49 protein-coding genes and 3 pseudogenes (2 of these 52 running past the window's edge) are annotated in these 57671 nt (G+C 60.3%); 30 read left to right on the top strand and 22 right to left on the bottom strand.

The annotated features are described in order from the left end of the window. Both C3F12_13735 and C3F12_13740 read left to right on the top strand, forming a co-directional pair. Positions 1-313: the 3' portion of a hypothetical protein gene (locus C3F12_13735; GenBank protein ID PWB42958.1), read on the top strand. It extends 188 nt beyond the left edge of the window; the window shows 313 of its 501 coding nt (coding positions 189-501); the start codon falls outside the window, past its left edge; the stop codon is at positions 311-313. A gap of 316 nt (positions 314-629) precedes the next feature. Next, on the top strand, positions 630-1952 hold the full coding sequence (locus C3F12_13740; GenBank protein PWB42959.1) for a glycolate oxidase: 1323 nt from the start codon (positions 630-632) through the stop codon (positions 1950-1952). Between the two features lie 424 nt (positions 1953-2376). Here C3F12_13740 and C3F12_13745 read toward each other — a convergent pair whose 3' ends face one another. The 16 genes from C3F12_13745 to C3F12_13820 form a co-directional block, all read right to left on the bottom strand. Continuing rightward, the gene (locus C3F12_13745; protein ID PWB42960.1) at positions 2377-3468 is read right to left on the bottom strand and encodes a hypothetical protein; all 1092 of its coding nucleotides are present in this window, start codon (positions 3466-3468) and stop codon (positions 2377-2379) included. A gap of 17 nt (positions 3469-3485) precedes the next feature. Next, positions 3486-3875: a DNA-binding response regulator gene (locus tag C3F12_13750; protein PWB42961.1), complete on the bottom strand. Its 390-nt coding sequence runs from the start codon at positions 3873-3875 to the stop codon at positions 3486-3488. 159 nt (positions 3876-4034) lie between these two features. Then, positions 4035-4667 (bottom strand): DNA-binding response regulator, encoded by a 633-nt coding sequence (locus C3F12_13755; GenBank protein PWB42962.1) that lies wholly within the window; start codon positions 4665-4667, stop codon positions 4035-4037. A 1-nt stretch (position 4668) separates the two neighbouring features. Next, positions 4669-6828 (bottom strand): hypothetical protein, encoded by a 2160-nt coding sequence (locus tag C3F12_13760; GenBank protein PWB42963.1) that lies wholly within the window; start codon positions 6826-6828, stop codon positions 4669-4671. Positions 6829-7080: 252 nt separating this feature from the next. Beyond that, positions 7081-7473 carry a two-component system response regulator gene (locus tag C3F12_13765; GenBank protein ID PWB42964.1) on the bottom strand — a complete coding sequence of 131 codons (393 nt, stop codon included), beginning with the start codon at positions 7471-7473 and terminating at the stop codon, positions 7081-7083. 178 nt (positions 7474-7651) lie between these two features. Further along, a complete protein-coding gene (locus C3F12_13770) occupies positions 7652-8278 on the bottom strand; it encodes a DNA-binding response regulator (GenBank protein PWB43038.1) in 627 nt (208 codons plus the stop codon). Between the two features lie 326 nt (positions 8279-8604). Next, entirely contained in the window at positions 8605-9426 is an 822-nt protein-coding gene (locus tag C3F12_13775) for a hypothetical protein (protein PWB42965.1), read from the bottom strand. 112 nt (positions 9427-9538) lie between these two features. Continuing rightward, positions 9539-9841, bottom strand: coding sequence for a hypothetical protein (locus C3F12_13780; GenBank protein ID PWB42966.1), 303 nt, complete (start codon positions 9839-9841; stop codon positions 9539-9541). Positions 9842-9912: 71 nt separating this feature from the next. Then, a complete protein-coding gene (locus C3F12_13785) occupies positions 9913-11331 on the bottom strand; it encodes a hypothetical protein (protein PWB42967.1) in 1419 nt (472 codons plus the stop codon). Between the two features lie 67 nt (positions 11332-11398). Then, the gene (locus C3F12_13790) at positions 11399-12439 is read right to left on the bottom strand and encodes a hypothetical protein (GenBank protein PWB42968.1); all 1041 of its coding nucleotides are present in this window, start codon (positions 12437-12439) and stop codon (positions 11399-11401) included. 397 nt (positions 12440-12836) lie between these two features. After that, positions 12837-13577 carry a DNA-binding response regulator gene (locus C3F12_13795; protein ID PWB42969.1) on the bottom strand — a complete coding sequence of 247 codons (741 nt, stop codon included), beginning with the start codon at positions 13575-13577 and terminating at the stop codon, positions 12837-12839. A 154-nt stretch (positions 13578-13731) separates the two neighbouring features. After that, on the bottom strand, positions 13732-14718 hold the full coding sequence (locus tag C3F12_13800; protein PWB42970.1) for a hypothetical protein: 987 nt from the start codon (positions 14716-14718) through the stop codon (positions 13732-13734). A gap of 320 nt (positions 14719-15038) precedes the next feature. Beyond that, a complete protein-coding gene (locus C3F12_13805; protein ID PWB42971.1) occupies positions 15039-15614 on the bottom strand; it encodes a transposase in 576 nt (191 codons plus the stop codon). A 205-nt stretch (positions 15615-15819) separates the two neighbouring features. Further along, positions 15820-17010 carry a formyl-CoA transferase gene (locus C3F12_13810; protein PWB42972.1) on the bottom strand — a complete coding sequence of 397 codons (1191 nt, stop codon included), beginning with the start codon at positions 17008-17010 and terminating at the stop codon, positions 15820-15822. Continuing rightward, entirely contained in the window at positions 17010-18209 is a 1200-nt protein-coding gene (locus C3F12_13815) for a butyryl-CoA dehydrogenase (protein PWB42973.1), read from the bottom strand. The genes C3F12_13810 and C3F12_13815 overlap by 1 nt, the downstream gene beginning before the upstream one ends. A gap of 141 nt (positions 18210-18350) precedes the next feature. Continuing rightward, entirely contained in the window at positions 18351-19667 is a 1317-nt protein-coding gene (locus C3F12_13820; GenBank protein PWB42974.1) for an ergothioneine biosynthesis protein EgtB, read from the bottom strand. Positions 19668-19858: 191 nt separating this feature from the next. On the opposite strand from C3F12_13820, the gene C3F12_13825 reads away from it, so the two are divergent. From C3F12_13825 to C3F12_13860, 8 genes are all read left to right on the top strand, one after another. Continuing rightward, positions 19859-20887 carry an adenosine deaminase gene (locus C3F12_13825; protein ID PWB42975.1) on the top strand — a complete coding sequence of 343 codons (1029 nt, stop codon included), beginning with the start codon at positions 19859-19861 and terminating at the stop codon, positions 20885-20887. Positions 20888-21149: 262 nt separating this feature from the next. Continuing rightward, positions 21150-21377 carry a prevent-host-death protein gene (locus C3F12_13830; protein ID PWB42976.1) on the top strand — a complete coding sequence of 76 codons (228 nt, stop codon included), beginning with the start codon at positions 21150-21152 and terminating at the stop codon, positions 21375-21377. Beyond that, positions 21355-21714, top strand: a complete 360-nt coding sequence (locus C3F12_13835; GenBank protein PWB42977.1) for a hypothetical protein — start codon at positions 21355-21357, stop codon at positions 21712-21714. The genes C3F12_13830 and C3F12_13835 overlap by 23 nt, the downstream gene beginning before the upstream one ends. 22 nt (positions 21715-21736) lie before the next feature. Further along, positions 21737-22045: an antibiotic biosynthesis monooxygenase gene (locus tag C3F12_13840; protein ID PWB42978.1), complete on the top strand. Its 309-nt coding sequence runs from the start codon at positions 21737-21739 to the stop codon at positions 22043-22045. Positions 22046-22065: 20 nt separating this feature from the next. After that, positions 22066-22953 (top strand): 3-deoxy-manno-octulosonate cytidylyltransferase, encoded by an 888-nt coding sequence (gene kdsB / locus C3F12_13845; GenBank protein ID PWB42979.1) that lies wholly within the window; start codon positions 22066-22068, stop codon positions 22951-22953. Between the two features lie 409 nt (positions 22954-23362). After that, on the top strand, positions 23363-25255 hold the full coding sequence (locus C3F12_13850; GenBank protein PWB42980.1) for a hypothetical protein: 1893 nt from the start codon (positions 23363-23365) through the stop codon (positions 25253-25255). 527 nt (positions 25256-25782) lie between these two features. Next, positions 25783-28011, top strand: coding sequence for a copper oxidase (locus C3F12_13855; GenBank protein PWB42981.1), 2229 nt, complete (start codon positions 25783-25785; stop codon positions 28009-28011). 183 nt (positions 28012-28194) lie between these two features. After that, positions 28195-28896 (top strand): hypothetical protein, encoded by a 702-nt coding sequence (locus C3F12_13860; GenBank protein ID PWB42982.1) that lies wholly within the window; start codon positions 28195-28197, stop codon positions 28894-28896. A gap of 100 nt (positions 28897-28996) precedes the next feature. Here C3F12_13860 and C3F12_13865 read toward each other — a convergent pair whose 3' ends face one another. After that, positions 28997-29236, bottom strand: coding sequence for a hypothetical protein (locus C3F12_13865; protein ID PWB42983.1), 240 nt, complete (start codon positions 29234-29236; stop codon positions 28997-28999). After that, the gene (locus C3F12_13870) at positions 29233-29472 is read right to left on the bottom strand and encodes a hypothetical protein (protein ID PWB42984.1); all 240 of its coding nucleotides are present in this window, start codon (positions 29470-29472) and stop codon (positions 29233-29235) included. Before C3F12_13870 ends, C3F12_13865 begins: the two co-directional genes overlap by 4 nt. Before the next feature lie 201 nt (positions 29473-29673). On the opposite strand from C3F12_13870, the gene C3F12_13875 reads away from it, so the two are divergent. Next, positions 29674-30411, top strand: a complete 738-nt coding sequence (locus C3F12_13875; GenBank protein ID PWB42985.1) for a hypothetical protein — start codon at positions 29674-29676, stop codon at positions 30409-30411. Positions 30412-30440: 29 nt separating this feature from the next. Here C3F12_13875 and C3F12_13880 read toward each other — a convergent pair. Continuing rightward, positions 30441-30512, bottom strand: a pseudogene (locus tag C3F12_13880) (secondary thiamine-phosphate synthase enzyme). Between the two features lie 250 nt (positions 30513-30762). Here C3F12_13880 and C3F12_13885 point away from each other — a divergent pair. From C3F12_13885 to C3F12_13895, 3 genes and pseudogenes are all read left to right on the top strand, one after another. Then, positions 30763-31788: a ChrB protein gene (locus tag C3F12_13885; protein PWB42986.1), complete on the top strand. Its 1026-nt coding sequence runs from the start codon at positions 30763-30765 to the stop codon at positions 31786-31788. Positions 31789-31800: 12 nt separating this feature from the next. Beyond that, positions 31801-31938, top strand: a pseudogene (locus C3F12_13890) (chromate transporter). A gap of 281 nt (positions 31939-32219) precedes the next feature. Then, on the top strand, positions 32220-33236 hold the full coding sequence (locus tag C3F12_13895) for a hypothetical protein (protein PWB42987.1): 1017 nt from the start codon (positions 32220-32222) through the stop codon (positions 33234-33236). Between the two features lie 740 nt (positions 33237-33976). On the opposite strand, the pseudogene C3F12_13900 reads toward C3F12_13895, so the two are convergent. Together C3F12_13900 and pgeF are read right to left on the bottom strand one after the other, a co-directional pair. Continuing rightward, a pseudogene (locus C3F12_13900) lies at positions 33977-34060 on the bottom strand (secondary thiamine-phosphate synthase enzyme). Further along, positions 34053-34820: a peptidoglycan editing factor PgeF gene (gene pgeF, locus C3F12_13905; GenBank protein ID PWB42988.1), complete on the bottom strand. Its 768-nt coding sequence runs from the start codon at positions 34818-34820 to the stop codon at positions 34053-34055. Before pgeF ends, C3F12_13900 begins: the two are co-directional and overlap by 8 nt. Before the next feature lie 443 nt (positions 34821-35263). Between pgeF and C3F12_13910 the strand changes: the two genes are divergently transcribed. The 4 genes from C3F12_13910 to C3F12_13925 all read left to right on the top strand — a co-directional run bounded on the left by C3F12_13910 (position 35264) and on the right by C3F12_13925 (position 41494). Next, positions 35264-36166, top strand: coding sequence for a hypothetical protein (locus C3F12_13910; GenBank protein ID PWB42989.1), 903 nt, complete (start codon positions 35264-35266; stop codon positions 36164-36166). A 32-nt stretch (positions 36167-36198) separates the two neighbouring features. Then, on the top strand, positions 36199-37044 hold the full coding sequence (locus tag C3F12_13915) for a hypothetical protein (protein PWB42990.1): 846 nt from the start codon (positions 36199-36201) through the stop codon (positions 37042-37044). A gap of 174 nt (positions 37045-37218) precedes the next feature. Next, the gene (locus C3F12_13920) at positions 37219-39282 is read left to right on the top strand and encodes a hypothetical protein (protein ID PWB42991.1); all 2064 of its coding nucleotides are present in this window, start codon (positions 37219-37221) and stop codon (positions 39280-39282) included. A 163-nt stretch (positions 39283-39445) separates the two neighbouring features. After that, positions 39446-41494, top strand: a complete 2049-nt coding sequence (locus C3F12_13925; GenBank protein PWB42992.1) for a hypothetical protein — start codon at positions 39446-39448, stop codon at positions 41492-41494. A 32-nt stretch (positions 41495-41526) separates the two neighbouring features. Here the strand turns inward: C3F12_13925 and C3F12_13930 are convergent, their stop codons facing one another. Further along, positions 41527-42480, bottom strand: a complete 954-nt coding sequence (locus tag C3F12_13930) for a hypothetical protein (GenBank protein ID PWB42993.1) — start codon at positions 42478-42480, stop codon at positions 41527-41529. A 105-nt stretch (positions 42481-42585) separates the two neighbouring features. Here C3F12_13930 and glnD point away from each other — a divergent pair, with 105 nt between their 5' ends. From glnD to C3F12_13990, 12 genes are all read left to right on the top strand, one after another. Beyond that, a complete protein-coding gene (gene glnD / locus C3F12_13935) occupies positions 42586-45384 on the top strand; it encodes a [protein-PII] uridylyltransferase (protein PWB42994.1) in 2799 nt (932 codons plus the stop codon). A gap of 128 nt (positions 45385-45512) precedes the next feature. Beyond that, entirely contained in the window at positions 45513-46370 is an 858-nt protein-coding gene (locus C3F12_13940; GenBank protein ID PWB42995.1) for a shikimate dehydrogenase, read from the top strand. A gap of 93 nt (positions 46371-46463) precedes the next feature. Beyond that, complete coding sequence (gene pilB / locus C3F12_13945; GenBank protein PWB42996.1) at positions 46464-48161, top strand: type IV-A pilus assembly ATPase PilB; 1698 nt, start codon at positions 46464-46466, stop codon at positions 48159-48161. A 255-nt stretch (positions 48162-48416) separates the two neighbouring features. After that, positions 48417-49499, top strand: coding sequence for a type IV pili twitching motility protein PilT (locus C3F12_13950; protein ID PWB42997.1), 1083 nt, complete (start codon positions 48417-48419; stop codon positions 49497-49499). A 72-nt stretch (positions 49500-49571) separates the two neighbouring features. After that, positions 49572-50783 carry a pilus assembly protein PilC gene (locus tag C3F12_13955; protein PWB42998.1) on the top strand — a complete coding sequence of 404 codons (1212 nt, stop codon included), beginning with the start codon at positions 49572-49574 and terminating at the stop codon, positions 50781-50783. Positions 50784-50923: 140 nt separating this feature from the next. After that, entirely contained in the window at positions 50924-52594 is a 1671-nt protein-coding gene (locus C3F12_13960) for a hypothetical protein (GenBank protein ID PWB42999.1), read from the top strand. A gap of 110 nt (positions 52595-52704) precedes the next feature. Next, positions 52705-54087, top strand: coding sequence for a Fis family transcriptional regulator (locus tag C3F12_13965; protein PWB43000.1), 1383 nt, complete (start codon positions 52705-52707; stop codon positions 54085-54087). 309 nt (positions 54088-54396) lie between these two features. After that, positions 54397-54885 carry a hypothetical protein gene (locus C3F12_13970; GenBank protein PWB43001.1) on the top strand — a complete coding sequence of 163 codons (489 nt, stop codon included), beginning with the start codon at positions 54397-54399 and terminating at the stop codon, positions 54883-54885. Between the two features lie 105 nt (positions 54886-54990). Beyond that, a complete protein-coding gene (locus C3F12_13975) occupies positions 54991-55470 on the top strand; it encodes a hypothetical protein (GenBank protein PWB43002.1) in 480 nt (159 codons plus the stop codon). A gap of 11 nt (positions 55471-55481) precedes the next feature. After that, positions 55482-55931 carry a hypothetical protein gene (locus C3F12_13980; GenBank protein PWB43003.1) on the top strand — a complete coding sequence of 150 codons (450 nt, stop codon included), beginning with the start codon at positions 55482-55484 and terminating at the stop codon, positions 55929-55931. 10 nt (positions 55932-55941) lie between these two features. Continuing rightward, positions 55942-56757, top strand: a complete 816-nt coding sequence (locus C3F12_13985; protein PWB43004.1) for a hypothetical protein — start codon at positions 55942-55944, stop codon at positions 56755-56757. Next, positions 56754-57671, top strand: partial view of a hypothetical protein gene (locus C3F12_13990; protein PWB43005.1) — the 5' portion only. The gene runs 507 nt beyond the window's last position; 918 of the gene's 1425 nt are visible here — the first part of the coding sequence; its start codon is at positions 56754-56756; its stop codon lies beyond the right edge, outside the window. Before C3F12_13985 ends, C3F12_13990 begins: the two co-directional genes overlap by 4 nt.

A 57671-nucleotide genomic window follows, 5' to 3' on the forward strand; every position in this document is an offset into this window, starting at 1 on the left:
CGCAATAAACTATACCTTGGTCTACTTCGATCTGCAGTCGCCTGCCACCGTCGCCCATATTCACCTGGGCGCGCCGGGTGTGACCGGAGGCGTGATAGCCCCTCTGTGCGGACAGGGTACGGCCCCGGCCTGTCCGGCGTCAGGGGCGTTCCTGAACGGAACGATCGTCGCGAGTGACGTCCTCGCCGTCCAGGGAATTGCAGCGGGGGACTTTGCCGCACTGGTACGGGCGATGCGCTCCGGCCTCACCTATGCCAATGTTCATAACGTCCTCTTCCCATCCGGAGAGATTCGCGGACAGATTCTTCAATAAGAGCAGGTCGTGAACTCAGCGAAGGCCGGGAGTGTTCCCGGCCTTCGCTATTCCTTGCGCCTGTTCTGTCTCAGCAATACCCCATGCGCCGGCTGCGCGCCCATGGGGCATGAACGTCAGAGGCCAGATCACCTCCGCTCCGTCGTCATTGCGAGCGACCAACGGGAGCGCGGCAATCTCACGGTCGTTGCCCCGAACGACTGTGAGATTGCTTCGGTCGCTACGCTCCCTCGCAATGACCCACACGGGGGACTTTCGAAGCCAAGACACAAAATGTGTCTTGGCCGGGAGACGTCAAAGCTGTAGTATTCCAGGGATGGTGAGCCAACCGACAGAGAAGATCGTCTTACGGGCCTTCGATCAGCTCGATCCGCCCGATCCCGAACTTGTTCTCGACTGCATCCATTGCGGATTCTGCCTGCCCACCTGCCCCACCTATCTGGTCCTCGGCAACGAGATGGACAGCCCGCGGGGGCGGCTGTACCTCATCCGGAGCGCTTCGGAAGGGAAGATCGACCTCTCCGACAGCTTCGCCAGGCACATGGATCTGTGTCTCCTCTGCCGGGCCTGCGAGACGGCCTGCCCCTCCGGCGTGCAGTTCGGCTTTTTGATGGAGGCGGCCAGGGGCCAGCTTAAGCGGCGTTATCAGTATCCCCCTGTCGAGCGGTGGTTTCGCGATCTGCTGTTGCACACCTTTACCGATCTCGGCCGCCTGCGGGCGCTGACCAGGCTCCTCTGTGTCTATCAGCGGTCCGGCCTGCAGCGGCTCATCCGGGGATGGGGGCTGTTGCGCCGCCTGGGTCGCCTGGGCCGGATGGAGGCGCTGCTCCCTGACCTCCACGATCCTCGCGTGAGCGAGCTACCGGAGATCACACCGGCGAAAGGCCAGAGGCGGGGACGGGTGGGGCTTCTGCTCGGCTGCGTTCAACAGTTCTTCTTCGCCCACGCGAATGCCGCCACAGCTCGGGTCTTAAGCGAGAACGGCTACGACGTCATCGCGCCGAGAGATCAAGGCTGCTGCGGCTCGCTCCTGATTCACGAAGGGGAGCGGGAGCGAGGGAAGGCGCTGGCGAGGCGGACCATCGACTGTTTCGAGCAGGCCAACGCGGATCATGTTGTAGTCAATGCGGCCGGGTGCGGCTCGGCCATGAAGGAATATTGGGAACTACTCCATACCGATCCAACCTACGCCGCGAGGGCCAAGGCCTTCAGCCAAAAAGTGCGGGATGTCTCTGAGTTTCTTGCAGAAGCCCCGCTACGTGGCGCCCTCCAGCGGCTGAGCCTCACCGTCACCTGTCACGATGCCTGCCACCTGGCGCACGGCCAGAGGGTTCGGGAGGCACCAAGGGCGATTCTGAAGGCGATCCCCGGCCTCCGGTTGGTCGAGCTGCAAGAGTCCGACTTCTGCTGCGGCAGTGCCGGGATTTACAATCTGCTCCACCCCGAGCCGGCGCAACAGTTGCTGGATCGCAAGCTCGAACGGATCAAAGCGACGGGGGCTGATCTGGTAGTCAGCGGCAACCCCGGTTGTACCCTCCAGATCCAAAAGGGCCTGAGAGAGCGAGGGCTCGCGATCCGGGTCATGCACCCCATCGAGCTGCTGGACGCCTCGTATCGGGGGGATAGCCGTAAGACGTGAAACGTGAGGCGTAAGGGGTGAAGGGATAGGCTTTCACGCGACGCGCCTCACACGCCTCACGCTTTCCGCCTCCCGCCTCGTTGTGTAGGCGATCCGCCGACATGGGACCTGACCATAGTCTGACGCAAAAATCAGACGTTCACCGATTTTTGTCTTTCAAATCGCGTTCTATTTTGTGAGTAAAGGCTGTGAGGGGATTATCGTTACACCACACGACGGCATACTTAGAATCGGAGGACCCGCCATGTTAGGGATCGGAAGAAGTTGGCCCATACCGTGGACCTTGGCTGCTCACGTCCTGCGCACCACCCGGTCAATCGACGAGGTGCGGGAGCAGCTTGAACAACTGGCCCAACAGCAAGAAGATCAAGCACAGACCGCGGAGATCGCCGGAGCGCAGTGGCAGGAGCCCGGCGCCATGCTATTACTTTGCTACTGCACTGTACCGGCAATTCCGAGTCCGGTACCGCCCGTTCACCCGTAATACGGCGAGCATCTCCCCGGCGATCCGCGCGAGGATCCCTTTGGGTTTCGAGGCCTCGGCGACGGGCCACAACTCTCGGGTGAGCGCCTCTGCGGTGATACGGACCGCCTCGTCGTAAATCTGCTGTTTTTTGTTCGCGTCGATATCGAATGCCAGCCAGTCCAACCCATCGGTGAGAAGATCGATCGTAAGGAACGCCGGAAGGGCGCCGTTCCCGTTCCGGGTACTCCCGTCTTTCGTGGTGTTCCAACACGTTTCCCAAAACGACGTGACGAAATCGACAAACGTCACCGGCTCCCGGGGTTGCGGAGTGGGCTCGTGCAACCGAAATCCCACGATAGGGGTGGACGGGGACGCGTGTCTCTCATGTTCAAACACCCATACCGGGAAATTGCTCAGCAAGCCGCCGTCCACAAACAGTCCCGTGCCGATCTTCAACGGCTTGAAGAAAAAAGGAATGCTGATTGAGGCCCGAACAGCCTCCCACAACGCGAGCCCCGGCGTGAGTTCCGAGCTGAAAACGGTCAGTGATCGCGTGGTCAGGTTGGTGGCGATGATCTTCAGGTTTTTGCCCGCGACATCTCTGAAGCGCAACTCCGCTTCGCCGCAACAGTCTTGCAGCGCTCGTTTGAACCATGCCACAAAAGGCGCGCCGGAATGGATCCCGTTGCCGGAAAATAGCCTGGTGATCAGCGCATCGTTGGAGAAGAGCGCCGACGTGATGGTCATCGCGCGACCCAGCAGGCTTTCATTGAGCAATTCCTCCACGAGCGCCCTCGCGTTCGCGATATTCACGTCGCGACATTCAGGATCCAGAAATTCTCGAAAGTCGGTTGAGAGCAGCAACCGCTTGACAAACTCCGGAGTCGCACCGGCCGCGATCAGGGCGGCCACAATCGAGCCGGCCGATGTTCCGGCAATCCCGGCGAATTCGAACCGGGCTGCTCGGGTCACGGCTTCATAAGCGCCGGCATGGGCGACCCCTCGAACGCCGCCGCCCTCCAAGATCCCGAATATCTTCTGTCGTCCCATAGTCCGGCTCCACAACACTACTGCTCGACGATGGCGGGCAGCAGCTTGGTGGCGAGGGTCTTCTTGATGAGAAAGTCATCCGCTCCGCTGCCCTTGGCAGCCCGACGGTACACACCTTCCTCATGAACCGTGAGGATAATGATCTTTGTCTGGGGCCGTTCCGCCTTGATGCGTCGCGTCGCCTCAAATCCATCGACACGAGGCATGGCGGCGTCCATCAGGACCACATCCGGCTGAAACTGCCGCGTCAACTCAACGGCCTCTTCGCCGTCGTCAGCTTCTCCCACGACACTGATATCGCCCGCTCGTTCCAGGAGTCGTCTCACGACCCTGCGAAACGCGCGATCATCGTCCACAATCAGGGCAGTCATTGGCATCATCCTTTGCGGCGGAACAGTGAAGCGCACGGCCCTTTCCAAGCAGTCTCCTTTCACAGTCAAGATAGTGCGTGGGGCGGGGCGGGGCTATCAGCGGAATTCCGGTAAGGCGATTGGAGTAAATGCGCAAAGAGGGTGAGGAAAAACCCTACAAGAGAGGGCGCGGCTCCGCTCACACGGTGGTCTGCTTTAAGGCTGGATCACGCCTTGGCGAATGGCGTAACGGACCAACCCGGCAGTATCGTGGATATGGAGCTTCTCCTTGATCCGGGTTCGATGGGACTCGACGGTCTTGACACTGATCCCGAGGAACTCGGCCATCTCCTTCGCCGTCTTCCCCTCGGCGACCAGTTGCAGGACCTGTCGTTCCCGGGGGGTCAGAGGATCGGGGGGTAGTTCGGTCTTCGCCAGATAGGCGTCGACGACCGCCCGGGAGATGGTGGGACTCAGATAGATCGCGCCCTTGGTCACCTCATGGATCGCCTGAACCAGATCCGTCGTCGCCTGGGTCTTGACGACATATCCCTGAATACCGGCCCGAAGGGCCTGGATGACGTAATGATCGTCCGTGTACATCGTGAGCAGGACACTCTTTGTCCTGGGAGAAACGTGTACTATCTCCTGAGAGGCTTCCAGGCCGTTCATAAGCGGCATCGCCAGGTCCAGCACCGCGACATCCGGCTGAAGCGTCCGGGAGAGCCGGACCGCCTCGTGGCCGTCCGAAGCCTCCCCGACAACCTCGAACCCTTCCCGCTCCAGGAGGGCCTTGCACCCTTGACGAACGATCAAATGGTCGTCGGCCAGCAACACCCGGATATCCATCTTATGCCTCCAGCGGGACGGTAATGGCCAGTTCCGTCCCCCGGCCAGGGGCCGAGGTGATCTGCAGCCTACCACCCAAGGCGTCAAGCCGCTCACGGATCCCGATTAATCCGAGACCCCGCTCGCCCTTTCGAGTCTGGACGGCAGACGCGTCAAAGCCGATCCCGTCGTCCCGGATGGTGCAACGAAGCCGCCGGTTTTCCCGCTTGACCTGAACCGATACGCTCTTGGCCTGGGCGTGTTTCGTCACGTTCGTGAGGGCCTCCTGAACGGTCCGATAGAGGGCTGTTTCGATGGCAAGCGGCAGGCGACCGGTGGTCGGTCCCTCCACGGTGATCGAAAGGCCCGTCCGCGCCGAGACCCCTTCGGCCAGGAATTCCAGGGCCGGTACCAATCCCAGGTCGTCCAGGACCGTGGGGCGAAGCTCGTGGGACACGTGCCGGAGTTGCGCCTCGATCTGGTCCAGAAGCGCCTTAACCTCCTGGAGGTGCGGCTGGGCCGGCGGCGGCAGTTCGTGAGCGAACTCGTCCAGCGCAATATCGACGGCAGCCAGGAGCTGCCCCGCTTCGTCATGGAGTGCGTGGGCGATCCGTCTCGACTCCTGCTCCAACGTCTCGTTCAAGTGGCGCAGAGCGGTCTCGACGCGCTGGCGTTCGGTGATATCGCGCCCCACCGACACGAAGTGGGTGATGTTCCTCTCATGATCCCTGAGCGGCGCGATGTTCTTGTCTTCGTAATAGATCGTCCCATCCTTTTTTCGGTTGATGAAGACGGCGCGAAATACCTCTCCGGCAAGAATCGCCTCCCACATCTGCGCATAGAACGGCTTGCCGTGCTGCCCCGACTTCAGGATCCCCGGCGTCCGGCCGATCACCTCGTCAAGCCTGTAACCGGTCTCCCGTTCGAAGGCGGGGTTGACATACTCGATGATGCCCTCTCGATTGGTGATGATCACACTGTCGGCGGTCTGCTCTACAGCACTCCACAGCTTCCTCATGACTTCAGCGGCCCGCTCCGCGTCGGTCTGCCGCTGCTGCAACGCCGCCGCCATCTCATCGAAGGCCTTCGCGAGATGACCCAACTCCCCCGGCCCGTATGACAGGCCGGTACGAGCGCTCAGGTCGCCCCCCCGCAGGCGATCCGTCGTCGCCATCAGGGCCTGGACGCGGCGCAGGAAAAAGACACCGGTGCCGACCCAGGCCGCCATGACGGTCAGGGCGGCCACCAGCAGGAGCCGCGCCAGGTCGTACGTCAGCATGCGGTTGGATTTGGCAAAGGCGACGGCCGTAGGGATCTCGACACCCACATAGACGTTTCCCGACTCTGAAGAGCTCAGCAACGGCTTGAATGCGAACAGGCTCTTGATACCGTCCAGCCCGCGCCCCTGAGCTGTCCCCTCCCGTGATTGCTTCAGCATAGCCTGATAGATCGGGACCGCGGCGACAGACTTTCCAACCCATGGCTTAGGGTCGTGGTCGCGGGCCAGGATGGTGCCGTTGTGATCAACCACCGTCACCACACTGTCCTCAGGCAGGCGGGCTTCAGCCACAACGTCACTAATCCAGGTCAGATCAAGATCGGCGAACACCAACGCCGCCAGCCGACCGGCGCCATCCAACACAGGGTACGCAAAGGTGAGAATCGTGCGACTGCCGGACGGGTCAATCCGGTAGTCGCCGACGGCAAAGTTGCGGCTTCGGACGGCGCGCTGGAAAAAGGGACGGTCTCCGACATTGATCGGACTACGAACCGGTATGGCGCTGCAAAAGACCTCGCCATTCGGCCCGGCCGCGCCCAGACCGGCATACTGAGGGTACTTTCTCCTAAGGGTGCGAAGGAGCGCATTACACGTCATCGTATCACCTTGGCGTACGGCAGAAGTTTGAGCCAGGCGAGCCAGCAGTTCCCGCGCCCCCTCAATCAATCGTTCTTGTCTGGTAGAGGCGAGTCGAACCAATGATAGGGCGTCGGCCTGGATCTGAGCGGTCTCATGGCTTCGTCGTTCCATGGCGATATACAGCAGCATCCCGAAGGCGGGGATGAGTGCCAGGAGAACGAGCAGCAGGATGCGAACCCGCAGACTCGCGAGACCGGCAGTAATGGTCTTGACTGTGCGCTCGATCTGTGTGGCCCATCGGGTCGGCAAGGCAACTGAACGCATCACACCACCTGATCTCCGCTCGTGGTAAGGGATAGCGCGTTGTCTACAACGGTTCCACTACTAATAAGATACTACGTACTTGACCCGCGGGAAAGGCAACTCACAGAATAGGGCGTGGGATACGTCATTGCGAGCGACCAACGGGAGCGCGGCAATCTCATCGTACTTGATACCGGAAAAACCGGTGAGATTGCTTCGGGCGCTACGCTCCCTCGCAATGACGCAGAAGGGCAGGAGATGTACCGACGAAAACTAGAAGCCGAAGATGGTGGGGAGGAGTTGGGATCCTACCGTCTTCTTGGTCAGAAACGCGTCGGCTCCGCATTCACGCGCCGTCGTGCGGTAAACTTCTTCCTGATGCACCGTCAGGACGATAATCTTCATCTCCGGCCGCTCGGCTTTGATCCGTCTGGTAGCCTCGAGTCCACCCAAACGTGGCATGGTGATGTCCATGAGCACCACATCAGGCCGAAGCTCCTGCGCCAGTCGGACGGCCTCTTCGCCGTCTGTGGCCTCCCCGACCACACTGACCTCCGATGCTTGCTCCAAGAGCTGCCTTACGGCCTGTCGAAACGGGCGATCATCATCGACAATCAGGGTTGCGATCGGCATTCGGTTGACTCGTGTCTGGATATCGGCGGCCACGGTGCCTCCTTTGGGATTACGTCCTCCCTGATGATGGATCTACGTCAGCTACAAACGCATTCTCCTCCCTGTCCATGAGACAGGTAATCAGGTAATACCCCGAAAGAGGAGGAGGAAATCCCTGAAAAGACACGTCGCGCAATGTCCAAGGCCGCAGAGCTGCCCGGCGGCAGGCCGGTCAGGGCTGAATCAAGCCTCGGCGGATCGCATAACGGACAAGGCCGGCCGTCTCATGGATATCCAGTTTCTCCATAATGTGGGTGCGATGGGATTCGGCGGTCTTGACGCTGATCCCTAAGAGTTGGGCGATCTCCTTCGTCGTCTTCCCTTCGGCCACGAGTTGGAGAACCTGCCGCTCCCGCGAGGACAGGGGATCAGGCGGCAGATCGGTTTTGTCCAGATAGGCTTGCACGACCGCTCGAGAGATGCTTGGGCTCAGGTAGATCGCGCCGCCCGCCACTTCTCGGATCGCCGCCACCAAGTCCTTCACTGCCTGTTGCTTCACGACGTAACCCCGGACGCCGACCCGCATGGCCTCAAGAACATAGCAATCCTCGGTGTACATGGTGACCAAGATCGTACGCGTCCCAGGCGAGGTCTGAAGGATCGCCTTGGCGGCCTCCAGGCCGTTCAATAACGGCATGGACAGGTCGAGCACTGCCACATCGGGACGAAGTGCCCGAGCCAGCCGTACCGCCTCGTGACCGTCTGAGGCTTCACCGACCACCCGGAACCCTTCTTGCGTCAGGAGGGCCCTGAACCCCTCGCGCACAATCGGGTGATCATCGGCAAGCAGCACCTGAATCGACATTTTTTTATTATTATGTACCCAGGGGAATGGTGATGTGCAGCGCAGTTCCACGGCCGGGTGTTGACGTGATCTGCACCTCCCTATCCGAACACTTCGCACAGTTTTGAAAGCTAACTCGACAATGATAAAGGACAGTGTCCTATGTTTGCAAGGAAAACAATGAGTTGGGGAAATAACCGTGCACGACCGGCTATGGATGAGGCGGGTCTAGGCGAGATACGTCATCGGTAAAAAGGGAAAGATACAGGAGCGCCTAAGGCAATAGACCTCGGCAATCCCCGTTGCCCGGCACGCGGAGAGGTGGCGAGGACCGCCACCGATCACTTGATGGCCAGCAGCTCCACCTCAAAGATGAGGGTCGCGTTTGGTCCGATATCGCGGCCCGCTCCCCGCTCTCCGTACGCAAGCTGAGGGGGAATGAAGATCTGCCACTTAGAGCCTACCGGCATCAGCTTCAGCGCTTCCCTCCAACCGGGGATGACCCCGGTGACCTTGAAGGTTGCAGGTTGTCCGCGGCGATAGGAGCTGTCGAACTCGGTCCCATTGATGAGCGTGCCCCGGTAGTTACACTCGACTGTATCGGCATCCGCCGGCGTTTTGCCGTCGCCCTTCTTGAGGATCTTGTATTGGAGCCCGCTCGGCAGAGTGACGACGCCCTCCTTCGCCTTGTTATCTGCCAGGAAGGCCTCTCCTGCCTTCTTGTTGTTCTCGGCCGCCAGCCGCGCCGCCTGCGCCTGCTTCTGCCGAGCCTCAGCCTGGTACGCGGTCATGGTGGCCCGGACCTCCTCATCGGTCATGAGCAACTTTTCGCCCGAAAGGGCGTCCCGCAAGCCCCTTACCAGGAGGTCCGTGTCGACCTCGACCCCCAGCCGCTTGAAGTTTCTGCCTGCCTCAGCTCCAATGCCGTAGCTCATTTTGTCCTTTTCGGTCTTGAGGACCGGCGCCTCCTCGGCGCTCGCCTGAGCAGCCAGCAGGCCAAGACCCATGACCACAATCCATATCCGTCTCATCGCGCTCTCCCCTTTGAATGAATGTCGGCACAGAGCGATTGTGGTACGCCGAGAAGCGATCATGCGCTGTAGGATACCACAAGCCGTCCCAATGTCGTTTATAGAAAATTCATACAAATTTCTGGACGTCATTCCGGCCAAGCCCGCACGGCGGGCGCGAGCCGGAATCCAGGGAATAGCGCGATTCTGGATTCCCGCTTAAGGACTGCGGGAATGACGGTACAGGTATTATTGCAATGAGGCCCTAGCGCCCTGCCCGGATGAACGCCTCGACGAGCCGACGAAGCGGCCTCGTCTCCGGCGTCTCTTCATCGACGAAGGTTACCGTATGCTGTCGCTCGCCTTCGGTAATGGTGATCTCGTATTGGAACAGATCGGCGCCGACAACGCCCCCGGAGACAAAGGCCGGCAGGTCGAAGAAACGAATATTGTTCACTAACTGCTCAACCTGTTGTGCCACCGCCGCGTCCAGCCGCGTGGTACTGAAGGCGGCAATCTCCTGGCTCAGGCCGGCGTACCCGCCGATGCGCTTCACGACAATCTCCACCGCCGTCCCTTTCAAAGAGGGGACGGCCCGGGGGGGAGGAGGTGTCCCCGGGCCGTCCAGCGGGAATCGTATCAGACTTTGGCTGTAGCACGGGCGCGCGCCGGGCTACCGGCGAGGGCGCGCTTCAGCTCTTCAACCTCCACCTGCAGCGCCTCCTCGCCTCCGCAAAATTCGGCGAGATTCATCGTGCCACAGCAGGTGCTCCGATTCTGCATCGCGCCCGGCGCATCCTGCATGGCGGGCTCCAACTCGCGCGTCGCGTCGTGGTCCGCCTGTAACGGTGTCGGCGAGACCACCACCTCCCGAACCGTAAAGCGGTTTCGGATGAAGTTACGATACTGCACCGGCTTGCCGTCTGCCAGGGCGATGCTGAGCATCTGGTTCGCGACATTCGCAAAGGTGGCGGCGGTGGCGGGCGCCGCAATGAGCGCGCGAAGCACCAGGCTGCAGACGTACTGGCCGACCTCGTACAGGACCGCGGCATCGTCCTTGACCGCGCTCTTTCGCTCGAAGGCGAAGATGTCGGCGAAAATGTCGTAGATGGCGCCGGTAAAGACCTGCGAGATCGCATGTACCTCGGTCCCCACCTGACTCAGCTTCAGGTCGTTGTCGGCGTTGCGCAGGCCGTTGGGTCGGCCCAGCGCCAAGCCGAACTGCTCCGCCAGATCGGCCAGGAAGGTCTTATCGTGCAGGTTGGCCTTGGTCTGGGCGATGATCGCCTCTACCTGATCGATCTGGGAGAGGGCGAGGAAGATAGCGGTCAGATCCCCGAACGACTCATGCAGACCTCCCGTCTGTGGGGGATTCCCAATCCCGAGCCACCCGGGCTTGAGTCCATCCAGAATGGCATGGCCGGTTTCGTGGGCCACAATGTCCAGCGAGCGGCAGGTAAAGACCCGTGATGGCGGAGGAGTACCGTTGGGGATGAAGTCGCCGAACTTGAGCGCCTTCGCATTTCGGCTGTAAAAGGCGTTCATGGTGTCAGGGAGACCATGCGGAAAGACGTTGAGCGGATCGGTATTGGTAGCGCTATTCCACTGCCACGGCAGTGGGGAAGGCGCCCCGCCGACAGCCCGGCACCGCTGGTACATGGTGAGCGTCTGACGGACGACGGCGAAAGTATGGACCGCATCGAAAGCGTCTGTGCCGGGCGTGTGGACGAAGTCCCCGAACGCGTTCGGCGTGACCGACGCAATGCCCGGGGTCCCATGGCTGATGCGGGCGTCTTTCGGCCCCGTGAGCACCTGCCCGGGGAGATAGGCCCTGCGGATGCCGATTTCGGCAACCGACGGATCCTGCTTCCACATCAGGACCCGCGAACCTATCACCACCGGGATCGGGATCGGGATCGGAGCCGGTTTCACCGGCATGCCGGGCTCCACGGTGACCTTCAGACTCTTCCGGTGGGTTCGATACTCGATGGTGGGGGTCGGCAGCGTGATGGGTACGGTAGGATATCCGTTTCCGGTCAGCTCTTTCTCCTTCATCATCGTCTCCCCTTTCAAGGCCTTCCGTTCAATTTCGCCGGAAGGCCCGGCTTGTACTTTTCACCGCCCTTTACCTTGCTCCAGCATGTGCGATCAACTCATCTTCTTTCTCCTCCTTCCCATCGGCCAGGCCGCGTGTCGCCTCAGTGTGTGTAACCGATATCTCTTCCGGGGCCAGTTCCCGCTCGGTGAGGCGCCAAGTCCCCCGCCGGGAACCAAACCGAGCGATGTCCTGCCGGACCTGCTCCGGGTTGCCCCAATCGTTCCAATAGATCCCCTTGACCGGCAAAACGCCAAGGCGCTGCGAGCAACGCGCCAAGATCGCTTGGGAGAAGTTGACGGAGGGTAGGGTGCTGTAGACCTCCTCCAGGACCTCGGCATGCCGGGATCGATCACAACTGGAACAGAGTCGATACAGAGCAACAAAGAGCCTGGGCGTTAGCGTGACAAAAAGCGACAGAAGGGCTCCCGCCTGGCCGACAAGGACCATCGTATTCCATAAGCACCCGTTCAGGTAGAGACTATTAGCCGTCTGGAGGTCCGGCTTCTCCCAGAACCGCTTGACCAGATGCAGTTCCCTTTCCCCGCGTTGCCCAATCACCTCACCGGCCTCGATCCAACCGTATTGAGTTTCAGACCGATCAGGCTCAACCCCAAGGAGGATGGGGCGGACCGGATATGCAGCCGCGAAGGAGGCGGCGGCCTCGACGGACGCCATGAAACGATCTTCCTCGGAGATGAAGTGATCGGAGGGCAAAAGGGCGACCACCGCCTCCGGGTCCCGCTGATAGATGTGGAGAAGCGGCAAAAGGATGCCGGGGCCGGTATCCCGGTTCATAGGCTGAACGATGACCGTTTCAGGGTGACGATCATGAAGCTCCTGTCGAGCATAGTCGAGGTGGTGGCGGGTGACCACGGTCAGAAGGCGGTCATGCGGGATGAGCCGTTCCGCTCGGGCGATCGTGTGCCGCAGCATGGAGCGCGTGCCGAGCAACGCACAGTACTGTTTCGGACGCTCAAGGCCCAGATGCGACCTGATGAACGGTCGAAGTCTTTGCCCGTCACCCCCGGCGAGAATGATGCCCCATAGACGATCTGTCGCTCCAGACATGGCCACTTCTCCTTTGGTTGGTAGACGCTACATTTTGTTTTAGCACCGAGGGTTGGAGATCGGCATGACCAAAAAAGGTGCTGCGTTTGGGGGTACGACGACATGTGGGAAGTGGGTCAACTACCCCCAAAGTAATTGCTCTTAATGTAGGCCACCGCGTCTCACGATAGCTATCGGGTAAATCCCTGAATGGCAGGCAGGAAATCCCTGATCTGTAGGGGCGCGATTCACCGCGCCCTGCTTCACCGCGTCACGTGCATGCGCATGGATGGTCACGATCACCGAATCAGTCAAAGCGAGTGTAGCGCGGACTGAAGGCTAACGCCTCATCAATCGACCCACGAGGGGTAGAAGGCGTGAAAAGGGGGTTGGCAGACCAGCGGAGCGGGCGATCCGGCTATTCCACAACCCGGTTGAGGACAAGTTGGAGCCGCCGGCTGATCTTCAACTTGTTAAAAATATTGCTCAGATGTGTCTTGACGGTCTTGTCGGCGATCCCAAGCTGAACGGCAATCTCTTTGTTCGTCATCCCCTGTAGGACCCACTGAACGACATCCCGCTCACGAGCCGTTAGGCTCTCTTGCGCCTCCTGAAGGGAGGCCCCCATCCCGTGCACTTTCAAGCGCAAGCTTTCCAGTACCTGCGTAAGAATTTTGCGCTCTGCCCAGATCTCCCCGTTACTATGGGTAGTCCGGATGGCCCTGACAAGATCCTGATGGACGAGGGTTTTCGACAAATATCCTTTGGCGCCCAGTTGCAGGGTTTGGATTATGGACTCATCGTCCGGCGAGTCGCAGAGGATCAACACGCGTGTCCGAGGAGCTCTCTTACGGATCAGTGAAAGTGCTTCGACGCCGCCAAGTCCCGGCATTCCGATGTCCAGCAACAGGATATTCGGCTGCAGGGTTTCCGCTATGCTGATGGTCTGGAAACCATCTGCCGCTTCCCCAACCACCTGGACGGCGTCGTCCTGAGCTAAGAGCATCGCAAGGCCTTGTCGAAAGAGCGCATGATCATCAGCAATCAGTACGGTGATTTGCGGTATCAACCCCGCCTGTCCGGGGCGCTTGAGGGTGGGGATCTGCTGGCTCAGCCCGGCGTACCCGCCGGTCCGCGTCGCGACAATCTCCATCGTCATTCCTTTCGAAGAGGCGACGGCCCCGGGGCGAGCGAGGAGGTCCCCCGGGCCGTCCGTTGGGTCCGTGCAGCGGACCCGACTTCGACTGTGATATGGATGCCCGTCTCGCCGGCCGGTGCCTGAAAATGCCACGACGGTATCCCCGGATCCTTTGCTAACAGGCCTGAGAGACCACCTGTGCCTGAGTGCCCTGCATGAGAGGCCAGCCGCAAGCCCCGCTGCGTGCAGGTACCATCCCGCTAAGGCGATCCAGGTCGGACTTGACCTGCCGAGGACTTCCCCAATCGCTCCAATAGATCCCTTTGGCCCGGATGACCCCAAGGCAGGAAGGGCTGCGGGCCAGTATCGTCCGCGAGAAATTCACCGAAGGGAGACCCGCGTAGAGTGCCTCCACGGCTCTTCCCTCTTGCGCTTGAGAGGATCCCAGCACCGGGCGGAGTCGCTCGAATGGGGTATACAGCTCCGGCGTGAGTTCCTTGAAAAGCTGCAACAGCATGGACGCCCTTCCCACCAAGACCAGGGTATTCCACAGGCAGCCATTCAGATAAAGGGATTGAGCGGTGGCGAGATCGGGCTTCTCCAAAAATCGCTTGACCACATACAGCGCATTCCCCCCGCGCTCCCCGATCACGTCACCGGCCTCGATCCAGCCGTATTGAGTTTCGGGCCGATCAGGCTCCACCCCAAGGAGGATGGGGCGGATCGGATACGCGGCTGCGAAGGAGGCGGCGGCCTCGACGGACGCCATGAAACGGTCTTCCTCAGAGATGAAGTGGTCGGAAGGCAAAAGGGCGACCACCGCCTCCGGGTCCCGCTGATAGACATGAAGAAGCGGAAGCAGGATACCGGGGCCTGTGTCCCGGTTCGAGGGCTGGACGATGACCGCTTCAGGGTGACGATCATGCAGATCCTCTCGAGCATAGTCGAGGTGGTGGCGCGTCACCACGGTCAGAAGGCGGTGATGGGGGATGAGCCGTTCCGCTCGGGCGATCGTGTGTCGCAGCATGGAGCGCGTGCCGAGCAACGCACAGTATTGTTTCGGACGCTCAAGGCCCAGATGCGACCTGATGAACGGTCGAAGTCTTTGCCCATCACCTCCGGCAAGGATGATACCCCACAGGCGATCCTTCGCTCCGGCCATAGTCTCTTCTCCTTGTGTTGTAGTGGACGCGTTTCTGTGTCGATTGCGCTGTTCTATGGGTTGGTCCCGGAATGGGTCAGGACTGAGAAGGCGTTCACAGTCAAACGACCACCGACCAGCGTCGTGCTCTGTCGGTCAGCCTCTGCACCGATATTACAGTGCACATTACACGAGAGGGGACGACGACAGCTATCGGGTAAACCCCTGAATAACCGGCAGGAAATTCCTGATAGGGGCTAAACGGCGAAGCGATGGAGGCGTCGAAGGATCACGGCTGGAACAAGCGAGGAAGAAAATCGCATGAACGTAGGGGACGGGATTTATTGCGCCCTGACAGCATCAGGGTTTTCGGGATCCTCCGCCCAACGCGCCGGGTTATTTTGGATGTATTCCCGGATGCGATTTAACGAAGTCTCGTCGCGGATGATGTGTTCATAATAATTACGTTGCCAACCAAACCCCGGATCTACAGCTGCCCGAATGAATCGAGTCGATGTTGCCTTATATGCACGCACAACATGTCCCAACGTAGGGGCGCGATTCATCGCGCCCTGATTTATCGCGCTGGCCGCATGCGCATGATCGGGCGTGGGATCAGGCGCAATGCATTGCGAGGGCGCAATAAATTGCGCCCCTACCACGATGATGATCCCGTGAATATGGTTGGGCATGACGATAAACTCGTCCACACATACGCACGAGAATCGGGTAGGCAATTCATTCCACGCCGTCCACGCCATCTGGCCGGCACTGTTCAACCGCATTTCTGCATTCGCTATCTCGCCAAACAACGATGCGTGTTCGTGGACACACATCGTGACGAAATACGCGCCCGGGGCACTGTAGTCGTAGCCTCTTACGCGGACGGAGCGCCTGGGACGTTGCGGGTATGTCATGTTAGCCCCCAACGCAGGGTAAAGAGCGGCTCTTGTTCCTCACCAATCAGCATGCACAATGGTCATTTGATCCCGTCTGCGAGGGCGCAATGAATTGCGCCCCTACGATAGGGTTTGTGGCGACGAACGGATCACCTGTTTAGGCCGTTACCGCCGTAGGGGCGCGATTCATCGCGCCCTATTTATCGCGCCGCTGCACCAATGGTCACACCACTCCGTCACGGCGCAAGTCGGCGATGGCGTCGGTGTCCAGGCCGAGGAGTGTCGTGAGGATTGTGTCGGTGTGCTCGCCCAGGAGCGGGGGCGGCAGACGCATCTGCGTCGGTGTCGCGGAGAGGTTCAGCGGCGTCCCGGCCAGCGGGACGGTTCCGAGCGCCGGATGGGGCATCTGGACCAGCATTCCCCGCGCGAGGGCCTGCGGGTCGACGAAGACCTTGTCGATGGTGTTGACCGGTCCGGCCGGGACATCGGCTTTCGCGCACAGGTGCAGCCACTCGGCAACCGTCCTGCCGCGGAGCAGAGCCTGCAGCATCGGGACAATGGTCTCGCGATTCTCCACGCGCGCCGGATTGGTTGCAAAGCGCGGATCCTCGGCCCAGGCGGTCACGCCCGCTGCAACACAGAACTGCCGCCACTGGTCGTCGTTGCCGACAGCCAGGATCAGATAATCATCGGCCGCCTGGAACGCCTCGTAGGGGACGATACTCTTGTGTGTGTTGCCCCAACGCTCGGGGATCTGACCGGAACAGAGGTAGTTGCTGGCGATATTTGCCAGGCAGGCGACCTGCGAATCGTAGAGCGCAATGTCGAGATGTTGTCCTGCACCTGTTCGCTCGCGGGCCAACAGCGCCGCCAGGATCGCGTTGCAGGCGAACAGGCCGGCGGTCACGTCCGAAATGGCGACCCCGACCTTGAGGGGTGCGCCGTCCCGTTCGCCGGTAATCGACATCAGCCCGCTACGAGCCTGGATCAGAAAATCGTAGCTGCCCAGGTCGCAGTCAGGTCCGGTGTGGCCGAAGCCGCTAATGGAGCAGTAGACGAGGCGAGGATTCACGGCCTTCAGGTCGGCGTAGCCGAGACCGAGCTTGTCCAGGACGCCGACGCGGAAGTTCTCGATGACCACATCGCTGCGTTCGGCAAGGTCCCGGACAATGGCACGGCCGCGATCATGCTTGAAGTTCAGTGTGAGGCTCTGCTTGTTGCGGTTGCAACAGAGATAGTAGGCCGACTCACCGTCGAAAAACGGCGGCCCCCAGTGGCGCGACTCATCACCGACGCCCGGTCGCTCGATCTTGATGACCTCTGCCCCCAGATCGCCGAGCATCATCCCGCAGTAGGGGCCGGCCAGATGCCGCGACAGGTCGAGGACGCGAATGCCGTCCAGGGCGCCGGCCACTAGGCGTCCTCCGCAAAGGGGTACGGGGGTAAGGGTGTGGCAAGAGGCTTGTCGGTCCGGTAGCCCAGGGCGTACTCGGCCTGGATCAACTGGTGGATCTCTTCGGTCCCCTCATAGATCAGCGACCCGCGGGCATTGCGGAAGTAGCGTTCGACGGGGAACTCGTCGCTGTAGCCGTACGCCCCGTGGATCTGGATCGCGTCATCGGCGGCCTGGAAGGCCTTGCGGCAGTTGACCCACTTGGCCAGGCTGACCTCGCGGGTGCATCGCATCCCTTGATTCTTCAGCCAGCCCACCTGATAGTACAGTAATCGTCCGATGTCGCGGCCCGCGACCATCCGGGCGATCTTTTGCTGGATCAGTTGGTGTCGGCCGATGAACTGGCCGAAGGTCGAACGTTGCCCGGCGTAGGTCAGGCTCGCCTCCAACGATGCCTCTATCAGGCCGACCGCCCCCGCTGCCACCGTATAGCGGCCGTTGTCCAAGGCGCTCAGGGCGATCCGGAGCCCCTCGCCCTCTGCGCCGATCCGATTCTCGGCGGGGACCCGCGCCTCTTGCAGCGCGATGCTGCCGGTGTTGCCGATCCGCCCGCCCAGCTTGTGGTGGATGCTGGAGCTGCTGACCCCCTCGAAGCCGCGCTCAACGACGAACGCTGAGATGCCGCGCGTTCCGGCCGAACGGTCGGTATAGGCGAAGATCAGGAAGTGGTCAGCAACATCAGCCAGGCTGATCCAGGTCTTCTCGCCGTTCAGGATGTAGGATTGGCCGTCGCGCCGTGCTGTCGCCCGAATGCCCGTCACATCGCTGCCGGCATCCGGCTCGGTCAGGGCGAAGGCCGCCAGCTTCTCGCCCCGCGCCTGCGGGACGAGATAGCGCTGTTTCTGCGTCTCATCGCCCCACTGAAATATCGCCAGTGAGTTGAGCGCAAGGTGGACCGCAATCAGCACGCGGAAGGCGGTATCGGCCCGCTCCAACTCTTCACTGACGATGCCGAGGCTGACGTAATCCAGACCCAACCCGCCATAGCGACGAGGGATGCACAGTCCCAGCAGGCCCTGGGCGGCGATCTTGGGGATGATGTCGGCCGGGAACCGCTCGGTCCGCTCCCAGTCGCGCAGGTGCGGCACGATCTCTCGGCGACAAAACTGCCGCGTCGCCTCGCGGACTGCCTCCTGCTCCGGAGTTAGTGTGAAGTCCATATCCCGCATCCCCTCCCAACCAGACGTAAGACGTAAGGCGTGAGGCGTGAGGCGTGAGGGAGAACCCCTTACGTCCCTCGCCTTACGTCGCACGCCTCCGCCCGCACCCTACACCCTCCACCCCATACCCTACACCCTGTCTTATAGGGCGCAGGTGCGGAATCCCGCAAATACGTCGCGCCGGTCCGGGAGAAAAAAGTTGCGAAAGGTGTTGCGGACCAGGCGGGATCGGCTAGCCCACGCCCCCCCTTTCAGGACCTTGCGATAGCCGAACCAGGGCGCCGAATATTCCTTGTATGGGGAATCGACGATGAACCCGGGAAACGGATAGAAGGGGGACGCGGTCCACTCCCAGACATTGCCGATCATCTGGCGGCAGCCAAAGGCGCTGTCACCGGCCGCGAAGGCGCCCACATCCGCACAGCCCAACATCCGCGCATCCAGGTTGGCGCGCTCGGGCATCGGGGGTTCGTCGCCCCACGGGTATCGTCGCTTGCGGTTGGTGATACCGGTCCTGTCCGGCGTAGGCTCGGCGGCGGCGGCCATCTCCCATTCTGCCTCGGTGGGAAGACGCCGACCCGCCCACTGACAGTAGGCCTCCGCCTCATACCAGTTGACGTAGATAACAGGTGCGTGCGGTTCGAGCGGCACAAAGAGATCGAAATGACGCCGCAACCAGCCGCTCTGTCCGCGATACCAATAGAGCGGGTGCTGTACTCCTGTCTTGGTACGCCAGACCCATCCCTGGGGACTCCAGAGCTCGCGTCGACAATAGCCTCGATCGTTTACGAAGTCGGCGAACTCGTGGTTGGTAACGGGGGCCTTGGCGATTCTGAATGACGCCATCTGGACCGGATGCGCCCATTTTTCATTGTCAAAGACAAAGGGGAGATCGGGTGTGGCGCCCAGTTGAAAGATTCCCCCGGGTAACTCAGCGTCCCCAGGCAACGGCCCGCCACCGATATCGCCAACACCCGACAGCTCTTCGGCAGCCGTGAGCTTCGGAACGGGGTATTCGAGGGTCTGCCGCATATAGGTGAAGGCCTCTCCATGCATATCCTCGTGCAAGACCGCGAGCAGATGCAGATAGGTCTCCTCGGCGTCGGGTTGATGCGCATCGAGGCGGCCAAGCACCGCCTCTAGTACCCGGGCTTTGTAAGCCACGGTCGCCTCTCGACCAGGGAGCGGCAGCGCCCACCGGTCGCAGTGATCGACCTTGAACGAATCATAGAGATTCTCTGCACCCTCCAGTAGAAACTTGCTCGAACCGAGGATTCGCAGGAGAAACACATCGTAGAAGAAGGCGGCATGTCCGAGTTCCCAGAGGAACGGATTGACGACGTCCGTGTGCGGGACCGTCAGTTGTGTGTCCGCCAGATCGTGAACCAGCTCAATGGTCCGTTCATGGGCGTCGGTCACCATCTGGGCAAGCTGAGAGGCGGGAATGGCAGTCGGCATCTGACTCTCCTTATTTTCAGCAAAGGCGCCGTGCTTTACCCGCGCGGAGGGTCGCGCTTGCCGCGAATTATAAGCCCACATTCAGGAGCGGGCAAGCATTCATTGAAAGGTATGGACATGGGCGATAGGTGGTGTATCCTGTCGGTGAGTAGGTACACATCACGAGGGTATAACTTGCACAGAAGGCCGAGATGACGATGACGGACGACCTGGGACCATTCATTCGTGATCTTCCGAAGGCTGAGTTGCATGTGCACATCGAGGGCACACTGGAACCCGAGCTGCTGTGCGAGATGGCCGGACGCAACGGGACCCTCCTTCGGTTCCGCACGGTGGAGGAGTTGCGCAACGCGTATCACTTTCGCAGCCTTCAATCGTTCCTGGATATCTACTACGAAGGGACTCGGGCGTTACGGACCGAGCGGGACTTCTTTGAGCTGACCTGGACCTATCTTGAGCGTGCGGCGCAACAGTCTATTCGACATACAGAAATCTTCTTTGATCCTCAGGCCCATACGGATCGGGGCATCCTGTTCGAGATGATCATTACAGGTATCCATCGTGCCCTCGAAGAGGCCATCCCGAGATTCGGCATCTCTTCAAAGCTCATCATGTGCTTCCTCCGCCACTTGGGTGACGAGGCGGCAATGCACACCCTCGAGGCCTCGCTTCCCTTCAAAGACTGGATTGTGGCTGTCGGATTAGACTCGTCGGAGCTGAATTATCCTCCCGATAAGTTCGTCGAGGTGTTTGCTCGGGCCAGGGCGGAAGGGTATCTGACCGTTGCCCATGCGGGGGAAGAGGGTCCCCCGGACTATATCCGGCAGGCGCTTGACCTGCTCCATGTGTCGCGAATCGACCATGGCGTCAGGTGCCTTGAGGATCCCGCGCTGGTTCAGCGACTGATCAGAGAAAGAATTCCTCTTACGGTGTGCCCCCTCTCAAACGTCAAGCTCTGCGTCTTCAAGTCACTGGAGGATCATAATCTCAAGACGTTGTTGGACCTCGGATTGTGCGTCACCGTCAATTCCGACGATCCTGCCTACTTCGGCGGCTACCTCACCGAGAACCTCCTCGCTTCACAACAGGCGCTGCGACTCACCCGGCATGATCTCTACACGCTTGCCAGGAACGCCTTTGAAGCAAGCTTCTTGAGCGCCGAGGAGAAAGCGCGCCTTATCGCTGAACTTGACCGCTTTATGGCAGCGCATCCTGATTAAGCCTCTTGGGTGGCTGATGCTTTCCTGTGATACATTTCAAGCCTTTTCCAGCCAACAGGTTGCCTACATCACGAAATCAGGCCGCGAAGTCCCGATCTATGCGATACGGGATTCCCGTCACTAAGTCGGGCCGAGGAGCTGAGAACAAGGGGGGTCGAGCGACCGCTAAGTCCACCGCTGCTCCTGGGCGGCAGGAACGGGGTGTTGACAGGATTCCGCGTTCTGGCTATATTTGTGGCTAGATTGAAGAGGAGGGTAGACTATGCGATTTGCCAGCGTTGCGGAGGTCAAGAACCGGTTGTCTGAGTACTTAGCCCAGGCCAGAAAAAAGGACGAGCCGATCATCGTCACTCACCACGGCAAACCGTATGCCCTGATCCAACCGATTTCGGAGCAAGACCTGGAAGGGCTTGAGTGGAAGCATCTGGCGGAGGAGCGCCTGCGTACCGCCTGGGAAGGGGAGGAGGATGCCCTCTACGACTACCTATAAGCGAGGTCAGGTTGTTGTTGTGAACGTCCCCTTTTCGGATCAGTCCGGCGTTAAACCTCGGCCGGCCGTGGTCGTCAGCACCGACGCCTTCCACCGAGTCCTGTCTGATTTGGTTATCTGTCCTATCAGCAGTCAGCCTCAATACCATCGCCGTCCCAGCCCGGGTGATTACCCTCTCCAGGAATGGCGCAGCGCAGGCCTGCACCATCCGAGCACCGTTCGGATCTGTAAAGTGCTTTCGGTGGATAAGCGGATCTTGAAGAGGATTTTGGGGTCCTTATCCCACGAAGACCTGGCGGGCGTTGAGGCGAGTTTGCGCCAGGCATTTGGTCTATAGCGTGTCGTGAAGGGAGGACACCATGATTGTCACGGCCAACAGGGTCCCGATTACGAAGGGATATGAGCGGGAGTTTGAGAAGCGGTTTGAGCAACGCCTTGGCGCGGTTGATCGGGCGCCAGGATTTATCCGCAACGAGATCCTGCGGCCCATCGAAGGCGATTGCTATGTTGTCATGACCTATTGGGAGAGCCAAGAGGCGTTCGAGGCCTGGGTTCAGAGCGAATCGTTCAAGCAGGCCCATGCCAACCCGGCGCCCAAGGAGATGTTCGCAGGTCGGAGCCAGCTCGAAATGCACGAGGTCATCCTGATTTCAGAGAAAAAACCATAGCCGGCGGCGCGCCCATGGAGATGAATGTCCAGACCTTGCACCCCCTCACCTTCATCCTCTCCGCACCCAGAGGGTACCCGCGTGGGGGAGAGGAGTCCTTTACTATTAACCCCTCGCCCCCTTCGGGGGGAGAGGGCGAGGGTGAGGGGGACTTTCACGCGAAGCGAACGATTGTCGGGGTCATTCCGGCACGGCTTGCTTCGACAAGGCTGCCCGGCAAGGTCCTCCGGCCGATCTGTGGCCGACCGATGCTGCATCACGTCTTTGCGCGCGCCGGCCGATGCGGATTATTGGATGATTTGATAGTGGCGACCGATGCGAAGGAGGTATACGACTACTGCGTCTGCAATCGAATGAAGGTCTGCATGACCGGCGCGACCCATATTTCCGGAACCGATCGAATCCATGAGGTGATGCAGTCGTTACCGGCCGATATCTATGTCAATATCCAGGGCGACGAACCGATGATCAGGCCGGGCCACCTTGAGGCCCTCTTGCAACCGTTCCTGAACGATGCAGCCGTCCAGGTCAGTACGCTGAAAACCCCGATTACGGCGGACCAGGCGCACAATCCCAATTGCGTCAAGGTGGTGACGGACGTGGACGGAAGGGCCCTCTACTTCTCCCGCGCCGCCATCCCCTACAACCGGGACGAGACCACCGAGGCTCGCTACTTCAAACACCTCGGCCTCTACGCGTATACGCGATCGGCGCTCGACCGCTTTCACCGGCTCCCACCATCCCCCCTGGAACAGACCGAGAAGCTTGAGCAGCTTCGGTTCCTGGAGCATGGCATCCCAATCCAAGTCGCCGAAACTCCGTACGACACCATCGGAGTGGATACCGAAGACGATCTGTTGCTGGTCGAGCAGTATTTGCGAAACCTTGATCCCCCAGAGCACATCTAAACAACCGCTACGCCTTATCGCTTGTCTCCCTGGCTATAAACGCCTCTCTCGCCGCCGCGCAAGATCGCATGTTGTGCTCGCATGCGCCACTGGCGCCGCGGGCAGCGCGGCGATGCATCTCGCTTACACTGAGCATGATCTCGCCTCAAGGATCTCCCCTCCCCCAATTCAAGGATTTACCTGATTGCCCTCGTCTTGGTCTGTAGCGTAGCCTTTTGAGACAAATGCACCGAATTAGGATGCAATGGACCTAGGATATGAGGCTAATGCTTCTTGGTAGACCCAAAGCGCCGACGTAGATTTTCTTTACGACTCGATGTATGCCGGCGAGTCTGAGCAACCGGAAGAGCCCCGATTCTAAGCATGAACCATTACGATCTCGAAGGAGAAAGGAAGGAGGAGCCATCACATGAAAATCTTCAGTAGGTCCAGGGAAAGTATGCTTATAGCCATTACCTTAGTCCTCGGCTTTTTCGCGACGACCCGCGCTGCAGGTCCCAAAGAATATAGAGGCACAATGTTCCTGACTGATGAGCCCGGCAACTGGTTCAAAAATGAGGACTCCGGAACTCCGGTCACAATTGTGAATGTCGGTGACAGGGTACAGTTCGACAGAAACACTCAGACCGGGACCAAGCACACCGTCACCCTGTTAATCAAGCCCACCGGCTCCACCCTGGAGGTTGACCAGGATCATGCCGGCAACGGCAATGTAGGAGCCAGGTTCGACCGTCCCGGGGTCTTCCTTTTCATCTGCAAGGTTCATCCGTATATGACAGGCGTCGTTGCCGTGAGGGCCATCAGGGACGACGATACCAGCATTCCAGATGTCACGGCCCAGGAGTTGCCCTTTATCGGACATCTCGGCGTAAACTCCCTGCCTGCCGGTGATGTGCTCAGCGTCTTAACCACCATCGCCCCTGACGATACCACCAAGGCGGCCAAGTGGGACATCATTTCGCCCGCGAACCAGCTTATACCGGCTGTCGCTGGGGTGGGCGAAGTCTGGGTGGATACGCAGTTCGAGCGCGTCCCCGGCCAGGTGGATGACCATGGCTTTCTGAAGCCCGGCACTATTACGGTGGTGAATGTGGACAGCTCAGCCACGCCTTTTACAGTGGAAAGAGACATCAACGGCCTTGCCGTCAGGCCTGGGCAGTGGAACAACCCGCACAATATGTGGACCAATACCAGGCTGGACACTGTCTATAACACCAACTGGTTCAGCCAGACGATCAACAAGATCGACCGTGCCAGCGGCAGTATCCTGAATACCATCGTCACGGGTCAGGCGCCTACGCATATCGTGACGATTCCCAACGAGGCTTCTCCGCAGTTTGGTATTCTGACCAACCCGCTCAGCGCGGCAAACGACATCGTCAAGGTGAGAGACCGGGGCAACCTCAAAGTGGTTGACCATTTCCCCACCGGTGTCGGGCGCAACCATCCACATGGCCACTGGATTACTGCCGACGGAACGAAGATCGTCGTTCCAAATGTTTTTAAGGGCTTGGGCGTGGCAGGCTCCATTTCAATCCTTGATGCCGAAAACGGGGCGATACTGACAGAGATATCCCACCAAACGCTGGGGCTGGAATCGGCCCTGTTAGCGCCCATCGCCGCGGGAATCCAGGGCAACAACAAGGCGTATGTGTCCAACGCCGTCAGCGGTCAGGTGAGCGTGATAGACCTGACTACCCGGCAGATCATCAAGAATATCCCGGTGACTTTAAAGCCGAACGGTCAACTGGGCGGCAGTATATTGGACACCCTCCAAGTACCTATCCAGCCACCGGTGAGCCCTGACGGCCGATTTGTCGGCGTCGCGGTGCTCTCCCTGACCACCGTGGGGCGCGCTCCCACCGGTTCACCCGACCATGTGGCCATCATTGACACGGCCACCGACCAAGTGGTCGCCTTCCTCGGCACCGTCGCCACCGTGGACAAAGGCGCCGGCACACATGGCGCGAACTGGGGCGCAAAGCTGGGTGGGGGCTACTACCTGTATGTAGCCAACCAGTTTGCCAACTTCATGACCATCATCGACCCAGACCCGGACGCCAATCCCGCGACTGCTGACGCCGCGGTAGTCGGACGGATACGTTTGGCAAACGCGAGTGTCGGCGCCGGGGTAACCGATGGCGTTGGCGGACAAGGTATCAAACCGATACCCAACATGTACGACGGATGGATTCAGGATACCGTCGCCCTTTCAGGCACGGGGCAACTCTCCGCCGAGGTGGAGGGATGGATAGCGCAACTGATCCCATGCCAACGTAACCCCAGTTCTCCTGGTTGCTAGGTCCGCACGGCGGACTCCACACGAGGGGCGGGCGTGTAAAACCCGCCCCTCGTGTGGAGCAGTATTTCCGAGAAGCTGATGCCTCAGAGCGTGGCAGGAGCTCAGCGAGATCGTAGGCCTGGCCAAGCTCCTGCCCACCTGCGTCAGTCCCTCCCTGAAACCCCATGCCGTATAAATCCCCTCGGGCCAATACAGACAAATACCAATAAACTCTCCCGTCATAATCCGTCAAAAAACCCATACCTTCGCCAATAGTCGTTCGTGTTCTCACGCATCATCTTAAAGATGTAAGCCGATGACCAAGATGCTGCATAAGATGCTGAGAGACGAATACTGACTGTACGTCGCTTTTGTAGGGCAAACTTTGACAACGCGGGATGAAACATTTGACACATCAATCAGTGTTTCGCCGACTGTTCTTGAGCCATTAAAGAACTATGTATGGAGTAGAGGCTGAGTTGGCCTGACTGAAGAGAACTGAAGATGGCGACGTATAGAAGCGATATAACTCAGAAAGAGGAACGGCCATGTACCTTCCGTGGAACGCATCGCGGGTCCGGCTGGCAGAAGCCCGGCACGCGCAGAATAATCGTCTGGAGATTGTCAGGGCCCTCTCCTGGGGCCAGATCACCCGGCGGGACCTGCTCAAGTGGGGTCTCATCACAGTGGGAGGACTGCTGGTTCCGACGCACGGCCTGAGCCCCTTTGCCACGAGCGCCTACGCCGAGGTCCCCACGGGCTTCCCGCCCAGCCCGGGATTCCTCGGGCTGGAGTTTACCCAACCGATGCCGCGGTTCGATCTCCTGCCGCGGCGCCCGGTTACCTTCCTCAACCCCGCGCCGACAAAGGAGGCGAACACCACCCTCCACCGCCTGGACCCCGTGCTTGTCGCGTCCCATCCCACGACGGGGGACCCGAACATCGACAACTTCGGCCCCATTGAAGGGCGACCTCCTGGCCCGATCTGGGCCCACCAGCAATGGGAGGTATTCCCGCCCAAGGTGGCGATAGAGGTTGCGCAGGAGGGGGCCAAGGCCAACACCGTGTACGATCCGGGGGTCCCGTCTCACCTCAACTCCGGCATCGACCCGACGAAGCCCTTTCCCCCGCGCTTCCACCCCAACCTGCCGGACCAGGGGCCGCTGGCGTTCTGGACCTTCAATGGGACCTTCCCACCCAAGCTCATGATCGGGCGGTACGGTGAGCCGATCCTGTTCCGCCATCACAATAGACTTCCGTATGACTCGACCAAGAACGGGGGCTTCGGACGCCACACCATCACCACCCACGAGCATAACGGGCACCACGGGGCGGAAAATGACGGCTTCACGGGAGCCTTTGTCTACCCCGGCCAGTTCTACGACTACCACTATCCGATCGTCCTGGCGGGGCTTCGTAGCATCAACACCGACGCCACCGATCCCAGGGCCGGCAGCCCCGACGATGCTGGGGGGACCGTGAAGGTCGCGGGCGACTGGCACGAGACCATGAGCACCCACTGGTTCCACGACCACATGTTCAGCTTCACCGCCCAGAACGTGTACAAGGGCATGGCCGGGATGTTCAACATCTATAGCGCCCTGGATCGCGGCAACGAGGCCGTCGATGACGGGGTCAACCTCCGGCTCCCCAGCGGCACCGCCAAGCCGTGGGGCAACCTCGATTACGACGTCAACCTGATGCTGGCCGACAAGGCCTGGGACGCCGACGGGCAGCTTCACTTCGATATCTTCGAGTTCGACGGGTTCCTGGGGGACGTGATGACGGTCAACCTCGTCTACAGGCCGTTCTTTGAGGTGGAGCGCAGAAAGTACCGCTTCCGGATCCTCAACGCCAGCGTCTCGCGCTTCTTCACGACCGCCCTCGCCGACGCCTCAGGGACGGCGCAGCCGATGATCTTCATCGCTAACGACGGCAACCTGCTGCCGCACCCGGTGGTCGTGACGGAGACCGACGAGCAGGGAATCGCCGAGCGATACGACATCGTCATCGACTTCTCCCGCTACAAGGTGGGGGACAGACTGTGGCTGGTGAACCTCTGCGAGCACGAGAACGGCAAGAAGCCGTCTAAGGACCTGACGCCGGCCGAGGCCCTTTCCGGGAAGTCGGCCGATCCCTGCGTGGGGAGGTATCTGGAGTTCCGGATCGTGCGGGATCCGGCCAGGCCCGACCTGAGCCGCGTGCCGGACACCCTGATCCCGAACCCCGACCTGTCCCGGATCCCGGTGGCGCGGGAGCGGGTCTTCGAGTTCAACCGGGGCGCCAACCAGACCACCAACGACCCGGACACGACGTTTTTCGGTCCTTGGGGGATCGAGACGGATAATCAGGGGGGAACGCTCGCCGCGGACTTCGGGCGGATCTCGGCGGCGCCGCGATTCGGCACCCGCGAGATCTGGACCCTGAAGAACGGCGGCGGGGGCTGGGACCACCCGGTCCACATCCACTTTGAGGAAGGGCAGGTCCTGGCCCGGGACGGCAGCCCCGGGAACGTACCCCCCTGGGAGACGGGGCGCAAGGATGTCTATCGCCTCCGTCCCGGCGGCAGCGTCACCATCACCATGCAGTTCCGCGACTTCGGCGGGATGTTCATGGAGCATTGCCATAATACTGTCCACGAGGACAACGCCATGCTGCTGCGGTGGGAGATCGACGATGCCGGCGGCGCGTTCCTGAAGGCGCTCCCAACCCCGATCCCGGGGCCGCAGGGCGTAACGTTCATGGACCCGGACGATATCCTCCCAACCGCCTTCTGAGGCGGCAAGGAGCGATACCGCATGCACCGGCGGCACGCCCCCGGGCATGAAAGTCAACGCCATGCGCCCCCTCACCTTCATCCTCTCCCCCAAGAGGGGAGAGGAGGTCCTTGTTGGTACCCCTCGCCTCCTTTGGAGGAGAGGGTGGGGGTGAGGAGGAACTTTCAACGCAAGGAGACGCGAATGATGAGACGGACGCGATTGTTGTGGGGCGCGGCCCTCGCCGGCCTGGCGCTGGCTGCATTGCTGTCCGGCCGTGGCAGTGCGGCGGCTTCACCTACAGGCTCCCCCTGGGGGCCGGACTACTTTCCCAACGTCCCGTTGATCACCCAGGACGGACAGACGGTGCGGTTCTACGACGACCTGCTCAAGGGCAAGGCCGTCGCGATCGAGCTGATCTACACCTCGTGTACGGATGTCTGCCCGATCGAGACCGGGCGTCTCAGGCAAGTGCAGCGCCTCCTGGGCGACCGGGTAGGGAAAGAGATCTTCTTCTACTCGATCACCATCGATCCCGCGCACGATACGCCCGAGGTGCTCAAGGCCTATGCGGAGAGGTTCCACGCGGGTCCCGGCTGGCTGTTCCTCACGGGGAAAAAGGCCGACATCGACCTGATCAGCAAGAAGTTGGGGCTCTCGTCCCTCACCGACGCTGATAACCGGGACGGCCACCAGCCGAGCCTGATGCTCGGTCACGAGCCGACCGGCCAATGGATGCGAACCTCGGCCCTGGATAACCCCCGGTTCCTCGTCGTCACGATCAGCCATTTCCTGGGCTGGAGGATCGACCGACAGACGCGGAAGAGCTACACAGAGGCGCGGCCCCTCACGGTGGATGAGGCGGAACGTGTCCTCCGCCGCCGACTTGAGCTTGGGCTCCGCTGAGGCGTAGGTCAGCCGTCTCCTGTCACTTATGAACCCATACTACGAAAAGAGAAGAATGGTCTTGGGCCTTGCTGGGTGAGCCTCTACAGAGGTGGGGAATCTATTCGATCAATCCGAGGCGACGGAGATCATCCTCATTCCAGTTGGTGGCTGAAAGGATTTGCCGGAGTGTACCCGCGGGTAGCGTGTCCCCGCCGTGATGGTAGTGGATAACGACTCGCCGGCCATCGGGGTGCCGATACACTCGCTGACTCCCTTTGAGCCGTCGGTATAGAAAGCCGTCGCGTTCCAGTGCCCGGATCAACTTTCGGACAGGGACGTTCCGTAACGGCTCGATCATACGGTAACGGCCACTGCCGGCCGTTCAATGAGCTCGACCTTTCCCGCTTCAAGGGGGATCGTCTCCCCCGCTTCGACTAGGTCTTCCACATAGGCTTCCGCTGCGTCCTGGATATTGCGCAACGCTTCTTCTTTCGTATGGCCCCAGCTTGCCAGGCCTTTGAGGGCGGGAATCCACACGCTCCAGCGCCCATCCGCTTCCTGTTGCAGCTCCACCTGAAAAAGGTAGGTCTTCACCGTGACACCTCCTGATCCGCTGGTTGTTGTGATATTGTTTATCCTAGAGAATCCTCTGAAATCCGTCAACTTCGCACGTGTTCAGGGCACAGCACAAGCAGCAAGGTGGAGCAAATCGAGAATCTCTCTGAGAACGAGGTGGCCCAGCTGTTCCGGCGCGTCAACAGGCTCAACCCTAAAGGAGTTGCAAGGAGGCGAATCATGAAACGAGTTACATCATTACGCCGTCATGTGTGCGGGCTCATCCTGAGCGGGGTGGGATGGTTCGGGCTGTTGTTGTTGACCGACTCGATCCAGGCGCCCTACGGCGGCGGACTGATGGCGGATGCCGCCGAGCTTACGGTCCCCGAGGGCACGCCCGTTACCAGCTTTGATTTCGAGAAGGACGATCTAGGTGAATGGCAGGTCCTCGAGGGGCAATGGGCGGTTGAAGAGATGACCGACGCCCCAAGCGGCAAGCGGGTGCTGATCCAACGGGCTGACCGGAATGCCTTTAACGTGATCATCACGCCGGCCGGCGCTTTTGATAGAGTCGCTATCGATATTTCGGTGAAGTTCAAGCCGTTGTCCGGTAGGGAAGATGCGTCAGGCGGCATCGTCTTGCGCCTCACTGCGGAGGAGTATTACGTGGTCCGCGCAAACGCCCTTGAGAACAACTTTCGGCTATACTACTACGACGGCAAGAAATGGCAGACGCGCGCCTCGGCAGACGTTCGGCCTCTTGGCCTTCGGACGTGGCACACCATAAGAGTCGTGGCCGTCGGCGATCAGATCCAGGGCTGGCTTGATGACCGGCTCCTCATCGATTACGAAGATATGCGTTCTTTGGTGCGTACAGATGAGCGTTTGGAGTCGGGTAAGGTCGGCCTGTGGACGAAGGCCGATGCTGTCACCGCTTTCGACGACCTCACGATTCGAGGGTTCGCTTCATCGAGGTGACATCCATCGGTGTCTTCGAATACCAGGTCTCACTCCCCCATCACCTTGATGATCGCGCGCTTCTTGCGCTGCCCGTCGAACGTTGCGTAGTAGATGTGTTGCAGGGCACTCAGCTATACGTGACGACATAAGTCTTAGACAGTTCGTCAGTCCGGGGTGGGGGGGGGAGGGGGGGACTTGCTAACCAATGACGGCTATTGTTACGTCTAATGACGTTACATATGATTGACCGTCGGCCACGCCAACGAGCGCCCTCGATCTACGTGCCAATCCGGATTGTCCTCTTGATAGAAATTGTAACTAACATTATATTACTATTGTAATAACTATTACATTACTCGCTCGGAAGCTATGGCGCAAGAAGCACGCTACAAATGGTTGGTGCTGATCTACACCCTTCCGCCTGGGGCGGGCAGCAGCCGGGTGAGGATCTGGCGGAAGCTGAAGAAGCTCGGGGCGGTTTCCTTCCGGAACGCTGTCTATCTGCTTCCCTTCGGCGAGGAACGATACGAGATCGCCCAGTGGCTCTGCCAGGAGATCCAGCGGGCCCAGGGGGAGGCGACCCTCCTCAAGGTAGAGCAGATCGAGAACCTCGCTGACAACGAGGTGGCCGAACTGTTCAGGCGCGCTCGCAACGAGGACTATGCCGAGCTGTTGAAGGGCGGCGAGGCATGGCTGGAGTGCCTGCACGCCCTACCACGGGAAAGTGTCACTCCGGAGGCGGTGGCGCTTGCGGACGAGTTGAAGGTCCTGGAGAAACAGTTAGCTGAGCTACAGGAGATCGACTACTTCCGCGCGCCGACCAGGCAGGAGGTCGAAGGACTCCTCAGGCGGTGCCACGCCATGCTTCGGGATCTGCTGGGGGGAAGGAAGGGCGCGCCTACGAGGACATCCACGACGCTGAGGGCAGAGGCGTTTCGAGGCAAGACGTGGGTTACCCGTCCTCGGCCGCATGTGGATCGGATGGCGTCAGCTTGGCTCATCCGGCGCTTCATCGACCCGCAGGCTACATTCGCGTTCGCCACGAAGCCGGACACAATCAAAGGGGCCATCCCATTCGACTATCCCAAAGTCGAGTTCGGCCACCAGGGTGAAGACTGCACCTTCGAGACCCTGCTCACACGGTTCGGATTGGAAGACAGCGCGTTGCAGGCGCTGGCGGAGATCGTCCACGACGCCGATCTGAAGGATGCCAAGTTCGGTCGGGATGAGACCAAGGGAATAGAAGCCGTCCTCAAGGGACTGGCCCCGACGATCCCCGACGATCAGGCGCTGCTGGCCGAGGGGCTTCGTCTCTTTGACGCCATTTATGCGAGCTTCGGCGGGCACGCGCGACCGCATCGCACAGATCCAACGAACAAACAGGTCCAGAAGTGAAGACACGGGAGCATGGAGCGCGACACCGTTGGAAGCGTTCGAATCCGGGATCTCGTCGGCTATTACCTGCGCCTAGGTGCGCTCGGGTTCGGGGGACCGGTTGCCCTTTGCGGGCAGATGGAAAAGGAGCTGGTCGAGGAGCGGCAGTGGACTGGTCATCGTGCCGTTCCTGCAGCGGGAAGATCGCCATCGGCGACTAGCTCACGGCGGTAGTGGCACTGCTGAGCCTCGTGGCCCTCGCCCGCTGGAAGGTGAGCAATCCCGCGCTGGTGGCGGCGACAGCGCTGATCGGCCTCATCGCCTTCCCGCTGCTCAAGCCGACATGGATCTTTGTCAAGTGAGTCGGGGATAAGGAGCCAATACGGATGAGCCTAAGCAAAAGGACTGAAGGCCGCGCTCGACGCGCAAGCGAAGGAGGCCGCTCGCATCAAGTGATTGTCGCGGGACAGAGAATGGGCCGATTCCTGGCAGCGGTGCTTGTCGTAGCCGTAGCCGCACCCACACTTGCTGCTCGCGCCCAGGGCCCGGCGCCGCTTCGGCTGATACAGACCATCCCATTGCCGGACGTGAACGGACGGATCGACCACCTGGCCGTGGACCTCAAAGGCCGGCGGCTGTTCGTTGCCGCCCTCGGCAACAATACCCTGGAGGTCGTAGACCTGCATGCAGGCAGACGTCTTCGCAGCGTCACCGGACTGCGCGAACCCCAGGGCGTTCTATATCTCCCGGGACGCAATAGGCTGTTCGTGACCAGCGCACGAGATGGGACCGTAGAGGTATTCACCGGCGACTCGGTCAACTTGGAGAAGCGAATTAAGCTTGGCGACGACGCGGATAATATTCGTTACGATCCCGCTGCTAAACATCTTTACGTGGGCTACGGTCGCGGCAGGCTGGCAATGATCGAGGCGGCAACCGGCAAACGGCCGGCTGACATCCCGCTCGCCGGCCACCCCGAGTCGTTCCAGTTGGAGGCTGCCGGCCCAAGGATCTTCGTGAATGTCCCCACGGCAAACCATATCGCAGTCGTTGACCGGGAAAAAGGCACAGTCGTCGCCACATGGCCGCTGACGACGACTCAAGCCAACTTCCCGATGGCACTGGACGAGCCTCACCACCGGTTGTTCGTCGGGTGTCGAAGGCCCGCCACGCTCCTCGTGTTTGACACGGAGTCGGGGAAGACCGTGGCACGCCTGGACAGCACCGCGGATGCCGATGACATCTTTTACGATGCAGCACGCGGGCGCATCTACCTGTCCGGCGGCGAAGGGTTCATCGAGGTCTTCGAGCAGGCCGATGCCGATCACTACCGGCGCGTCACGACAATCCCGACCGCCCCTGGGGCTCGGACGTCGCTGTTCGTGTCCGAACTGCATCGCCTTTATCTGGCGGTCCCACGACGCGGCGGTCGCGAGGCTGAAATACGAGTCTACGACATGGCGCCGTGAGGCGCGACATGCGGCATCACATCTGGCTGCTGGCGTGTGTCTTACTCCTGCCGGCCTCTACGGCCTGGGGCTACCGGCCCTTTGTCTCGACCGATGCGGCCGTTGCCAATCCGCGCGAATTGGAGGTCGAGTTGGGCTACTTTGCCCTGGAACGCAATAACGAGGCTAACACCTTCATCGTCCCCAAGGTAGTCCTTAACTACGGCATCGTCAGAGACTTGGAGGTCGTTGGGGAGTTCGAGGTCGCCAAGCCTCCGGGTCGAGGCGCCCAGCTCATCGACCCGGGGCTCTTCCTGAAGGCGGTGCTGAAAGAGGGCGTCCTGCAGGAGAAAGAAGGGATGGGCTTCGCGGTTGAGGCCGGACCTCTGTTACCTTCCACGGTAAAGGGTGAGCAGCGTCTCGGCTTTGAAGGGATCGGGATTTTAAGCGGGAGGCTGGCGTCCTTCACGTATCACCTGAACGCGGGCGGAGGCGTGAACCGGGAACGGGCTAATCCGTTCGTCATCTGGGGAATGATCGTGGAGCTGCCGGTCTTCCAAAACTTCAGGCTGGTAGGGGAGATCAATGGCGAGAGCGCCAAAGGGCGGCTTCCCGACAACTCCGGCCTGATCGGCTTCATCTGGCAGCCGCCGCCGTCGAAGGTCATGATCGACGCAGCGATCAGACGCGGCTTCAGCAGCAGTGCGCCCGATTGGCAGTTTACGGTGGGGTTGACCTTCAGCCTGCCCATTACCCCCATCCTGAATGATCGCCCGCTGCCTACGCGGCCCGTCGAACTCGGCGTAGTAGACCTGCTGCCATGGGCCGAGATCGACGCTACGACCGCCAGCCGATGAAGCTCAACTGATGGCCGGTCCTCCCCTCTTTCCGATAGGAGAAGTACGTATCGACATTGCACGCCGTACAGGGGCCGATCTTCTGAATGTGCGATCGGGGAACGCCCGCACCGAGGAGCTGCGCCTCGTTCAGGGCCCTGAGATCCAGCCGTCCCTTTGTCCCGTCCCGTGTCCAGGCGTTCTTCAGTTCCTCTCCCCAGTTGGCGGCGATCTGCGCCTCGACCTCCGGTCCCACCTCATAGCAACATGGGCCGATTGAGGGTCCCATCGCCACCTGAAGCGCAGAAGGTTCGATTCGGTACGCCTCGCGCATCAGCGCCACCGCTCGAGGCGCGATGCCGGCAGCGGTCCCCCGCCAGCCGGCATGGACGGCCGCGGCGATCTTCCGAACAGGCTCCATGAACAGGATAGGGACGCAGTCGGCCGCCATGACCCCCACGCACAGATTCGGCGCATCGGTCATGAGTCCGTCGCCGACGCCGGCCTGTTTATCGGTGGCGCGCGAGACCTCCAGGACGGCGTTGCCGTGGACCTGTCGCGCGGTCACAATCGTGATACGTGGCAGGTTGAGCGCCTGTTTCAGATCGCACCAGTTCTGTTGAACGGTCTCACGATCCTCGTGATTGCTGCAGGCAAGGCGAAAGGGAGAGTCGGTTGACAGGCCCCGACCGTCAAAACGGCCAAGAAAGCCATGGATCAGACCATCGAATTGCTCCCAGTGCGGCACCTGCAAACGAAGGATGCTCATACTTGACTGGACTAATACCCGGACGTCATTCCCGCAGTCTTTAAGCGGGAATCCATTGATTTTACTGGATACCCGCTCCCCGCTTACAGCCTGCGGGGGCAAGCTTCGCGGGTATGACGGCTTATGTGCGTTGACTGTCGCAATGAAGCACTCATTTCAAGGCTATCTTAGGAGAACAGCGCAGATCTGTCAAACTCAGGCGATACCGTCATTGCGAGCACCCGAAGGGTGCGCGGCAATCTCACCGTTCTGTCTAATGCGCTCGGAGAAACGGGGACGAAGAACGGTTGGATTGCTTCGCGACGCTCGCAATGACGCATCCAAATGTCCACTCTTGGGCAGTGTCAACGATTGTCAGCCCTCACCCTGCGTAGTATACTTCATGCTGAAGGTCGATCGAATCGCTGATAACCGACAGGTTCATACAGTGAGGTCACACGCATATGAAGCAGGCGCTTCTTCTGATTGATCACGGCAGCCGCCGCGAGGGATCCTGCGAACTGCTTTCCGACATCGCATTGATGATGCGGGGCCGTTTCGGCCTGCCCATCGTTCATTATGCCCACATGGAGTTCCAGGAACCGACCATTCAGCAAGGGTTTGATGCCTGTGTGGCCGATGGGGCGGAGGAGATCGTGGTATTCCCCTATCTGTTCGGGGCGGGCCAGCACATCGTCACCCACATTCCCGACCGGGTAAAGCAGGCGGCCAGCCTGCACCCTGGGGTCGCCTTCCGCATTACCCGGCCGTTGGGCGTCCATCAAAAGATCGGTGAGGTGATCCTGGAGCGGATGGCGGAGTCCGGGGGCGACGTCGCCCGCGCCCTTCAGCATCTTCACCCATCGGATGCGCCGTTTCGATACTGCCCCCGGTGTCGAGAGGCATTACAGCCAAGGCGGATGAAGGCAAACGGACCGGAACTGCAGGCCTGTCGGAGCTGCTCGTTCGTTCACTATCCCGATCCGAAGGTCGCCGCCGGAGCCCTCTTTATGCTCGATGGCGGGATCGTCCTGGTCCGACGAGGAATTCCCCCGGCGTACGGCAAATGGGTCTTTCCCGGTGGATTTGTTGATCGGGGTGAACGAGTTGAGGCCGCCGCGGTCCGTGAAACCCTGGAGGAGGTCAATCTCGATGTTGAGATCGACCGGCTGCTGAACGTCTATTCGTATGAGGACTCGGCGGCGGTGATCATCGCGTATGCCGCGCATGTGGTGGGCGGCGAGCTTCAGGCGAAGGATGAGGCACTTGATGCGAAGGCGTTTTCCCCGTCTTCGATTCCGTGGAATGACCTCGCATTTCGCAGTGCGCACGACGCCATCAAGGATTACCTTGCGCACTGCGTGTAAGACCTGCATACGAACGTGCCGGAGAGAACGCCATGGTCCGAGTGCGTGATAATGGCAAGGATTACTACGCGATCCTCGGTGTATCGCCGGGCGCCACGGAGGAGGAGATCAAAAAGGCCTACCGGCGGCTGGCGCTCCAGTATCACCCCGACAAGAATTCGGGAGATCCGAAGGCCGAGGAGCGGTTCAAGGAGATCAGCGAGGCGTATGCCGTCCTGGCGGATCAGGTAAAGCGTCGGCAGTACGATGCCTTCCGCCACGCGCCGGTCGGTGCAGGTGGCGCGCCGGGTGGATTCCGGTACTCCCAGGACGAGATCTTCCAAGACCTCTTTGCGAATCCCGATCTGTCGTCGGTCTTTGCCGAGATGAGCCGCGAGTTTGCCAGGGCCGGGATTCGTTTCGACGATGCCTTCGTTCGACAGGTCTTCTTCGGCGGACGCGGATTTATCTTCGGCGGCGTCTTCATGGGCGCGCCGGCAGGCGTACTGTGGCGACGTGCCGCCCGTATGGCGGTTCAGAAAGACAGTCCTCAGCGCTCAGCTCATAGCCATCAGCTATCAGAATCAGGGGGCCTGCTTGCCGCCATCGGCCGAGGGGTTGTGGCCGGTATCACGTTGGCGAGGCGGTGGCTGTCCGGAGAGGTCAGGCCTGTCGATCATGATCCGCATCTCCGGTATCATCTGACCATTGCTGCGCAGGAGGCCGCATTCGGCGTGCGGAAGCGCGTCAGCTTCATGCGGGGCGACCGACTTGAAGAGTTGATGGTGACGATCCCTCCAGGCACCCGATCCGGGACAAGGTTGCGACTGAAGGGGAAGGGGCTTGAAGGGCGGGATGGTATGCGCGGCGATCTCTATCTGCACGTCACCGTCGGGTAAGCAGATCGTAAATCCTCCGGTCATTGCGAGGGAGCGTAGCGACCGAAGCAATCTCACAGTCTTTCAGTACAATACGGTGAGATTGCCGCGCTCCCGTTGGTCGCTCGCAATGACAGACACATGAACGGGTTGGGTTGCTGAAAATGCCGGTGTGTTCTAGGGATCGGATAAGGCATGAGTGAGCCCGGGAACAAACAGGCGGCGGGAACTCCGGGATCGGTCATCGCGGCAGAGGCGAGCGCGGCGCCTGTGTCCAGACAGACCTGGCACCGCACCTACTACCTCCTTGCAGCCTTCGATGTGCTGACCGTGGCGGTCAGCCTCTACATCGTCGCCCACCTGATAGGCACCTACGAAGAAGCGGTCCGAGTCAATCAGGAGTGGACCGTCCGGATGAGCGGCTACGAGCGACTCGACGAACTGGCGGCCGCCGTCAACACCCCCGGCAATGATGTCTTCGAGTCGCGGGATCCTGAGGCCGAGTCGGAGAGGTTCGACGCATCCCTCCGTGTCTGGGGTAAGCATCTCGCCTTGCTGCAGGAAGATGTGAGGGCCAATGTGGCCCCAACGGTGGCCGCGCCGCTCCAGGAGGGCTTGCAGGTTGTCGCATTCGCGATGACCGGGATGGTCGATGACGCGAGGCTGGTCTTCTCGCATATGAAAGAGCATCATCCTGACCTGGCCGGCATGCGCATGGCGGCTATGGATCGTGCGTATACCAAGGTCCTGGAGGCTGTGGACCGGGTACGGCAGCAGGCCACCGAGATTCAACGGAAACACCTGCGCGAACAGTCGGCGGCGGCCGGCGCACTCGGAACGTACCAGTATGGGATCGCCATCGCGATTCTGCTGATGATCGTCGGTGCGACGGCGTACGGACGGAAGCTCGCGAGGCGGGCAGAATCGGATGCCCAGCAGCGGGAGTGGAATCTGGAGAGGCTGGCGGCCGCGAATGAGGCGCTCGGGCAGAGCGAAGCGGAGCTCAGCCGGCTGCATGAGGCGGCGAAGGCCCACGCGGCCCAATGGGAGGCCCTGTTCGGGATGAGCCGGCTGCTCAACCAATCGCTGCAGCTCGACGGGGTCTTCAAGGCCTTCGCGCAGGCCGTCAAGGCGTACGTCCCGTACGACCGCCTGGGTGTGATCGTCCCGCAAGAGAACACGCTGGTGGTGGCCTACGCCGTTGCGGATCCCCCACTCCAGGCCTTCGCCGGGCTGAGCTGGTCCATGACACAACAGACTGGGATCGAATGGATCCTCACCCACAAAGAGCCCCGCCTGGTGCGGGATCTGACGACGGAGGCGCAGTTTGAGGATGACCGGTACATGGCGCAGGAGGGGGTTCGGACGATCCTGGAGCTTCCGCTGTTGGTGGGCGGGGAGGCGAAAGGGGTCTTCTATCTCGACAGCCGGACCCCGGCTGCGTACTCAGAGCGCGACATCGAGCGCCTCTTTCCGTTGGCCGATCAGGTGGCCATGGTCCTGGAGCACGGTCGCCTGTACGATTCGGTCAGGCGCCAGGCCGACATGTTGAGACAGGAGATCGAGGAGCGCGCACGCGCGGAGGAGCAGCTCCGCACCCTGACCGCCCGGCTGGAATCGGTACGGGAGGATGAACGGAGCCGGATGGCCAAGGAGATTCATGAGGAACTGGGACAACTGCTGTTTGCCCTGAAGATCGATCTGTCGTGGCTCCACGCGCGGCTCCCGCAGGAGCCGGCCGCTCTGCAAGAAAAGAGTCACGCCATCAAGCAGTCGGTTGACGAGACGATCCGGTGGGTGCGACGGGTCGCCAGTGAGCTACGGCCACGTGTCTTGGATGACCTGGGGCTGGTGGCGGCCATTGAATGGCAGGCGCAGGAATTTCAGGCCCGGACGGGGATTCAGGTGCTGCTCACCATTCAGCAGCCGGAGTCGGCGTTGGATTGGGAGCGGTCGACCGCGGTCTTTCGCATCGTGCAGGAAGCCCTGAGCAATGTTGCGCGCCATGCCCAGGGGAGCCGGGTCCACATCGCCCTGAGGGCCGACGCGGAGCGACTGACGCTTGAGGTGATCGACAACGGCAAGGGCATCACCCAGCACGCGCTGGCCGATCGGAACTCCATTGGACTGCTGAGTATGCGCGAGCGGGCATTCCTGCTGGGTGGAGCCGTGACGATCACCGGACGGCCTGGCCAGGGCACCACCGTCACGGTCACGATGCCGCTGGAGGGGTCGGGGGGGGGCGGACTCCTGGCTTGACGTAAGAAGCGGTTGAGCGCGTATCCGGTGTCGCGTGTGACGAATCACTTCACACTGAACCCGTTCGGGCTGAGCCGTTCGACACCGTTCGTTCCTTCGACAGGCTCAGGACGAACGGTTGGTATCTCGAAGGGCTCAGGGTGAACGGGGTGTGTAAATCAATATGACCATACGCGCCAGATTACTGCTGGGGTTCGCGCTGGTATGCCTTGCCTTGGTGGCGGCGCCGCTCAGTATGTACATGGTGCAAAGCGGCAGAGCGCTGCGCGCGGCCGGTCTGAAGTATGCCGGGATTGCGCCGTCCAAGGCGCTGCTGCAGATGGTGCGATTGCAGCAACAGCACCGCGGGCTCTCGGCCGGCGTGTTGGGCGGGAATACGCTGTTGGAGATGCAGCGCGCCGCCAAGCAAGCTGAAACCGACAAGGCGGTCGCGACGTTTGATGCGATGATGAAGTCCGAGATCGATGACGCCGCGCTTGCCGCCGCCTGCCGCCGGGCGTTCGAGGCGTGGCGGGCGCTTGCGAACGGCGTGTCCTCGCGCTCGATCTCCGGCCAGGACAGTTTTGCCACACATACGGCCCTCATCGCCGACAACCTGAAGCTGCTCGATCTCATACTGGATCACTTCGGCTTGTCGTACGACCCGACCGGTCATGAGTACCATCTTACCATGGCGCTGCTGGTGCATATGCCGACCCTCACCGAATTCCTCGGCCAGGCACGGGCGCGCGGCATGCTCATGCTGGCGGAGCGGCGCATCACACTGGCGGACCGCACCGCGTTGATCGGTCTCATCAGCAATGTCGAGCGGCAACACGAGTACATGGCCCGCGAGTTGGACAAGGTGGTGGCGCAGAACCCGCAGATGCAGGCCGACCTTGGCCACATCGCGCAGGGCAGCATGTTGCTCGCGCGGATGGCGATCAATCTCGCCAGAACCCAGGTTGTGGAAGCCGAAACGCCGACCTATTCGCCGGCCGATTATTTCCAGCTATTCACCCAGGCGATTGACGGTCAGTTCGCGCTGCTCGATAACGCGATGGTAGGGCTGGAGGGGGCGTTACAGGCGCGCATTGCCGCGTTGCGGAGCGGGCAGATCAGGACGCTCGGCTTCATGGCGCTGGTGATCGCATTCGCGGTCTGTCTCGGGGGGGTGATCATCCGCGCAATCAGACGGGATATCGTCGCATTGCAAGAGAGCGAGGAGGCGCAGCGACGCCACGCCGACGAACTCGAAGCTACCGTCGAGGCGCGAACGCGGGAGTTGCGCGCGGTCAACGCGCAGTTGGAGGCGGCGTCCCGCCACAAGTCCGAGTTCCTGACCCACATGTCTCACGAACTCCGGACCCCGCTGAATGCGATCCTGGGCTTCTCGGAACTGCTGCGAAGCCCGGCCTTCGGGCCGCTCAACGAACAGCAGGCCCGACATCTCAACCATATCCGGGCCAGCGGCAGACATCTGCTCATCATCACCAACGATCTCCTTGACCTCGCCAAGGTCGAGGCGGGTAAAATCGAGCTGTACCCGGAGCCGTTCGACATCGATAAAGTGCTGATGGCCGTTCTTGGCGATCTGCAACCAATGGCCGATCAGAAACGTCTGGTCCTCACGACGTACGTAGAGCCCGATATGCTCCCCCTCACCGCCGATCCCGTCCGATTTAAGCAGATCCTGTACAACCTGCTCTCCAATGCCATCAAGTTTACCCCGGAAGGTGGCCACGTTACGGTCACCGCCCGCGTAAGGCGTGAGGCGTCAGGCGTCAGGCGGGAAGAGGGACCGCTACACCCTACACCCTACACCCTACCCCCTGCCGGTGACTCCGTAGAAATCGCCGTCACCGATACCGGCATCGGAATCGCCGAAGAGAATCTGGTCAAACTCTTTCAGCCGTTTACCCAATTGGATTTCAACCTGGCCAGGCAGTACCATGGGACCGGTCTCGGTCTCGCGCTGACGAAGCAACTCGTCGAGCTGCACAACGGGAGGATCTGGGCAACCTCAGAGGGGAGGGGTCGCGGGAGCAGTTTCATCATACGATTTCCGCTGGGTGCTGCCGGTGCAGTGTTTCAGGAATCGCTCAACACTGAACCCGTTCGGGCTGAGCCCCCCGATACCGTTCGCCTTCAGCCTGTCGGAGGAACGAACAGTGGTGCTCAGGATGCGCTTGTCGAAGCCCCGCTTACGCATCCTTCGACAAGTTCAGAGTGACCGGAAACGGATGGGTAGATGAGACGGGCCGCTTACGGCGAAGGTCGGCCTTCGGTCAGCCTGCCGAGGAAGCGACTGAGGGTCTCCAGGTAGGCCTGACCGCCGACGAGGTAGAGGTCGTTATGACGGGCTTGCTTGATGGCGTAAAACTCCTTCGGTTCGCCCGCGGCCTCGAAAAGGCGTCGCCCGTGCCGGAACGGGACGATCTCGTCGTCCTCGCCATGTATGATCAGGAGAGGGGCACTGACCCGTCCGATCTTCGAGAGGGTGTCGTACTTGGTCTGAAGGAGCGAACCGATCGGGAGAAACGGAAAGCTCACCTTCGCCATCTCCGCGATGGACAGAAACGGCGACTCCAGGATCAGGGCAGCGCACGCGTGTGTGGTCGCCATTTCAACCGCTACGGCACTCCCGAGCGATTCGCCAAGGAACACGACCCTGGTCGGGTCGACATCCGCCCGGCTGTGCAGATATTGGATCGCCGCATCACCATCGCGATAGGTTCCCTCTTCCGACGCCGTGCCTTCGCTTTGGCCATATCCGCGATAATCAAAGATAAACAGGTTGGCGCCCAGCAGGTCGTGGCGCAGCCTGATGTTGTCCAGGCGGTGACTGATGTTGCCGCCGTTGCCGTGGAACCACAGGATCGTTATAGGCGATCCGGTTCCAGGAATCCACCAGCCGTTCAGGCGCACCCCGTCTTGTGTTGTAAAGTAGACCTCTTCAAAGACCAAGCCCAAGTCGCGCGGCGTTGCGTCAATCCGCCTGTCGGGGAAGAAGATGAATCGGGTTTCCAGCGCCTCCACGCATCCTCCGACGAGGAACAGGGTCAGTAGTACCACCGGGACCAATGCGTATGACATGGGCCGGCTACCAACTCTACCTTTTCGCAACGTCGACACCTGTGATCTCAACGAGCTACGTAGACGCCGAACATACGGCGTCGCGTTGTCTGAGTCAACCCTGTTTTCTCCCCTATAGACCATAAACGAGTCACGCACGTCTGTCCGGCACAGAGAGCGGGCCGAGGATATTGACCTTGACCCTATCTTACAGGGCCGCCTATACTAGGTGCAATTGCGGGATAAGGGATGAAACGATTTCACATCATGACGAAAGGCCGTTTCGCGTTATTGCGAAGCCGGAAGGCGGACATCGTGGATTCCCAGGCCGTCACGCCGCCCGCGGCCGTCGAGTGCCCGGCGCTGGTCGGCGCCCTGCAGTCGATATTGCAAGGGGGCCTGCCGGCAAACGATCTGATCCCCGCCCTCAGGGGGTGTATTGCCGAGGAGCAGGCACGGATCCTCCGGATCCATCGGAATGGTGGAACCGGGCAGACGGTGGCCCGATCCATCGCCACACTGACAGACGCGGTGGTGACCTCACTCTTTCATGCGACGGAGACTGCCTGCGACCCAGGTATAAAACGGCGCGGCAACGGGTGTGCGCTGGTTGCGCTGGGCGGCTATGGCCGACGCGAGATGAATCCGGCCTCCGACGTCGATCTGATGTTTGTCTACCCCCGCAAGGCTGACGCCTACCTGAATACGATCCTCCATCCGATATTAAGCACCCTCTGGGATGTCGGGTTCGTCGTGGGGCATTGTTGTCGTTCCATCGACGATTGCATACGGATGGCCCGGGCGGACCTGACCTCCTGCAGCTCGATGATCGAAGCCCGCTACCTGGCCGGCGACCCGGCGATCTATCAGACATTCAGCGCCAAGTTCGGGCGATCGGTCTTGAGTAAGCGGGCCGATACGATTGTCGCGCAGAAGCTCCAGGAGTTGCAGGAGCGCCACTACCGGTATGGGGCGTCTATTTATGTGCAGGAGCCGCACCTCAAGGAGGGCACCGGCGGCCTGAGGGATCTTCATGCCGCCCTCTGTATTGCGCGAATTACCCGGCAGGTGAGTACGCCATCCGAGCTGGCGCAACGAGGACTGCTCGGTCAGAACGAGAGCGAACGACTGGAGTCGGCCCTGGATTTCATGCTTCGCCTGCGCAATGAACTGCATTACCTGTACCGGGGCAAGCACGACGTGCTGTCGCTCTCCATTCAGGGGCAGGTCGCCGCCAACCTGGGGTTTTTAGATACCGCTCGGTCGTATGGCGTAGAACAGTTTATGCAGCGCTACTATCTGGCTGCAAAGGATATCTCGCAGTTGTCGGCGCAGGTCATCTCGCGCTGTACGCAAGGGAGGTCGCAGGTGGAGAAGGTGATGCGGAAACTGAAGGCTCGCGATATCGGTGACGATCTGACGGAGATCGATCGCAGCATCTACGCCTCGCCGAAGAATCGGGGTCTGTTTCAAGACGATCCTGTTCGATTGCTGAAGGTCTTCTGGTATGCCCAGCAGATGGGCTACACGTTGAGTCAGGAGATCCAAGACTGTATCAGGGTCGAGATCCATCTCATCGATGAGAGGGTAAGGCGTTCGAGCCGGGCGCTGGGCTTTTTCCTCGCGATCCTGCGGGAATCACAGGGGGTCGCCGCAACCCTTCGCAACATGCATGAACTGGGCGTACTCGGGGCCTATATCCCTGAATTCGCCAAATTGACGCGTCTGGTCCAGTTTGATTTTTACCATCGATATACGGTGGACGAACACACCTTCCTGGCCATCGAGACGCTCGAACACCTGGATGAGGTATCCCGCTTTTACGGCGAAGAGTTTCGGTCACTCGCATCGGATGCCAAGCGATTGGAGCTCTTGCGGCTGGCGCTTCTGCTTCACGATATCGGCAAGGGGGAGGGGGCCGATCACGCCCCTAAAAGCGCTTCCCTGGTGGAGGCGATTCTGAACAGGATGGGTATCCCGAGGTCGGATGCGGATACCGTCATCTTTCTGGTGGCCCGCCATCTGGAGATGTCGTATATCGCGCAGCGCCTGGACCTCGACGATGAGGCCATTGTCATCGACTTTGCGAAAAAGGTGGAGACGCTCGATCGGTTGAAGATGCTGTACCTGCTCACCTTTGCCGACATCAAGGCGGTCGGGCCCGGGGTCTGGACCGAGTGGAAGGGCACATTACTGTGGGAGCTGTACATCAAGACCCATACGGTCCTCATCAGGGGCATCCCCGAGGGGGAGGACGATCTGGCTCGCGCTGAACGAACCAAATCGCAGCTTACGCAAGAGCTGTCGCCGGAATTCGGCGTGGAGGCCGTGAAACGATACGTACAGGAGGCCCCGACACGCTACCTGCTGACAACCCCACTCCATAAAGTCGCCTCGCACATGCGGGTGATTGCTCGCGTGCAGCGGGGCGAGGAGGCGGCCAGTCAATGGACGGCATTCCCATTGGCTGGCTATTCCGAGTTTACCGTGTGCGCCTACGGCCGGCATGGGCGGTTCGCGCAGGTGGTCGGGACGCTTACCGCCAACGGGATGAACATCCTGAGCGCCCAGATCTTCACGATGGCAAGCGGGATGGTCATTCGGCATTTCAGGGTCGACAACGGCAGCGGCGCGGCCATCAATGACCCGACCGTCTGGGACCGGGTCGTTGCGGACCTGCACGATGTTCTGACGGACAAGGTGGCCGTTCACGACCTCATCAAAGGCCGCCGGAAGGAAGGCCTGGTCCGGCCGATTCAAAAGGGTGCAGAGTTCCCGCTGAAGGTCGAGTTCGACAACCTGGTCTCTCATGCCTATACCATCCTTGATATTCGAACGCGGGATCGGTTGGGACTCCTGTACCTCATCACCAGTACCCTGTCGCAACTCGGGGTCGATATACGCTCGGCCAAGATCACCACAGAGGCCGAGCAGGTGGTCGACGTCTTCTATGTCACAAATAAAGACGGCAGCAAGCTGATCGATGAGGGGCGGAGGGCCCGGATCGGGACCGAGCTGGAACGCGTCCTTACCGAGGGATTCAATTAATAGACACGGTATCCCGCTCCCCTCACCCTAACCCTCTCCCCTAAGGGGCGAGGGACACACCCAAAAGATCTCTCTCCCCCACACTTGGGGGAGAGGATGAAGGTGAGGGGGTGGTTCGTGGGGCACATATGCAATTTACCGCCGCAGCAAAGCTATTCATCCTTTTCGGCGACCCTGTCGCGCACAGCCTGTCGCCGGTCATGCAGAATGCCGCGCTTCAGGCGGCCGGCATCGACGGCCTCTACCTTCCATGGCGGGTACGAACAGCAGGCCTGCCGACCGCCTTCGCGGCCCTCCGCGAGATGGACAACTTCGGAGGGGCGAATGTCACGATCCCCCACAAGGAGCAGGCCTTCACGCTGGTCGATCGTGTCACCCCGGAGGCCGCAGCGGTGGGCGCGGTCAATACGATCGTGATCAGGGACGGACGCTTGCTTGGGGCCAATACCGACGGACCGGGATTTCTCCGATCACTTTATGAAGAGGCAGGGTTTCTGCCGCAAAAAAAATCGGTCGTCATCATCGGGGCCGGCGGGGCCGCGCGCGCCGTCGCCGTCAGCCTCGCCGAGGCCGGCGCTACGCCGCTTGTCGTCATCAATCGGACGCCGGAGCGCGCGCAGCGACTGGCTGAATTTATCCGCAGACAAATCGGGACATCGGCCGTCGGAATGGGGCCGGACGATCCGCGTCTGCCGTCTTGCGTAACGGAGAGCGCCCTGGTCGTCAATACCACGTCGGTCGGACTCAATCCTTCCGATCCGCCGCCGATCGATCCCGGCCTGCTTCAGTCAGAGACATTGGTCTACGACCTGATCTACCGGCCGCTGGAGACCGCATTGCTGCGAGCAGCCAAAGGGCGGGGATGTCGGGTCTTGGGGGGGCTGGGCATGTTGCTGTATCAGGGCGCCCTGGCCTTCGAACTGTGGACCGGACACAAGCCTTCAGAGGAGGCGATGCGCCGAGCGCTTACTCCTGCGATTGCCTGAGTTCGTTGAGATATGATATGATAAAATGTTAAAACACCCGATGGTATTCGTCATGATGCGCCAGTTGTAGCTACGCATGGAAAGGATAGATTGATGTCATCCGGACGATTGGGCGAGATGCTGGTAAGGGCGAACCTGATCACGCCGGAGCAGTTGGATGAGGCGCTGGCAGTACAAAAGAGCGCCGGCGGGCGGATCGGATCGCTTCTTGTCAAGCTTGGGTACGTCAGCGAGGAGGAGATCGCGGCCTTCCTGGGGCGCCAATACGGCGTGCCGCCCGTCGATCTCAGCAAGACGACGATTGATCCTGCCATTCTGAAGCTGGTTCCAGCCGAAGTCGCTCGAAAATATCTGCTGATCCCGCTAGGCGAGTCCGGAAGCGTCCTCACCGTGGCTATGGCGGATCCATCCGACATTTTCGCCATCGATGAGGTCAGATTCATCACCGGTCACAACATCCAGCCGATGGTCGCGCCGAACACATCGATCCAGAATGCCCTCAACCGGTACTACGATACCGCCGGTTTCGCCCGAAGCCTGGTGAGGGATTTTGAGGAAAAAGAGCTGGGGCTTGCCGTACCGGAACAGCGAGGGGTCGATCTGGCCGAGTTGTACCGGGCCACCGAAGAGGCGCCGGTCGTCAAGCTGGTCAACCTGATCCTGACCGACGCCATCAATAGGGGCGCCTCCGATATCCATCTGGAGCCCTATGAAAAGGCATTTCGCATCCGCTTCAGACTCGATGGCGTCCTCTACGAGGTGATGTCTCCGCCCCTGACGCTGCACGCCGCGGTGACCTCTCGAATCAAGATTATGGGGCGATTGGATATTGCCGAACGGCGCATGCCTCAGGACGGGCGGATCAAGGTCAAGATGCGAGAGCGAGAGCTGGACCTTCGGGTCTCTACAGTCCCAACGTTATTCGGCGAGAAGGTGGTCATGCGACTTCTGGACCGCGCGAACCTCGAACTGGACATGAGTAAACTCGGATTCGAGCCCGAGGCGCTCGCCATGTTCGAAAAGGCCATCCTCGCCCCTTACGGCATGGTCCTGGTGACCGGTCCGACCGGCAGCGGAAAGACGACGACGTTGTATTCGGCGTTGAATCGGTTGAATCGTATCGGCACCAATATCATGACGGCAGAGGATCCCGTCGAGTACAACCTGACCGGGATTAACCAGATCCAGGTGAAGTCGGATATCGGTCTGACCTTTGCCGCCCTATTGAGGTCATTTCTTCGACAAGATCCGGACATCATCATGGTGGGTGAGATCCGCGATTTCGAGACGGCCGAGATCGCGATTAAGGCCGCCCTGACGGGCCACCTGGTGCTGAGCACCGTCCACACCAACGACGCCATCAGCACGGTGGGACGGCTGATCAGTATGGGCGTCCCGGCGTATCTGGTCAGCGCCTCGCTCAACCTGCTGCTCGCCCAGCGCCTGGTCCGCCGACTCTGCCCGGAGTGCAGGACAGAGCGCGCAATCCCTGTCGCCACACTGGAGGAGATCGGTTTCAGCCCGCAGGAGGCCAGCAGTATCACCTGCTATCAGGGGAAAGGGTGTATCGCGTGTCGTGATACAGGCTATCGGGGCAGGATCGGGCTCTACGAGGTGGTACTGCTCAACGAACAGATGCGAGAGGCGATTCTGAACGGCGTCTCCGTCAATGAGCTCCGCACCCTGCAACACAAATACGGCATGAGAAGTCTCGGCGAGAGCGGATTGCAGAAGATTCGGGAAGGCGTCACCACCGTCGAAGAGGTTATTCGAGTCACCAGTCTCTTCTAAGGGCGGCTATGAGCTAATGTCCCGCTCTGAAATCCGTTGCATAGTTTCGGACGTCATTCCGGCCAAGCCCGCATCGCGGGCGCGAGCCGGAATCCAGGAAATACCGGGAGTTCTGGATTCCCGCTTTCGCGGGAATGACGATACATGAAGCGCCGACTCCCCCGAACTTCTGACTTACGACACTGGCTGCTCACCGCTGATAGCTGTCTCATCTGGCATCGATTTTGCTAGTCTACATCTCGATAGGAGGTAAGCATGGACCTGCACGAGATGTTGAAAGAGATCGTCGAACGCGGCGCGTCGGATCTGCATCTGACGGTCGGCGTCCCACCGATGTTGCGCCTGCACGGCCGGATTTCGCCCCTCAATGATGAGCAGCTCGTTCCGACAGAAACCAAACGCCTGGCCTACAGTGTCCTCACTGATGCCCAGAAGCGGCAGTTTGAAGAAGAACAAGAGCTCGACCTCTCCTTTGGGATAAGGGACTTAAGCAGGTTCAGGGCCAATATCTTTGTACAGCGGGGGTCCGTTGGGATGGCGATCCGCCCCATTCCGTACGAGATCCGTAGGTTTGAAGAGCTCGGCCTGCCCAAGATCGTTGCCGATCTCTGCGAGAAGCCCAAAGGACTGATCCTTGTCACCGGACCGACCGGTTCGGGAAAATCAACCACGCTTGCCACCATGATCGACAAGATCAACTCTGAGCACCATGAACATATCGTGACCATCGAAGACCCTATCGAGTTTCTGCATCCGCACAAGAGTTGTGTGGTCAATCAGCGCGAGGTTCACTCCGACACCCGGTCGTTTGCTGAAGCGTTGAGACGAGTCCTGCGGCAGGATCCCGACAAGGTCCTCATCGGCGAGATGCGCGACCAGGAGACGATTGCGACGGCCCTGACGATCGCGGAGACCGGGCACCTGACGTTCGCGACGCTGCATACCAACTCGGCGGTAGAGACCATGCACCGCATCATCGATGTCTTTCCAGCGCACCAACAGCCGCAGATCCGCGCGCAACTCTCCTTTGTCCTGGAAGGGGTACTGTGCCAGGCGCTGATCCCCAAGAGCAACGGCCAGGGGCGGGTGCTGGCGCTGGAGATCATGGTTCCGAACCCGGCGATCCGTAATCTGATTCGCGAGGACAAAATCCACCAGATCTACTCGACCATGCAGACCGGCCAGGAGAAGTTCGGTATGCAGACGATGAATCAATCGCTCCTCGGACACTATCTGAGGCGCAACATTACGTTGGAAGAGGCCATATTCAGGAGCCCGTTGCCCGACGAGCTGACTCAGATGATCCAGCGCACAAAAAGCCAGGCTATAGCTGTTTAGGCTGTAGGGAATAAGGCTTGGGAGTTTCTAAACCCCAAACCCCAGACCCTAAACCCGTTTTTAGAGGAACAGATGCCGACATTTGCCTATCGCGGACGAAGCCGGACAGGCCAGATAGTTGCCGGGCAGATGGAGGCCAATACCCCGGAGGCCGTGATCTCCCAGCTCCGCCAACAACAGATCTTTCCGATTGCCGTCAAGCCGCAGCCCAAGCAGATCGAGCTGAAGGTCCCCGGATTCGGTAGGGGTGTGAAGGAGAAGGATCTGGCAGTGGTTACCCGCCAGCTTGCCACCATGATCGATGCCGGACTCCCGCTGGTACAGTGCCTCGATACCTTGGCGTCCCAACAGCCGAATAAACGGTTCAAGACCATCCTTACCCGAATCAGAGAGGATGTGGAGGCGGGCTCGACCTTTGCGGCAGCCCTGAAACGCCATTCGGTGGTATTCACGCCGCTGTACACCAACATGGTTGAGGCGGGCGAGGTCGGCGGGCTGCTCGACACCATACTGAACCGCCTTGCGGTCTACATCGAGAAGGCGATGGTGCTCAAACGGAAGGTCAAGGGCGCCATGATCTATCCCGGTGCCATCGTCACGGTCGCCGTCGGCGTGGTTATCTTCCTGCTGACCTTCGTCATCCCGGTCTTTGAAGGATTTTTCCAGGGGGCTGGGGTCCAACTTCCCCTTCCGACCCGGGTGGTCATGGCGGCGAGTCGCTTTGTTCGGGCATACATTCTGGCCGTGCTCGGCCTCGTCATCGCAGCGATCGCCGGCATCCGGTTTACCTATAAGACAGAGAAAGGCCGACGGGCTATTGATAAATTCTTTCTACGGGTTCCGATATTCGGAGCATTGTTCCGAAAGGTAGCCGTCGCGCGGTTCACGCGGACACTGGGGACATTGATCGCTAGCGGCGTCCCGATCCTGGACGGACTGGACATTACGGCCAAAACCGCCGGGAATAAGGTCGTGGAAGAGGCGATTCTGAAGACCCGCGAGAGCATCGCCGAAGGCAAGACCATCGCCGCGCCGCTTCAATCGTCCGGGGTCTTCCCGCCGATGGTTGTCCAGATGATCAGTGTTGGGGAACAGTCCGGGTCGCTTGATTCGATGTTGGAGAAGATTGCCGAGTTCTACGATGCCGAGGTCGATCAGGCCGTCTCCAATCTGACCGCCCTGATTGAGCCGATACTGATGGTATTCCTCGGAGTCGTCGTGGGCGGCATCATCGTGGCGATGTATCTGCCTATTTTCAAGCTGGTGACGGTGATAGGGCGCTGAATGCGGTACCCAAAGATACACATTGGGATGTGTCATGGCGAGCGACCAACGGGAGCGCGGCAATCTCACCGTTGTTGTTCTGACAGACGGTGAGATTGCTTCGGCTTCGCCTCGCAATGACAGACGGGACCTGCTAACCCATGACGGGCAGAGACGCGCTTCAAATCGACGAGGTTGCGCTGGGCCGGCAGATTCGCTGGCTGATCGGCCTCAGGTTGCTCGTGGCCTTCCTGTTCTTGGGCTCAGCGGCCATCCTCGCTCTCCGGGAACACCCCCCCTTCGCACTCACTCCTCTCTTTGTCTTAACCGCCTGCGCCTGTCTTCTTACCATTTTCTATCTGCTTGCGTTAAAGTATGCCGCGCAGCTCAGACGGCTCTGCGGCCTGCAAGTCTGGATCGACGTCGGCCTGGTGACGACGCTGGTCCACTACACCGGCGGGATCCAGAGCCTTTTTGCATTTGTCTATGTCTTCCCCGTCCTCGCTGCAGCCATCCTGCTATCCCGGCGGTCGAGCCTGTTGCTCGCCGGCGCAAGCACCATCCTGTATGGGATCGTGATAAACGTTCAGATCTATTGGCTGACACCGCGGACGCAATTTCCCTCTACGGCAGACACCCCATACGATCCGGTCTATACGCTCCTGCAACTCTTCATCAACAGCGCGACCTTTTTCTTGGTGGCGCTCCTTGGCAGCCAGCTTGCCAGGCGGCTCAAAGAGACCGGCCGCGAGCTCGAAGCCCAACGAAGCGATCTCCGCAATCTCCGGACCCTGCACGAGGACATCGTCGAAAACATCCCCAGCGGGATCGTCACGCTGGATCTCGACGGCAAGATCGTGTCGTTCAACCGGGTCGCGCAGCGGATCGTCGGCGTCACGATCGATCAGATACGCGATAAGCGCTGGCAGGAGACCCCCTTTGAAGCTATTCATGGGCTTAAGACGTTCTTCGCCGCTCCTACACCTGCCTTTGGCGGCTGCTCCGAAGAGATTGCGATTCAAAATCACGTCGGCAAGTCTATCCCGATCGGGATTAACTTCACCCCCCTGAAGTCATCTGAAGGCCACCTTGTAGGACTTGTGGGCATCTTCCAGGACCTGACAGAGAAGAAAAAGACCGAGGCACGCCTCCGACAAGCCGACCGGCTCGCGACGGCGGGCCAACTGGCGGCCGGGCTGGCCCATGAAGTACGAAACCCCCTGGCCGCGATCAGCGGGTGCATCGAGCTGATACAGGAAAGTGGTACGGCCTCATCCCAACTACTCGCCATTGTCCTTCGTGAAGCCGAGCGACTGAAGTTGGTGACGGGGCAGTTCCTGGATTTCGCCAGGCCGACGCCGGCCTTACAGAAACAGTGCAATCTCGTCGCGCTGGTCGCAGAGGCGGTCTCGCTTCTGGAAAAGGGTTGTGACAGTACCCACCCGGTCACCTTTTCCATTCAACGGGAGGCCGAGGAGGTGATGGCGACAGGTGATCCTGATCAGTTAAAACAGGCACTGTGGAACCTTGGGCTGAATGCGATTCAGGCGATGGAAACGGGCGGACAGCTCAGCTTTGCCATACGTCATCCTGGATTGGCAAACGGAGACGACTGGGTGGAGATAGAATTGACCGACACGGGGCGGGGAATCGCTCCGGGAGAGGTCGACCGGATTTTCGATCCGTTCTACACCACGAAACCCGGCGGTACGGGACTGGGATTGACCATTACGCGGAAGATTATCGAAAATCTCGGCGGTCGGATTGAGGTGATCAGCCATAAGGGCGGCGGATCCACTTTTCGGGTCCTGCTCAAACAGGCTGAAGGCTGAAGACTATTAGGCTGTAGGGGATTGGACTGTGGGCTGTTAGGCAGTACCCCCTAACCCCCTACAGCCTACAGCCTAAAAGGCTATAGCCCATCTACCTGAGGAGTTACGTTTTGGAAACCATATTGGTCGTCGATGACGAGCAGGGGATGCGCGAATTCCTCACCGTGCTCCTGGAAAAGCAGGGGCACCGCGTGATCGCCGCCGCTGACGGCGAGCAGGCGCTCGAATTGATTGCACAGAAGCCGCCTGATCTGGTGATCTCTGATATTCGAATGCCAAAGGTGGATGGGGTCAGCCTGTTGACGGGCATACGGAAGAGCTATCCGCGCTTGCCGGTTGTCATGATGACGGCATACGCCTCCATGGATTCGACGATTCAGACCATGCGATTGGGGGCTGATGACTACATCACCAAGCCCTTCCGGATCGACGAGATCCGGCTGGTGGTGGAAAAGGCATTAGCCAAGACCAGAACCCGGCCCGGTCAGACCTCCAGGCCGGTCGCGATTGAGGAGGCGCAGCCCGCCGGGCTCATCGGCCGCAGTCCGAAGATGGTCGAACTGTATAAATTGATTACTCGGGTCGCCGAGCTGGACAGTACGATCCTTATTACCGGAGAAAGCGGAACCGGCAAGGAGCTGGTCGCCCGCACGATCCATTGTGCCAGCCCACGAGCCGAGCGCCCGTTTCTCGCCATCAACTGCGGGGCGATCCCCGAGCAACTGCTGGAGAGCGAGCTGTTCGGCCATGTAAAAGGCTCCTTTACGGGGGCCGTCGCCCACAAGGCGGGACTGTTCGAGGTGGCCAATCGCGGCACAGTCTTGTTGGATGAAATTGCCGAGATGAGCCCGGTTCTTCAAGTCAAGCTCCTTCGGTTCCTGCAAGGACGAACCTTTCGGCGCGTGGGAGGAACAGAGGATCTGGAAGTGGATGTCCGTCTGATCGCCGCCACAAACAAAGACCTGGTCAAGGCAATGGCCGACGGCGCGTTTCGCGAAGACCTGTTCTATCGGTTGAACGTGATTCCGATCCATCTGCCGCCGCTTCGCGAGCGAACCGAAGACGTGCCATTGCTGGCTAACCGGCTGCTGAACCAGTGCGTGCTTCGCCAGCGACGCGGTCCGACCTCCATCTCGTCGGAGGCCATGGAGATCCTCATGCGGTATCACTGGCCGGGCAATGTGCGGGAGCTGGAAAATGTGATCGAACGGGCTGTGGCCCTCGAAACAACCGATCAGTTAACCCCCGCCAGTATCTGTGTGCAGGTGCGAACCGAGGATAAGGGTGAAGACGAGCAGAAAGAACGGACCTTCAGCCTTCCTGCCGAGGGACTCGATTTGGAGCAGACGGTTTCGCAACTTGAGAAGGATCTGATGCTTCAGGCGCTTGAGCGCTGCGGATGGGTCCAGAGCAAGGCCGCAGAGCTCCTTAAGCTGACCTTTCGCGCCTTTCGGTATAAGGTTAAGAAATACGGTATCTCCAAGGGCCGCTAACCCCTCACAAACCGTCAGCGAACCGACATTTTTTGTCACCTCCCCTGCCTGGTTGATCTCGTCTATTCGGTCTCTTTTGGCGTCCAGCCAGCAGATAGACCAAAGAAACCACACGACCAATAACCCTCAACCTACGAAATATTGTGTGATCATATCCTATTACATCTATCGCTAGTTTATTATCATCAATAGTGTGAGTATTAGCAATCCACAGGGCAGAGTGGCACAACCTATGCATCATTCGATAGCCAAGTGGTGGTCATTGTATCGGGTAACCTTAAACACGAGAGTAGAAGAAGGAGACGAGAAATGGACAAGGTGAAGAAGAAATTAGTCGGACGCAACAAGGGTGGTTTCACATTGATTGAACTGCTGATGGTGGTAGCGATCATCGGTATCCTGGCGGCGATCGCGATGCCGATCTATGCCAACATGCAGGCGAAGGCGCGAACCGGAAAGGCCCAATCCGACGTGGCGACGATCGCAGAGGCAATGTCTGCCTTCGCTGCCCACTGCGGCGATGTGCCGGGCACTGCGGCTGCGGCAGTGCCAGGCACGGCGGGAGCTGCTGCCTGCGCCACCCCACCCGCAGGGACTGGGCTCTTGCCCCTCACTATAGCCGTCACTGATGCCAACGGTATCTCCTCGGGCCCGTGGTTTTCACCTGCAGCCGTTGCTGCAGGCGGCTCACTGAACCCTCCGGCGGGCTGGACCTACGCGTTTACCAGGAACAATGTGGCCGACTTCACCGTGACAGCAACGGGGCCCGGTGGAGCCCCCGTCATCACTCGTCCGTAAGCAGTCGTAACGGCGCAGCGGGGAGAGGCGCGCAGCCTCTCCCCAATTCCCTTTTCCCTGACGGCTTCAAAGTAGTGAGCCCTTCCTCAGACGACGGGTGTTCAGATGGTCTGTCGGTGGAGTCGAGTCGGCAATCAACGGGGGTTTACCCTCGCAGAGCTGATCACGATAGTGGCAATCATCGGGATCGTCAGCGTGGCGGCCATCCCCTTCTTTACGACCTTTCTCCAGGCGATGCAGACCAAGGGGGCAGCCCAGGAACTGGCGACGGTACTCCAACAAGCCCGCGAGCTGGCCATCTCCCGCAACACCAGTTACACCGTGCAGATCGATACGAATGGGAACCAATTGCGGTTTGTCGATGGGTCCGGCGCCCCATGGGTTGGCCCCGGTACCGACGGAAATGGCTACAGGCGACTGACTAATCAGGCTCAACTTGCCGCTGCGAACGCCAATCCGGTCTTTAACCCGCTTGGGGACGCGGGAGGGGGGACGATTACCGTGCAGAATGCGCAGGGCACGTCGGCCCTGGATGTCGTCGTCAGCCCTAGGGGCCGCGTTCGTATTGCGCAGGTCGGCGGGTGAGGAGGGGCGAGATGCGGGCGCAGCGCGGCTTTACCCTTGTCGAGGTGCTGATCGCCCTCGCGATTCTCACCGTAGCCGTCTTAGGGGTGGCGGCGACGACCGCGCTGCAAAGCGGCGGCGGGAGCGCGGGCGCCGTCTCGTTCGGCCAGGCCGCCGTCACGCGGGGCTACTATCTGTCGACGGCGACCATGCTCGCCCAGGACCGGCTGGAGCAGGTGAAACGAGTCCAGTACAGAGTGGGGGCCGCCGATCCCTTTGCGTCGGGTAATCCCCCGCCCAACTTCCCGGACGAGACCTCCGTCACCGGCTTTCCTAACTTTAACAGGCAGGTCAGGGTTGTGACCGGTCCGGCCGCGAACACCAAACAGGTGACCGTCACCGTGGCCTTCACCCTTCCGACGAGTCAGGGGGCGAACCAGGAGAGCATAAACCTCACGACACTCGTCGCCGCCAGGCCGTAAGGGGCGAACCATGAGGCGTGTTGTTACCACGCATGGGTACAGTCTCGTTGAGCTGTTAATCGTGCTGGCCATTGCGGGTCTGATCGGCGGGGCCATCCTGGGAGTCTACCGGGTCTCGCAGGACACCTATATCCGGGCCAGTTCCCTGGAGGCCGCGCAGGTCGGGGCAAGGGCCGGCCTGGACCGCATGGCGAACGAGCTGAGGCTGATCGGCTCGTTCTGGGTCGGGGCCAACGGCGCAGGCAACGCCATCACGGCCGCCTCTCAGAGCGCCATAACCTTCCAGGCTGATGTCGATGCAGATACCTTGAATGCCGCTGGCAACGAGATCACACTAACGGCTGACGCCGGCGGCGGTACCAACACAATTACGGTAAACCGAATCACGGGACGTAGTGGCGGCAATGCCTTCATTGTTGGCGAGTCGGTCTATATCGCAAATAGTGGTACGCGAGATGTCAGGCAGATTACGAACATAGTCGGCAACACGCTCACCCTTGCAACAAACCTCAGCACAACCTATCCCGCGGGCAGTTTTGTCCGGGATGTCAAGACCATCACCTATGCCAGAAATGCAAATGCCACTTCCACCTGCCCGGCTTTAACTTGTCTCACCAGGACTCAGGGCGGAGGCGGCGCCCAACCCATTGTCGATAATGTAACGGGCCTGACCTTCACCTATTTCAATTCCGCCGGGGGGTCGTTAGGCAATAATCCACTGAATCTGAGCGTGATCAGGGAGATTCAAGTCGACCTCACCGTTCAGAGTCCGGACGGCAGCGCGCGCCGTATGACTACCAGGGTCAAGCCCAGGAGCCTGCCATGAAGTGGACAATCGTTACCAATATCCCATGCGCCGGCGGCAGACCCAGGGGCATGAAAGTTGTGACTCCTAGTAAAATTAAAATCCCCCCAACCCCCTTTTACAAAAGGGGGGAACGGGGGGATTTCGGGACGGGAGCGGGAGACTTCCTGGGTAATAGGCGGCGTCTGAGACTTGGTGACAATCGGGGGCTTATCCTTCCGCTTGCGCTCATGGCTTTCGTCGTTCTGGCCGCGCTCGCGACTGCCATTCTGTCTATCGGAGGCTCTGAAGCGCAGATCGCGTCAAACCATCTGCGCGCCATTCAGGCCCAGTTCTTGGCCGAGGCCGGACTGGAGCACACCTTTAACACGTTGCGGACGACACCGCTCGCGAACCTCACGACAAACGCCGACGCTCTCCAGAGTGTCCCAGGCATCGCAGCCAATACCCAGTTGGGGGGAGCAGGAAACTATAACGTTCAGTACCAGGCGGCGGGCCTCTGGGCGTGGAGGGTGGTTTCAACCGGCACTAGCGCCATTGGGGGGTCTCAAGCAATTCGAAGGGCCATCATGAGCACCTTTTTTCACTCCGATGACGCCATCCTTACCGACGGTTCGCTGACTATTTCCGGCAGCACAGACGTTTTATCAACCAATGGGCAATGCGGGAATGTTCACGCCAATGATGATCTTACCGTGAATGGCGGCATCAATCTTGTGATTAGCGGCAACGCCACCTCAAGCGGTACTTATGAGGAGATCGGCATTCCAAGCATTGGCGGTGACCACGACACGGCACCAGAACCGCAGAAGACGATTCCGCACATCGATCCGGCCGATTTCCTGGCCGTCGCGCAGGCAAGCCTGGATGCAGACAAATTATTTCAGATGATGGCGAATGGTAAGGTGTTCAACGGCAACGGCACCACCGAGTTG

It is taken from the genome of Candidatus Methylomirabilota bacterium (genome assembly GCA_003104975.1).
GTDB lineage: Bacteria > Methylomirabilota > Methylomirabilia > Methylomirabilales > Methylomirabilaceae > Methylomirabilis.

Coding starts and splice junctions, on each gene's coding strand:
- C3F12_13860 (PWB42982.1), top strand. CDS start 28,195: ATGATGAGACGGACGCGATTGTTGTGGGGCGCGGCCCTCGCCGGCCTG.
- C3F12_13985 (PWB43004.1), top strand. CDS start 55,942: ATGAGGCGTGTTGTTACCACGCATGGGTACAGTCTCGTTGAGCTGTTA.
- C3F12_13910 (PWB42989.1), top strand. CDS start 35,264: ATGAAGCAGGCGCTTCTTCTGATTGATCACGGCAGCCGCCGCGAGGGA.
- C3F12_13885 (PWB42986.1), top strand. CDS start 30,763: ATGGCGCAAGAAGCACGCTACAAATGGTTGGTGCTGATCTACACCCTT.
- C3F12_13825 (PWB42975.1), top strand. CDS start 19,859: ATGACGATGACGGACGACCTGGGACCATTCATTCGTGATCTTCCGAAG.
- C3F12_13760 (PWB42963.1), bottom strand. CDS start 6,828: ATGCGTTCAGTTGCCTTGCCGACCCGATGGGCCACACAGATCGAGCGC.
- C3F12_13785 (PWB42967.1), bottom strand. CDS start 11,331: ATGATGAAGGAGAAAGAGCTGACCGGAAACGGATATCCTACCGTACCC.
- kdsB (PWB42979.1), top strand. CDS start 22,066: ATGAATGTCCAGACCTTGCACCCCCTCACCTTCATCCTCTCCGCACCC.
- C3F12_13925 (PWB42992.1), top strand. CDS start 39,446: ATGACCATACGCGCCAGATTACTGCTGGGGTTCGCGCTGGTATGCCTT.
- C3F12_13975 (PWB43002.1), top strand. CDS start 54,991: ATGGTCTGTCGGTGGAGTCGAGTCGGCAATCAACGGGGGTTTACCCTC.
- C3F12_13950 (PWB42997.1), top strand. CDS start 48,417: ATGGACCTGCACGAGATGTTGAAAGAGATCGTCGAACGCGGCGCGTCG.
- C3F12_13795 (PWB42969.1), bottom strand. CDS start 13,577: ATGACGATGGAGATTGTCGCGACGCGGACCGGCGGGTACGCCGGGCTG.
- C3F12_13790 (PWB42968.1), bottom strand. CDS start 12,439: ATGTCTGGAGCGACAGATCGTCTATGGGGCATCATTCTCGCCGGGGGT.
- C3F12_13955 (PWB42998.1), top strand. CDS start 49,572: ATGCCGACATTTGCCTATCGCGGACGAAGCCGGACAGGCCAGATAGTT.
- C3F12_13835 (PWB42977.1), top strand. CDS start 21,355: ATGCCCTCTACGACTACCTATAAGCGAGGTCAGGTTGTTGTTGTGAAC.
- pilB (PWB42996.1), top strand. CDS start 46,464: ATGTCATCCGGACGATTGGGCGAGATGCTGGTAAGGGCGAACCTGATC.
- C3F12_13980 (PWB43003.1), top strand. CDS start 55,482: ATGCGGGCGCAGCGCGGCTTTACCCTTGTCGAGGTGCTGATCGCCCTC.
- C3F12_13850 (PWB42980.1), top strand. CDS start 23,363: ATGAAAATCTTCAGTAGGTCCAGGGAAAGTATGCTTATAGCCATTACC.
- C3F12_13755 (PWB42962.1), bottom strand. CDS start 4,667: ATGGATATCCGGGTGTTGCTGGCCGACGACCATTTGATCGTTCGTCAA.
- C3F12_13830 (PWB42976.1), top strand. CDS start 21,150: ATGCGATTTGCCAGCGTTGCGGAGGTCAAGAACCGGTTGTCTGAGTAC.
- C3F12_13775 (PWB42965.1), bottom strand. CDS start 9,426: ATGACGTCCAGAAATTTGTATGAATTTTCTATAAACGACATTGGGACG.
- C3F12_13740 (PWB42959.1), top strand. CDS start 630: ATGGTGAGCCAACCGACAGAGAAGATCGTCTTACGGGCCTTCGATCAG.
- C3F12_13745 (PWB42960.1), bottom strand. CDS start 3,468: ATGGGACGACAGAAGATATTCGGGATCTTGGAGGGCGGCGGCGTTCGA.
- C3F12_13840 (PWB42978.1), top strand. CDS start 21,737: ATGATTGTCACGGCCAACAGGGTCCCGATTACGAAGGGATATGAGCGG.
- C3F12_13940 (PWB42995.1), top strand. CDS start 45,513: ATGCAATTTACCGCCGCAGCAAAGCTATTCATCCTTTTCGGCGACCCT.
- C3F12_13915 (PWB42990.1), top strand. CDS start 36,199: ATGGTCCGAGTGCGTGATAATGGCAAGGATTACTACGCGATCCTCGGT.
- C3F12_13800 (PWB42970.1), bottom strand. CDS start 14,718: ATGGCCGGAGCGAAGGATCGCCTGTGGGGTATCATCCTTGCCGGAGGT.
- C3F12_13815 (PWB42973.1), bottom strand. CDS start 18,209: ATGGACTTCACACTAACTCCGGAGCAGGAGGCAGTCCGCGAGGCGACG.
- C3F12_13970 (PWB43001.1), top strand. CDS start 54,397: ATGGACAAGGTGAAGAAGAAATTAGTCGGACGCAACAAGGGTGGTTTC.
- C3F12_13805 (PWB42971.1), bottom strand. CDS start 15,614: ATGACATACCCGCAACGTCCCAGGCGCTCCGTCCGCGTAAGAGGCTAC.
- C3F12_13930 (PWB42993.1), bottom strand. CDS start 42,480: ATGGTCTATAGGGGAGAAAACAGGGTTGACTCAGACAACGCGACGCCG.
- glnD (PWB42994.1), top strand. CDS start 42,586: ATGAAACGATTTCACATCATGACGAAAGGCCGTTTCGCGTTATTGCGA.
- C3F12_13875 (PWB42985.1), top strand. CDS start 29,674: ATGAAACGAGTTACATCATTACGCCGTCATGTGTGCGGGCTCATCCTG.
- C3F12_13920 (PWB42991.1), top strand. CDS start 37,219: ATGAGTGAGCCCGGGAACAAACAGGCGGCGGGAACTCCGGGATCGGTC.
- C3F12_13820 (PWB42974.1), bottom strand. CDS start 19,667: ATGCCGACTGCCATTCCCGCCTCTCAGCTTGCCCAGATGGTGACCGAC.
- C3F12_13865 (PWB42983.1), bottom strand. CDS start 29,236: ATGATCGAGCCGTTACGGAACGTCCCTGTCCGAAAGTTGATCCGGGCA.
- C3F12_13855 (PWB42981.1), top strand. CDS start 25,783: ATGTACCTTCCGTGGAACGCATCGCGGGTCCGGCTGGCAGAAGCCCGG.
- pgeF (PWB42988.1), bottom strand. CDS start 34,820: ATGAGCATCCTTCGTTTGCAGGTGCCGCACTGGGAGCAATTCGATGGT.
- C3F12_13960 (PWB42999.1), top strand. CDS start 50,924: ATGACGGGCAGAGACGCGCTTCAAATCGACGAGGTTGCGCTGGGCCGG.